The organism is Roseomonas sp. SRI_022, from assembly GCF_057586215.1.
In genome coordinates this window covers 114281-169264 of record NZ_JBYCZL010000001.1, presented here as the reverse complement: position 1 = coordinate 169264, position 54984 = coordinate 114281, and the positions used below count along the sequence as shown (strand labels likewise).

At 68.4% G+C, this 54984-nt stretch carries 54 protein-coding genes and 1 tRNA gene (2 of these 55 only partly in view); 35 read left to right on the top strand and 20 right to left on the bottom strand.

Features of this window, described 5'->3' with window-relative positions; translation table 11 throughout:
* Positions 1–462 carry the 5' portion of a DUF6428 family protein gene (locus AC2YHJ_RS00735; protein ID WP_487393384.1) on the bottom strand. Its footprint begins 57 nt before the window's first position, so 462 of the gene's 519 nt are visible here — the first part of the coding sequence; it begins with the start codon at positions 460–462; its stop codon lies beyond the left edge, outside the window.
* A gap of 45 nt (positions 463–507) precedes the next feature.
* Here AC2YHJ_RS00735 and AC2YHJ_RS00730 point away from each other — a divergent pair, with 45 nt between their 5' ends.
* Genes AC2YHJ_RS00730 through arsB form a run of 3 tightly spaced genes read left to right on the top strand, consistent with a single transcriptional unit; the run spans position 508 to position 2341 of the window.
* On the top strand, positions 508–864 hold the full coding sequence (locus AC2YHJ_RS00730; protein ID WP_487393383.1) for an ArsR/SmtB family transcription factor: 357 nt from the start codon (positions 508–510) through the stop codon (positions 862–864).
* A complete protein-coding gene (gene arsC / locus AC2YHJ_RS00725; RefSeq protein WP_487393382.1) occupies positions 861–1292 on the top strand; it encodes an arsenate reductase (glutaredoxin) in 432 nt (143 codons plus the stop codon). The genes AC2YHJ_RS00730 and arsC overlap by 4 nt, the downstream gene beginning before the upstream one ends.
* Entirely contained in the window at positions 1289–2341 is a 1053-nt protein-coding gene (arsB, locus tag AC2YHJ_RS00720; protein ID WP_487393381.1) for an ACR3 family arsenite efflux transporter, read from the top strand. Before arsC ends, arsB begins: the two co-directional genes overlap by 4 nt.
* A gap of 41 nt (positions 2342–2382) precedes the next feature.
* Here the strand turns inward: arsB and AC2YHJ_RS00715 are convergent, their stop codons facing one another.
* Entirely contained in the window at positions 2383–3120 is a 738-nt protein-coding gene (locus AC2YHJ_RS00715) for a THxN family PEP-CTERM protein (protein ID WP_487393380.1), read from the bottom strand.
* 303 nt (positions 3121–3423) lie between these two features.
* Between AC2YHJ_RS00715 and AC2YHJ_RS00710 the strand changes: the two genes are divergently transcribed.
* The gene (locus AC2YHJ_RS00710) at positions 3424–3990 is read left to right on the top strand and encodes an HdeD family acid-resistance protein (RefSeq protein ID WP_487393379.1); all 567 of its coding nucleotides are present in this window, start codon (positions 3424–3426) and stop codon (positions 3988–3990) included.
* Here the strand turns inward: AC2YHJ_RS00710 and AC2YHJ_RS00705 are convergent.
* Both AC2YHJ_RS00705 and AC2YHJ_RS00700 read right to left on the bottom strand, forming a co-directional pair.
* Positions 3974–4429, bottom strand: a complete 456-nt coding sequence (locus AC2YHJ_RS00705) for a DUF3429 domain-containing protein (protein ID WP_487393378.1) — start codon at positions 4427–4429, stop codon at positions 3974–3976. The two genes, AC2YHJ_RS00710 and AC2YHJ_RS00705, sit on opposite strands and share 17 nt — an antisense overlap.
* A gap of 124 nt (positions 4430–4553) precedes the next feature.
* Positions 4554–5165, bottom strand: coding sequence for a hypothetical protein (locus AC2YHJ_RS00700; RefSeq protein ID WP_487393377.1), 612 nt, complete (start codon positions 5163–5165; stop codon positions 4554–4556).
* 175 nt (positions 5166–5340) lie between these two features.
* Between AC2YHJ_RS00700 and AC2YHJ_RS00695 the strand changes: the two genes are divergently transcribed.
* The 6 genes from AC2YHJ_RS00695 to AC2YHJ_RS00670 all read left to right on the top strand — a co-directional run bounded on the left by AC2YHJ_RS00695 (position 5341) and on the right by AC2YHJ_RS00670 (position 12289).
* Positions 5341–6537: a M20 aminoacylase family protein gene (locus AC2YHJ_RS00695; RefSeq protein WP_487393376.1), complete on the top strand. Its 1197-nt coding sequence runs from the start codon at positions 5341–5343 to the stop codon at positions 6535–6537.
* A 142-nt stretch (positions 6538–6679) separates the two neighbouring features.
* Positions 6680–8473 (top strand): peptide ABC transporter substrate-binding protein, encoded by a 1794-nt coding sequence (locus tag AC2YHJ_RS00690; RefSeq protein WP_487393375.1) that lies wholly within the window; start codon positions 6680–6682, stop codon positions 8471–8473.
* A gap of 10 nt (positions 8474–8483) precedes the next feature.
* Positions 8484–9443 carry an ABC transporter permease gene (locus AC2YHJ_RS00685; protein ID WP_487393374.1) on the top strand — a complete coding sequence of 320 codons (960 nt, stop codon included), beginning with the start codon at positions 8484–8486 and terminating at the stop codon, positions 9441–9443.
* Positions 9409–10335 carry an ABC transporter permease gene (locus AC2YHJ_RS00680; RefSeq protein WP_487393373.1) on the top strand — a complete coding sequence of 309 codons (927 nt, stop codon included), beginning with the start codon at positions 9409–9411 and terminating at the stop codon, positions 10333–10335. Before AC2YHJ_RS00685 ends, AC2YHJ_RS00680 begins: the two co-directional genes overlap by 35 nt.
* The gene (locus AC2YHJ_RS00675; protein ID WP_487393372.1) at positions 10332–11318 is read left to right on the top strand and encodes an ABC transporter ATP-binding protein; all 987 of its coding nucleotides are present in this window, start codon (positions 10332–10334) and stop codon (positions 11316–11318) included. The genes AC2YHJ_RS00680 and AC2YHJ_RS00675 overlap by 4 nt, the downstream gene beginning before the upstream one ends.
* The gene (locus AC2YHJ_RS00670; RefSeq protein ID WP_487393371.1) at positions 11315–12289 is read left to right on the top strand and encodes an ABC transporter ATP-binding protein; all 975 of its coding nucleotides are present in this window, start codon (positions 11315–11317) and stop codon (positions 12287–12289) included. Before AC2YHJ_RS00675 ends, AC2YHJ_RS00670 begins: the two co-directional genes overlap by 4 nt.
* Positions 12290–12436: 147 nt before the next feature.
* Here AC2YHJ_RS00670 and AC2YHJ_RS00665 read toward each other — a convergent pair whose 3' ends face one another.
* Both AC2YHJ_RS00665 and AC2YHJ_RS00660 read right to left on the bottom strand, forming a co-directional pair.
* Positions 12437–13651, bottom strand: coding sequence for an MFS transporter (locus AC2YHJ_RS00665; RefSeq protein ID WP_487393370.1), 1215 nt, complete (start codon positions 13649–13651; stop codon positions 12437–12439).
* Positions 13648–15048 (bottom strand): M20/M25/M40 family metallo-hydrolase, encoded by a 1401-nt coding sequence (locus AC2YHJ_RS00660; RefSeq protein ID WP_487393369.1) that lies wholly within the window; start codon positions 15046–15048, stop codon positions 13648–13650. The genes AC2YHJ_RS00665 and AC2YHJ_RS00660 overlap by 4 nt, the downstream gene beginning before the upstream one ends.
* Positions 15049–15176: 128 nt before the next feature.
* On the opposite strand from AC2YHJ_RS00660, the gene AC2YHJ_RS00655 reads away from it, so the two are divergent.
* Both AC2YHJ_RS00655 and AC2YHJ_RS00650 read left to right on the top strand, forming a co-directional pair.
* Positions 15177–16601 (top strand): amidase, encoded by a 1425-nt coding sequence (locus tag AC2YHJ_RS00655; protein WP_487393368.1) that lies wholly within the window; start codon positions 15177–15179, stop codon positions 16599–16601.
* A 407-nt stretch (positions 16602–17008) separates the two neighbouring features.
* Positions 17009–20704 (top strand): hypothetical protein, encoded by a 3696-nt coding sequence (locus AC2YHJ_RS00650; protein ID WP_487393367.1) that lies wholly within the window; start codon positions 17009–17011, stop codon positions 20702–20704.
* 3 nt (positions 20705–20707) lie between these two features.
* Here the strand turns inward: AC2YHJ_RS00650 and AC2YHJ_RS00645 are convergent, their stop codons facing one another.
* Genes AC2YHJ_RS00645 through AC2YHJ_RS00620 form a run of 6 tightly spaced genes read right to left on the bottom strand, consistent with a single transcriptional unit; the run spans position 20708 to position 29996 of the window.
* A complete protein-coding gene (locus AC2YHJ_RS00645; RefSeq protein WP_487393366.1) occupies positions 20708–21655 on the bottom strand; it encodes a hypothetical protein in 948 nt (315 codons plus the stop codon).
* 38 nt (positions 21656–21693) lie between these two features.
* Positions 21694–22878 (bottom strand): hypothetical protein, encoded by a 1185-nt coding sequence (locus tag AC2YHJ_RS00640; RefSeq protein WP_487393365.1) that lies wholly within the window; start codon positions 22876–22878, stop codon positions 21694–21696.
* 12 nt (positions 22879–22890) lie between these two features.
* Complete coding sequence (locus AC2YHJ_RS00635; protein ID WP_487393364.1) at positions 22891–23685, bottom strand: glycosyltransferase family 2 protein; 795 nt, start codon at positions 23683–23685, stop codon at positions 22891–22893.
* Complete coding sequence (locus AC2YHJ_RS00630; RefSeq protein WP_487393363.1) at positions 23682–24590, bottom strand: UbiA family prenyltransferase; 909 nt, start codon at positions 24588–24590, stop codon at positions 23682–23684. The genes AC2YHJ_RS00635 and AC2YHJ_RS00630 overlap by 4 nt, the downstream gene beginning before the upstream one ends.
* On the bottom strand, positions 24587–27295 hold the full coding sequence (locus AC2YHJ_RS00625) for a hypothetical protein (protein ID WP_487393362.1): 2709 nt from the start codon (positions 27293–27295) through the stop codon (positions 24587–24589). Before AC2YHJ_RS00625 ends, AC2YHJ_RS00630 begins: the two co-directional genes overlap by 4 nt.
* Positions 27296–27320: 25 nt before the next feature.
* The gene (locus tag AC2YHJ_RS00620) at positions 27321–29996 is read right to left on the bottom strand and encodes a glycosyltransferase (protein ID WP_487393361.1); all 2676 of its coding nucleotides are present in this window, start codon (positions 29994–29996) and stop codon (positions 27321–27323) included.
* Positions 29997–30589: 593 nt separating this feature from the next.
* Here AC2YHJ_RS00620 and AC2YHJ_RS00615 point away from each other — a divergent pair.
* Both AC2YHJ_RS00615 and AC2YHJ_RS00610 read left to right on the top strand, forming a co-directional pair.
* Positions 30590–31858, top strand: coding sequence for a tyrosine-type recombinase/integrase (locus AC2YHJ_RS00615; RefSeq protein WP_487393360.1), 1269 nt, complete (start codon positions 30590–30592; stop codon positions 31856–31858).
* A 304-nt stretch (positions 31859–32162) separates the two neighbouring features.
* Positions 32163–32594, top strand: coding sequence for a hypothetical protein (locus AC2YHJ_RS00610; RefSeq protein WP_487393359.1), 432 nt, complete (start codon positions 32163–32165; stop codon positions 32592–32594).
* A gap of 1055 nt (positions 32595–33649) precedes the next feature.
* On the opposite strand, the gene AC2YHJ_RS00605 is transcribed toward AC2YHJ_RS00610, so the two are convergent.
* Both AC2YHJ_RS00605 and AC2YHJ_RS00600 read right to left on the bottom strand, forming a co-directional pair.
* On the bottom strand, positions 33650–33877 hold the full coding sequence (locus AC2YHJ_RS00605; RefSeq protein ID WP_487393358.1) for a hypothetical protein: 228 nt from the start codon (positions 33875–33877) through the stop codon (positions 33650–33652).
* Positions 33874–34041, bottom strand: a complete 168-nt coding sequence (locus tag AC2YHJ_RS00600) for a hypothetical protein (protein WP_487393357.1) — start codon at positions 34039–34041, stop codon at positions 33874–33876. Before AC2YHJ_RS00600 ends, AC2YHJ_RS00605 begins: the two co-directional genes overlap by 4 nt.
* Before the next feature lie 156 nt (positions 34042–34197).
* Here AC2YHJ_RS00600 and AC2YHJ_RS00595 point away from each other — a divergent pair, with 156 nt between their 5' ends.
* The 16 genes from AC2YHJ_RS00595 (at position 34198) to AC2YHJ_RS00520 (ending at position 46283) form a co-directional block, all read left to right on the top strand.
* A complete protein-coding gene (locus AC2YHJ_RS00595) occupies positions 34198–34626 on the top strand; it encodes a hypothetical protein (RefSeq protein WP_487393356.1) in 429 nt (142 codons plus the stop codon).
* A complete protein-coding gene (locus AC2YHJ_RS00590; RefSeq protein WP_487393355.1) occupies positions 34623–34817 on the top strand; it encodes a hypothetical protein in 195 nt (64 codons plus the stop codon). The genes AC2YHJ_RS00595 and AC2YHJ_RS00590 overlap by 4 nt, the downstream gene beginning before the upstream one ends.
* 164 nt (positions 34818–34981) lie before the next feature.
* Positions 34982–35665: a hypothetical protein gene (locus AC2YHJ_RS00585; protein ID WP_487393354.1), complete on the top strand. Its 684-nt coding sequence runs from the start codon at positions 34982–34984 to the stop codon at positions 35663–35665.
* Between the two features lie 109 nt (positions 35666–35774).
* Positions 35775–36101 carry a hypothetical protein gene (locus AC2YHJ_RS00580; RefSeq protein ID WP_487393353.1) on the top strand — a complete coding sequence of 109 codons (327 nt, stop codon included), beginning with the start codon at positions 35775–35777 and terminating at the stop codon, positions 36099–36101.
* Positions 36102–36151: 50 nt separating this feature from the next.
* The gene (locus AC2YHJ_RS00575; RefSeq protein WP_487393352.1) at positions 36152–36436 is read left to right on the top strand and encodes a hypothetical protein; all 285 of its coding nucleotides are present in this window, start codon (positions 36152–36154) and stop codon (positions 36434–36436) included.
* Positions 36436–36639, top strand: coding sequence for a hypothetical protein (locus AC2YHJ_RS00570; protein ID WP_487393351.1), 204 nt, complete (start codon positions 36436–36438; stop codon positions 36637–36639). The genes AC2YHJ_RS00575 and AC2YHJ_RS00570 overlap by 1 nt, the downstream gene beginning before the upstream one ends.
* Positions 36632–37987 carry a hypothetical protein gene (locus AC2YHJ_RS00565; RefSeq protein WP_487393350.1) on the top strand — a complete coding sequence of 452 codons (1356 nt, stop codon included), beginning with the start codon at positions 36632–36634 and terminating at the stop codon, positions 37985–37987. The genes AC2YHJ_RS00570 and AC2YHJ_RS00565 overlap by 8 nt, the downstream gene beginning before the upstream one ends.
* Positions 37984–39501, top strand: coding sequence for a DUF3631 domain-containing protein (locus AC2YHJ_RS00560; protein ID WP_487393349.1), 1518 nt, complete (start codon positions 37984–37986; stop codon positions 39499–39501). Before AC2YHJ_RS00565 ends, AC2YHJ_RS00560 begins: the two co-directional genes overlap by 4 nt.
* The gene (locus tag AC2YHJ_RS00555) at positions 39501–39794 is read left to right on the top strand and encodes a hypothetical protein (RefSeq protein WP_487393348.1); all 294 of its coding nucleotides are present in this window, start codon (positions 39501–39503) and stop codon (positions 39792–39794) included. Before AC2YHJ_RS00560 ends, AC2YHJ_RS00555 begins: the two co-directional genes overlap by 1 nt.
* Positions 39795–39869: 75 nt before the next feature.
* A complete protein-coding gene (locus tag AC2YHJ_RS00550; RefSeq protein ID WP_487393347.1) occupies positions 39870–41111 on the top strand; it encodes a phage portal protein in 1242 nt (413 codons plus the stop codon).
* The gene (locus AC2YHJ_RS00545; RefSeq protein ID WP_487393346.1) at positions 41101–41631 is read left to right on the top strand and encodes an HK97 family phage prohead protease; all 531 of its coding nucleotides are present in this window, start codon (positions 41101–41103) and stop codon (positions 41629–41631) included. The genes AC2YHJ_RS00550 and AC2YHJ_RS00545 overlap by 11 nt, the downstream gene beginning before the upstream one ends.
* Positions 41631–42782 (top strand): phage major capsid protein, encoded by a 1152-nt coding sequence (locus AC2YHJ_RS00540; protein ID WP_487393345.1) that lies wholly within the window; start codon positions 41631–41633, stop codon positions 42780–42782. Before AC2YHJ_RS00545 ends, AC2YHJ_RS00540 begins: the two co-directional genes overlap by 1 nt.
* Before the next feature lie 13 nt (positions 42783–42795).
* The gene (locus AC2YHJ_RS00535) at positions 42796–43224 is read left to right on the top strand and encodes a hypothetical protein (RefSeq protein WP_487393344.1); all 429 of its coding nucleotides are present in this window, start codon (positions 42796–42798) and stop codon (positions 43222–43224) included.
* 2 nt (positions 43225–43226) lie between these two features.
* Complete coding sequence (locus AC2YHJ_RS00530; protein WP_487393343.1) at positions 43227–43823, top strand: head-tail connector protein; 597 nt, start codon at positions 43227–43229, stop codon at positions 43821–43823.
* Positions 43824–44271: 448 nt separating this feature from the next.
* Positions 44272–44676: a phage terminase small subunit P27 family gene (locus AC2YHJ_RS00525; protein ID WP_487393342.1), complete on the top strand. Its 405-nt coding sequence runs from the start codon at positions 44272–44274 to the stop codon at positions 44674–44676.
* Positions 44673–46283 (top strand): terminase large subunit, encoded by a 1611-nt coding sequence (locus tag AC2YHJ_RS00520; RefSeq protein WP_487393341.1) that lies wholly within the window; start codon positions 44673–44675, stop codon positions 46281–46283. Before AC2YHJ_RS00525 ends, AC2YHJ_RS00520 begins: the two co-directional genes overlap by 4 nt.
* Before the next feature lie 16 nt (positions 46284–46299).
* Here the strand turns inward: AC2YHJ_RS00520 and AC2YHJ_RS00515 are convergent, their stop codons facing one another.
* Together AC2YHJ_RS00515 and AC2YHJ_RS00510 are read right to left on the bottom strand one after the other, a co-directional pair.
* Positions 46300–46902 (bottom strand): hypothetical protein, encoded by a 603-nt coding sequence (locus tag AC2YHJ_RS00515; protein WP_487393340.1) that lies wholly within the window; start codon positions 46900–46902, stop codon positions 46300–46302.
* A gap of 158 nt (positions 46903–47060) precedes the next feature.
* A tRNA-Arg gene (locus tag AC2YHJ_RS00510) sits at positions 47061–47137 on the bottom strand.
* Between the two features lie 105 nt (positions 47138–47242).
* Between AC2YHJ_RS00510 and AC2YHJ_RS00505 the strand changes: the two genes are divergently transcribed.
* Positions 47243–47773: an N-acetyltransferase family protein gene (locus AC2YHJ_RS00505; protein ID WP_487393339.1), complete on the top strand. Its 531-nt coding sequence runs from the start codon at positions 47243–47245 to the stop codon at positions 47771–47773.
* A 52-nt stretch (positions 47774–47825) separates the two neighbouring features.
* Positions 47826–49517, top strand: coding sequence for a cation:proton antiporter (locus tag AC2YHJ_RS00500; RefSeq protein WP_487393338.1), 1692 nt, complete (start codon positions 47826–47828; stop codon positions 49515–49517).
* A gap of 2 nt (positions 49518–49519) precedes the next feature.
* Here the strand turns inward: AC2YHJ_RS00500 and AC2YHJ_RS00495 are convergent, their stop codons facing one another.
* The 3 genes from AC2YHJ_RS00495 to AC2YHJ_RS00485 are packed head-to-tail and all read right to left on the bottom strand — an operon-like array spanning position 49520 to position 52192.
* Positions 49520–50053 (bottom strand): Smr/MutS family protein, encoded by a 534-nt coding sequence (locus tag AC2YHJ_RS00495; RefSeq protein WP_487393337.1) that lies wholly within the window; start codon positions 50051–50053, stop codon positions 49520–49522.
* Positions 50050–50757, bottom strand: a complete 708-nt coding sequence (locus AC2YHJ_RS00490; protein WP_487393336.1) for a LutC/YkgG family protein — start codon at positions 50755–50757, stop codon at positions 50050–50052. The genes AC2YHJ_RS00495 and AC2YHJ_RS00490 overlap by 4 nt, the downstream gene beginning before the upstream one ends.
* A gap of 4 nt (positions 50758–50761) precedes the next feature.
* On the bottom strand, positions 50762–52192 hold the full coding sequence (locus AC2YHJ_RS00485) for a LutB/LldF family L-lactate oxidation iron-sulfur protein (RefSeq protein ID WP_487393335.1): 1431 nt from the start codon (positions 52190–52192) through the stop codon (positions 50762–50764).
* Between the two features lie 142 nt (positions 52193–52334).
* On the opposite strand from AC2YHJ_RS00485, the gene AC2YHJ_RS00480 reads away from it, so the two are divergent.
* The 3 genes from AC2YHJ_RS00480 (at position 52335) to AC2YHJ_RS00470 (ending at position 54146) form a co-directional block, all read left to right on the top strand.
* On the top strand, positions 52335–52700 hold the full coding sequence (locus tag AC2YHJ_RS00480; RefSeq protein ID WP_487393334.1) for a hypothetical protein: 366 nt from the start codon (positions 52335–52337) through the stop codon (positions 52698–52700).
* Complete coding sequence (locus tag AC2YHJ_RS00475; protein ID WP_487393333.1) at positions 52697–53539, top strand: alpha/beta fold hydrolase; 843 nt, start codon at positions 52697–52699, stop codon at positions 53537–53539. The genes AC2YHJ_RS00480 and AC2YHJ_RS00475 overlap by 4 nt, the downstream gene beginning before the upstream one ends.
* A gap of 97 nt (positions 53540–53636) precedes the next feature.
* Positions 53637–54146 carry a fasciclin domain-containing protein gene (locus tag AC2YHJ_RS00470; RefSeq protein WP_487393332.1) on the top strand — a complete coding sequence of 170 codons (510 nt, stop codon included), beginning with the start codon at positions 53637–53639 and terminating at the stop codon, positions 54144–54146.
* A 79-nt stretch (positions 54147–54225) separates the two neighbouring features.
* Here the strand turns inward: AC2YHJ_RS00470 and AC2YHJ_RS00465 are convergent, their stop codons facing one another.
* Positions 54226–54984, bottom strand: the 3' portion of a protein-coding gene (locus tag AC2YHJ_RS00465; RefSeq protein ID WP_487393331.1) for an LLM class flavin-dependent oxidoreductase. It continues 588 nt past the right edge of the window; 759 of the gene's 1347 nt are visible here — the last part of the coding sequence; its start codon lies beyond the right edge, outside the window; the stop codon is at positions 54226–54228.

Here is a 54984-nt window from a genome sequence, read left to right as displayed (position 1 = left end):
GCGATGGCGCGGCTTGCAGATCGCCGCCCGCGCGCTGAGGCGCAGGACCACGCGATCCGCCTCGATAACCACCGCCTCGACATCGAAGATCTGCATCGGGCTGCCGGGTGGCCCGACCTCGAAGGTCAGGCGCGCGCCGGGATCGAGGGGCACGCGCTGCGCCACCTTGTCCAGGATGCCGAGGAACTTGCCGACCGCCATGTGCCCGGGCGCCTCGGCCGTTGCCGGCAGGTCCTCGACCTGCAGGATCGTTTCGCGCCAGGCATCCGGATTGCCCCCGCAATCCAGCGTCACGAAGGAACCGGCCTTCACCTCGGTGACGTGATAGCCAGGCTGGATCAGGCGCCCGGCATAGGCGATCACCAGCCGGCGCGACGCATGCGGCGCGAGGGCATCAAGGACGGCGCCAAGCGAAGCATCGCCCGCGAAATCCAGCGTCATGGGAAGGACAGGCGCGTTCATCGCTCCCTCTTTCATCTCAATCTCTCTTGAGATATTGAGAATTCCATGCAGGAAACGCAAGCCCTCGCTGCCCTCTCGGCCCTCGCACAGGAAACCCGCCTGCGAATCGTTCGACTCCTGGTCACGGCCGGTCCCGACGGCATGGCGGCGGGCGCGATCGGGGAGGCCGTCGATGCGGCCTCCTCCCGCCTGTCCTTCCACCTCAACCACCTCGAACAGGCGGGGCTGATCCAATCCCGTCGTGAAGGGCGCTCGATCCGTTACGCGGCCGAATTCGGCGCGCTCTCGGCGCTGATCGGCTTCCTCATGCGCGATTGCTGCCAAGGCCGCCCCGAGGTCTGCGCCCCCATCGTCACGGCGCTGGCCGCCTGCGCCTGCGCCCCCACGGAGCCGACCGCATGACCATCACGATCTACCACAACCCGGATTGCGGCACGTCGCGCAACACGCTCGGCCTGATCCGTAACAGTGGCGAGGAGCCGCAAATCATCGAGTATCTGAAGACACCACCCTCGCGCGACGAGTTGCGGGACCTGATCGCCCGCATGGGCATCACCGTGCGCGACCTGCTGCGGGAGAAGGGCACGCCGTATGCGACGCTGAGCCTCGGCGATCCGTCGCTGACGGACGACCAGCTTCTCGATGCGATGATGGCGCATCCGATCCTGATCAACCGGCCGATCGTGGTCTCGCCGCTAGGCGTCCGGCTGTGCCGGCCGTCCGAACGCGTGCTGGACCTGCTGCGGCCCCAGCGCGGCGCTTTCGCGAAGGAGGATGGCCAGACGGTGGTGGACGCCGCCGGCCGGCCGGTCGCGGGGCAGGCCCAGTGAACGACACCGCCCTGCCCGCCCCCGCCATGGGGCTGTTCGAACGCTACCTGACCCTGTGGGTCGCGCTGTGCATCCTTGTCGGCATCGGCCTCGGCCAGGCCACACCCGGTGTGTTCCACCTCCTCGGAGCGGCGACGGTCGCCGAGGTCAACCTGCCCGTCGCGATCCTCGTCTGGCTGATGATCATCCCCATGCTGCTGAAGATCGACCTCGCGGCGCTCGGGCAGGTCGGGGCGCATTGGCGCGGCATCGCGACCACGGTGGCGATCAACTGGCTGGTGAAGCCCTTCTCGATGGCCCTGCTGGGCTGGGTCTTCATCGGCTGGCTGTTCCGGTCCTGGCTGCCGGCGGACCAGATCGACAGCTACATGGCCGGGCTGATCCTGCTGGCGGCAGCCCCCTGCACCGCGATGGTGTTCGTCTGGTCGAACCTGGTCGATGGCGAACCGCACTTCACGCTCGGCCAGGTTGCGCTGAACGACATGATCATGGTCGTCGCTTTCGCGCCGGTGGTCGGGCTGCTGCTCGGCCTGTCCTCGATCATCGTGCCCTGGGCGACGCTGCTGCTGTCGGTCGGGCTGTATATCGTCGTGCCGGTGATCGTCGCACAGCTCTGGCGGCGCGCCCTGCTGGCGAATGGGGGCCATGCGCGGCTCGACCGCATGCTGCAGGCGCTCGGGCCATGGTCGCTCGGCGCGCTGCTGGCGACGCTGGTGCTGCTGTTCGGGCTGCAGGGGGAGCAGATCCTCCGCCAGCCCGGTGTGATCGTGCTGCTGGCGGTGCCGATCCTGATCCAGGTCTATTTCAACGCGGGGCTCGCCTATTGGCTCAACAAGCGGCTTGGCGTGGCCTGGTGTGTCGCCGGGCCCTCGGCGCTGATCGGCGCGAGCAATTTCTTCGAACTGGCGGTGGCGACGGCGATCGCGCTGTTCGGCTTCCAATCCGGCGCGGCGCTCGCAACCGTCGTCGGCGTCCTGATCGAGGTGCCGGTGATGCTTTCCGTCGTGCACATCGTGCGGCGGTCGAAGGGCTGGTACGAGAGCAAGTAGCCCACGGCGGGCCTCCGCGGAGGCCCGCCGTGGTTCGCGCGTCAGGCGGCGTTGCGGCGCCGGCGCACGAGGCCAAGGCCGAACAGGCCGGCGCCGAGAAGCGCGAGGCTCGCCGGTTCCGGCACCACCGAGCTGCGCGCCGCCACCTGAACCAGCAGTGGCGCGCTGGTCGCGGCACCTTCGGCCGTCAGGAAGGAGGACTGGCCGTTGAAGCCGAGGACGTTGACGGTGTACTGCACGCCGCCGACGTTGAAGCTGCCGGACTGCGCGTTAAAGGAAACGCTCACCTGATCCGGGCAGGGGATCGAGCCGCCGGCGGCGCAGGGAGTCGCGTTATTCGGCGTTTCGAAATGCGTGAAGTTGTAAAGCAGGTTCATCGGACCCTGATTCACGCCGTCCACGATCACGTTGCCGATGGCAATCGCCAGTTGAACGCCGGTGATGCTGGTGCCGTCGGCAATCGGCCAGTTCTGGTGCGTGAAGGTGCCGAGCGTAAAGTTGGTGGACGGGGGTGGGTTCACATTCACTTGCAGGGGCTGCGGCGCGCTGAGCGCGAAGTCGTAGCCGCTCTTCTGACCACCGGCCGGAACGGGAGTGCCCCAGCGGATCGTCGCCGTGCCGGAGGTGGGCCCGGTATCCACCAGCGTGCCGCCGGGGTTGGCCGGGTTCGGGTTGATCCAGTCGGCCGTGATGTTGTTGAAGGCGACGACGGCGGCGTTGGCCGCAACCGGCGCCATCAGAGCCAAGGCGGCGACGGCTGCGAGATAGCGGGTCTTCATCTTGATGCTCCCTCTCTCTTGTGACGACTGCGGCGCCGGCCCCGATCGACACGATGCCACAGTGTCAAAAGCAGCATTCGTGCCAGAGTCTATTATCTGTTTATTTTCAACCGCTTAATGGCATAAAACCAGATGAATGCGCATTCGAAACTATAAGGTGTAAGCCAGCGCGACGCGTCAGGATCACGCCTTCGCATGCTTCCGGATGGCCACGTCCTGCCTGCGTGAAGCGACATGCGCATGCGTTGGCGATGCCGGGGGAAAGGCCGTATCCTTCCTGACGCCCCAGGTGGAACACGAACGATGACAGATGGCGGTCCCGGCCTTCCGGGCCATACCCAGGTGACCATCCTCCGCGCCATGGCGCGGCACTGGTGGGCCTTCGCGCTGCGCGGCGCGGCCGCCATCATCTTCGGTATCCTGACCTTCATGAACCCCGGCCTCAGCATCTTCGTGCTGCTGGCCTTCCTCGCCGCCTGGATGGCGGTCGAAGGCGGGACGACGATCTGGCAGGCGATCGCCGGCAAGGGGCCGCATGGCGCCTGGACCTGGATCGACGGGCTGCTGTCGCTGGCGGCCGCGGCCGCCCTGCTGCTCGCACCGGGGATGTCGGTCTTCGTCCTGGTGCTGGTGGCCGGCGGCTTCGCGGTGGCCGTGGGCGTCGCGCGCATCGTGCTCGCCTTCCGGGTGTCGGATGTGCTGCTCGGCGTGCTCGGCGCCGTCACCGTGCTGTTCGGCGCCATCCTGCTGTCCCGGCCCGGCGAAGGGCTGATCGCCATCGCCTGGATCATCGCCATCGAGGCGATCGTGATGGGCGTCGTGCTGGTGGCGCTCGGCCTGCGGCTGAAGCGGCTCAACCAGCCGGGTTGACGAGCAGGACCACCGCGGCGGCCGCGTGCAGCGCGGCCATGGCGTGGGACAATGGGCGGCGCAGCGCGAGCCACCAGGCCGGCGCAACGCCGTCGCCCACCAACCGCCGGTCGGTCGGCGGCAGCAGGGCGTACAGCAGTGCCAGGGCGGCGAAGCCGGTGATCGGCGGCGCCAGCACCGCCAGCCAGGCGGTCAGGCCCGGCAGTATCGACAGCAGCATGTAGCGCGACAGCGCCCCGGGCGCCGCCCGCGCGGCGGCGAGCCCCCACCAGGCGCCGCCGACGAAGCTCGCGACCACTGCGCCGTAGACGAGGCCGACAGCGGCGGCGAGACCCAGCGCCGCCGGCCAGGCCAGCATGACCACCAAGGCCGCGACGCTCGGCAACAGGCCGGCAAGGCCGAGCCACAACGCCTGGCGCGGTATGGTCGATTCGCTCATGCAGATGCTCCCTGCGTTCATCTGCGCGAGCGAATCGGGGCCTGCCAAGCGGATATCATTCCGCCCGCCGCTTCCGCTGCCGCCACCACCGGAACGGTAGGGCGGCACCGGTGGGCCGGCCGGATCACGCGCGGATCCAGGTCTCCGAGAAGGCGAGCATGGCGGTCGAGATGCGCTGCCCGGCGATATCGCGCGGGATCGGCGCGCCCGGCCGCACCCGCCCGTTCACCGTGACGCTCGCCTTGTCGCAGCCGACGAACAGGGTCGGCATGTGATGCTTGCCGGTCGCCGAGTTCGCCGGGCTCAGCGCGAAGCAGAACGGCGTGCCGAGGCCCGACCAGGTCAGCGCCACGGTGGTGTCCCCCGCGCGCACCGTCTCGCTGTAGGAAGTGATGGCGTCGCCGCTGGTCCTGACGCTGTCGAGCCTGCGGTATTGCAGCCCCTTCAGCCCCGCCAGCCCGCGCCACGCCCCGAAATGGGAGACGTATTCGGCCACCAGCCAACGCGCCAGCGGTTCATTGTCCGTGTAGCAGACATTGATGCGATCAGCCGGCGGCGCCTCCTCACCCGGGGAGAGCATCAGCACCAGCGCATGCCCCCGCCCATGCGGCGACAGCATGACGCGGAAGAAGGATGCGAGGGTGGTGAAGGGGCCGGACGGGCCCTCCTTCAGCGAAATGCCGGGGTTCTCGCCCGTCCACTCGACGGTGCCGGGGAACAGCTGGGTATCGGCCATGGAGCCTGCCTCGATTCTGGAAAGGCCGGGAGCGTGCGCCGGCATGCGATGCGCGGCAACCGGGGCGGGCCGGCTGGCGGGGGCTTTGCCGCGACCCGTTTGGCGCCCAGATTGGCCGTGGCATCGCGCGCCGTCGCGGCGCGACGCCCCTATCGCCGAGGAAAGGACCACCGTCATGACCAACCCCGTGATCGATGGCGTGACCGCCTGGCTGCCCGAACTCGCCGCCATCCGCCAGGACATCCACGCGCATCCCGAGCTCGGCATGGAGGAGACGCGCACCGCCGCGCTGGTGGCGAAGGAATTGCGCGCACTCGGCATCGAGGTCACGGAAGGCGTGGGCAAGCTCGGCGTGGTCGGCACCATCCGCGGCACGCGGCCGGGCCAGCGGGTGATCGGCCTGCGCGCCGACATGGACGCGCTGCAGATCACCGAGCAGACCGGCGCGCCCTATGCGTCGCGCAATACGGGCGTGATGCATGCCTGCGGCCATGACGGGCACACCACCATGCTGCTGGGCGCGGCGCGCTGGCTGGCGCAGCACCGCGACTTCGCCGGCACGGTGCACCTGATCTTCCAGCCCGCCGAGGAAGGCCGCGGCGGCGCCAAGGCCATGATCGAGGACGGGCTGTTCGACCGCTTCCCCTGTGATGCGGTCTATGGCCTGCACAACGCCCCGACGATCCCGGCCGGCGTCTTCGGCATCCGTCCCGGGCCGGCGCTCGCGGCGTCGGACCGCTTCATGGTGACCTTCCGCGGCACGGGCGGGCATGGCGGTTCGTCGCCGCACCTCGCCACCGACGTGACGGTGGTGCAGGCGCATTTCGTGCTCGCGCTGCAGACCATCATCGGGCGCAACGTTCCGGCGATCGAAGCCGCGGTGCTGTCGGTCGGGTCGATCCAGGGCGGATCGCCGGTGTCGCCCAATGTCATGCCGGCGGAGATCACCATCACCGGCACGGCACGCAGTTACCTGCCCGCGGTGCGCGACGTGCTGGAGAAGCGCATCGTCGAATTGGCGAACGGCCTCGCCGCGTCCTATGGCTGCACGGCCGAGGCGATCTATCGCCGCGGCGTCTCGGCGCTGGTGAATCATGAGGAACAGACCGAGGTAGCGCGCCAGGCCGCGCGCGGGCTGGTCGCCGATGCCGCCGTCACCACCATCCCGCCGATCACAGGGGCCGAGGATTTCGCGCTGATGCTGGAAGCGCGCCCCGGCGCCTTCATGTTCCTCGGCGCCGGCACCGGCCCCAATGGCACCTCGCCGGAGGTGCACACGCCGCTTTACGACTTCAACGACGCGATCATTCCGCTCGGCGTCGCCTACTGGGTAAGCGTGGTGGAGCAGGAAATGGGCAGGGCCGGCGCTTAGCCCGAAATCGCTCCCAAAAATCCCATAGTGACATCGCCAGCCATCATGTAGCGTTTTTGCGGCTTCAATGAACGCGACGGCGCCGGGCCCCAGGGAGGACCGGCGAACCGCCGTGACGACACCGTCTGGGAGAGTTGGAACGATGGAAGACGATCTGCGCCAAATGATCGGCCGCGTGCAGCGCGGCACGCTCTCGCGGCGAGGCTTCGTGAAACGCATGGCGGCGCTCGGCATCACCGCGCCGATGGCCACGCAGCTCCTCGCGATCACCGGCGCCGCGCCGGCGGCGGCGCAGTCGGTGCCGGCCTATCGCCCGACCCGGCGCGGCGGCGGCGGTCCGCTGAAGGTCCTTTACTGGCAGGCCGCGACGCTGCTGAACCCGCATTTCGGTTCCGGCACGACCAACCAGGATGCCAGCCGCGTCTTCTATGAACCGCTTGCCGGCTGGGCGACGGATGGCACGCTGCACCCCATCCTCGCCGCCGAGGTCCCGTCCATCGAGAATCGCGGACTGGCCGAGGATGGGCGCTCGGTCACATGGAAGCTGAAGCGCGGCGTGAAATGGCACGACGGGCAGGACTTCTCGGCCGACGACGTCGTGTTCAACTGGGAGTACGCGAAGAACCCGGCGGTCGCCGCCGTCACCTCGGGCTCGTATCGCGACGTCAATGTCGTCAAGGTGGACGACTACACCGTGCGGGTGGAATTCACCCAGCCCACGCCCTTCTGGGCCGATGCCTTCGTCGCGGCGGTGGGCGGGATCATCCCGAAGCACCTGTACAAGGACTTTGCCGGGTCGAATGCGCGCGACGCGCCGACCAACCTGCGCCCGGTGGGCACCAGCGCCTACAAGTTCGTCTCCTTCGCGCCGGGCGACAACCTGCGCGCGGAAGCGAACCCGAACTACCACATGCCCAACCGCCCCCATTTCGACACGCTGGAGATCAAGGGCGGCGGTGATGCGGTGTCCGCCGCGCGCGCCGTGCTGCAGACCGGCGACTACGACTATGCCTGGAACATGCAGGTCGAGGACGAGATCCTGAAGCGGCTGGAAGCCGCCGGCCGTGGCAAGGTGAACATCGTTGAAGGCGGCAGCATCGAGTTCGTGCAGCTCAACGTCACCGACCCGCATACCGAGGTGGATGGCGAACGCTCCTCGATCCGCACCCAGCATCCGGCCTTCCGCGACCCCGCGGTGCGCCAGGCGATGGCGCTGCTGATCGACCGCAACGCGCTCGAACAGTTCATCTACGGCCGCGGCGGTCCGGCCACCGCGAACTTCCTGAACAACCCGCCGCGCTTCCGGTCCGAGAACATGCGCTGGGAGTTCAGCATCCAGAAGGCGAATGAGGTGCTCGACGCCGCCGGCTGGGCGCGCGGGCGCGACGGCATCCGCGCGAAGGACGGCGTGCGGCTGAAATTCATCTACCAGACCTCGGTCAATGCGCCGCGCCAGCGCACCCAGGCGATCTACAAGCAGGCGGCGCAGCGCGCGGGCATCGAGCTCGAGCTGAAGTCGGTGACCGCCTCGGTGTTCTTCTCCTCGGATGTCGCGAACCCCGACACCTACACGAAGTTCTACGCCGACGTGCAGATGTACACGACGACGATGCCGCAGGCCGACCCTGAACGGTTCATGAACCAGTACGTGTCGTGGGAGATCTCCTCCAAGGCCAACAACTGGCAGGGCCGCAACATCGTCCGCTGGCGCAGCGAGGAGTACGACCGCATCTTCCGCGAGTCGCAGTCGGAACTCGACCCGGTAAAGCGCGCGGCGCTGTTCATCCGCATGAACGACATGGTGGTGGGCAGCAACCACATCATCCCGCTGGTGCGGCGCCCGACCGTCAGCGCCAGCCTGAACAACCTGCGCCCGGTGCTGAGCGCCTGGGACAGCACCCTCTGGCTTCTGAGCGACTGGTGGCGCGAGACCTGACCGTCCTCGCGTGACCCAGTACCTGCTTCGTCGCCTGCTGATCGCGATCCCGAGCCTGCTCGGGATCAGCGTCATCCTGTTCACCATCCTCGCACTCGCGCCCGGCGATCCGTTCGAGGAACTGGCGACCAACCCGGCCATCCCGCCCGATGTGCGCGCGAACCTGCGCGCCAGCCTCGGCATGGATGACCCGGTGCACGAACGTTACTTCCACTGGCTGTTCGCCATGCTGCGCGGGGAATGGGGCTTTTCCTTCGTCAGCCGCATCCCGGTGGACCAGCTGATCCTGCAGCGCCTGCCGACCACCATCGCGGTGATCGGATCCTCGCAGATCCTGGCGCTTTGCATCGCATTGCCGGTCGGCGTCTTCGCGGCGACGCGGCCCTATTCGGTGTTCGACCAGATCGCCAACACGCTGGCCTTCATCGGCTTCTCGTTGCCCACCTTCTTCACCGGGCTGCTGATGATCCTGCTGTTCTCCATCACGCTCGACTGGCTGCCCTTCGTCTATCGCACGAACCTCGACGCGACGGGGTGGCGCTGGTGGTGGGAACAGTTCCGGCAATCGATCATGCCGATCATGGTGCTCGGCCTGTTCCAGGGCGCAGCCTGGACGCGTTACGTCCGTTCGGCCGTGCTCGACGTGATCCGGCTGGACCATGTGACGACGGCGCGCGCCAAGGGGCTGCCGGAACGGCGCATCACCATCCGCCATGTCGTGCGCAACGCCATGATCCCGGTGGTGACGCTCGTCGCGCTGCAGATGCCCGCCGTCTTCGGCGGCGCCATCGTGACCGAGCAGATCTTCCGGGTGCCCGGCATCGGATCCCTGCTGATCAGCGCGATCCTTGCCAACGATACGCCGGTGATCATGGCGGTGACCTTCGTGATCTCAGGCCTGGTCATCTTCTTCAACCTGGTGGCGGACATCCTCTATGGCTGGCTCGATCCCCGTATCAGCTACCGCTAGCCCCGCCGCCCGGCCGCATGTCGGCCCGTGGCAGGAGGCCTGGCGCCGCTTCCGCAAACACCGCCTGGCGGTGGCCAGCGCCGTGGTTCTGGGCACGCTGATCCTCGCCGTGCTGTTCGGGCCGCTGCTGTGGCACGTGGCGATCGACGAGATCGACTTCACGGCGCGGCTGCAGGGCCCGTCCTGGGACCACCCGCTCGGCACCGACGACCTCGGGCAGGACCTGCTGGCGCGCATCCTCTATGGCGGGCGCATCTCGCTCGCGGTCGGCTTCACCGCCATGATGGTTGCGGTCAGCCTCGGCGTCTTCGTCGGCAGCACCGCCGGCATGGCGGGTGGGAAGCTCGACGCCGCGCTGATGTGGGTGACCGACCTCTTCCTGTCCCTGCCGCAGCTCCCGCTGCTGCTGCTGATCATCTACCTGTTCCGCGAGGCGCTGACCGGCGTGGTGGGCCTGGAGATGGGCGTCTTCATCCTGGTCGTCACGGTGATCGGCTGCTTCAACTGGATGCCGGTGGCCCGGCTGGTGCGTGCGCAGTTCTTCTCGCTGCGGGAAAAGGAATTCGTCGAAGCCGCACGCGCCCTGGGCGCGTCCCGCATGCGGCTGATCGTGCGGCACATCCTGCCCAATGCGCTCGGCCCGGTGATCGTGGCCGCGACCATCGACGTCGCCGCGGCCATCCTCGCGGAAAGCACGCTGTCCTTCCTTGGCCTCGGCTTCCCGCCGGATATCCCGACCTGGGGACGGCTGCTGTTCGACGCCAAGGACAACCTCGACTTCGCACCGCATTGGGCGCTGTTCCCGGGCATGGCAATCTTCCTGACGGTCGTGTCCATCAACTTCATTGGCGATGGCCTCCGCGACGCCCTGGACCCGAGGCGCGTGCAGTGACGCGACTGCTTGAGATCAGCGGCCTCAGGGTCCATTTCCGTACCGATGATGGCTGGGTCCGCGCGGTGGACGGCGTCGATATCGGCGTCGATCGCGGCGAGACGGTGTCCATCGTCGGCGAATCCGGCTGCGGCAAGACCGTCACCGCCAAGACGGTGCTGAAGCTGATCGACATGCCGCCCGGCAAGATCGTCGCCGGCAGCATCCATTGGCAGGGTCGCGACCTGGTGCCCGCCAGTGCCGCGGAGATGCGGGCGATCCGCGCCAAGGAGATCGGCTTCATCTTCCAGGAGCCGATGACCTCGCTGAACCCGGTCTATACCGTGGGCGAGCAGATCGCCGAGACGGTACGCCAGCATGAGGGTCTGTCGCGCCGCGCCGCGATGGATCGCGCGGCGGAGATGCTGGCGCTGGTGCAGATCCCAAACGCCCGCGGCCGCGTGCAGGACTACCCGCACCAATTCTCGGGCGGCATGCGCCAGCGCGTGATGATCGCGATGGCGCTGTCCTGCAATCCGAAGCTGGTGATCGCGGATGAGCCGACCACGGCGCTCGACGTCACCATCCAGGCGCAGATCCTCGACCTGCTGAACGAGATGAAGCAGCGGCTCGGCATGGCCGTGCTGCTGATCACCCACGCCATGGGCGTGGTGGCGGAGACCGCGCAGCGCGTCATCGTCATGTATGCCGGCAAGGTGGTGGAGGAAGCCCCGGTCGGCGCACTCTTCGCCACGCCGCGGCATCCCTACACGCAGGGGCTGATCCGCTCGATCCCGCGCCTCGATCTCGCGGCGAAGGAGCATCACCGGCTGGAGGCGATCCCGGGCACCGTGCCCTCGCTGCTCAATCCGCCGATCGGCTGCCGCTTCGCCGCACGCTGCCGCTTCGCGTCCGATGCGTGCCGCGCGGCCGAACCGCCGCTGCGGGAGGTGGCGCCGGGCCACAAGGTCGCCTGCATCCTGGCCGAGAGCATCGCCGCATGACCGAACCGCTGCTGCGCGTGCAGGACCTGGTGAAGCGCTTCGCGGTGAAGGGCGGCGTCCTGCGCCGCACGGTCGCGGAGGTGCATGCGGTCTCCGGCGTCACCTTCGACCTCGCGCCGGGGGAAACGCTCGGCCTCGTCGGTGAATCCGGCTGCGGCAAGTCCACCACGGGGCGGCTGATCCTGCGGCTGATCGAGCCGACCTCGGGCCAGGTGTATTTCGACGGGCAGGACATCACCGGCCTGTCGGAACAGCAGATGACCGCGCTCAGGCGCGACATGCAGATCATCTTCCAGGACCCCTTCGCCTCGCTGAACCCGCGCATGACGGTGCGCGACATCGTGGCCGAGGCGCTGATCATCCATCGCCTGGCGAAGACGGCACAGGAACGGGAGGAGCGCGTCGTCGAGCTGCTGGAGACGGTCGGGCTGAACGCCGACCACATGCGCCGCTTCCCGCATGAATTCAGCGGCGGGCAGCGCCAGCGCATCGGCATCGCGCGCGCGCTCGCGGTCTCGCCGAAACTCGTGATCTGCGACGAACCGGTCTCGGCGCTGGACGTGTCGATCCAGGCGCAGGTGGTGAACCTGCTGGAAGACCTTCAGGAAAAGTTCGGCCTGACCTTCCTGTTCATCGCCCATGACCTGTCGGTGGTGGAACATATCTCCGACCGTGTCGCGGTGATGTATCTCGGGCGGATCGTGGAGATCGCCTCCTCGCGCGAGCTCTACACCACGCCGCTGCATCCCTATACCGAGGCGCTGCTCTCGGCCGTGCCGATCCCGGACCCGACGATCAGGCGCGAACGCATCCGCCTGCAGGGCGATGTGCCGAGCCCGCTGAACCCGCCATCGGGCTGCCATTTCCACACGCGCTGCCCGATCGCCGATACTGGCCTGTGCCGGGAGGTCGCGCCCCCGCTGCGGGAGACGCGGCCCGGCCACTTCGTGGCTTGCCACAAGCGCGGCTGAAGCGGGCATCCAACGCTCGGATCGTGGCTGCGCCGCGATCCGGGAGCGCACGGCGCGACCGCGCCCAAACCGCCCCCCGCCCCCGGCACACCAGTGCAGGGCGCGCAGGCAAGCGGCCCGGATGGGCCGCGCCCGCCGTTTGAGGGCTCAGCGTACAGGTTTCCGCAGCGCCCAGAAGAACAGCGCGCCGAGGGCATAGGCTGCCATCGACAGCCAGAAGGCCAGCCGATAGGTCCCGGTCAGGTCGTAGAGCAGCCCCGCCGCCCAGGCCCCGATGCCGGCCCCGAGCCCCGACCCCACGGTGATGACGCCGAGGATGGTGCCAAGTCGCGGCCCGCCGAACAGGTCGGCCGTCTTGGCCGTGATCGCCGGGCCGCGTGCGCCCCAGGTGATGCCGAAGAAGCAGGCATGGATCCACAGCATCACATGCTGGTCGCCCGAATGGATCAGCAGCGCGGCACCCGACCCGATGATGGAGATGACGTAGGCGATGATCGCCGCCTTCTCCCGCCCGATCACGTCGGAGATGCTGCCCGTGACGATCACGCCCGGCAGCGCCAGCAGCGCCCCGGTCCCGAGCACGAAGGCGGCGTAGAGCGGGTCGAACCCCTGCCCCACCGCGAAGGCGATCTGGTGCAGAGAAACGAGGAACGATCCGATGCTGGTCAGCGCATAGACCAGGAACAGCAGCCAGAAATGCCGCGTGCGCATCGCCGCCGCCAACGTCCAGTCGCGCGACGGCGCGCTGGGTGCCGCGACGCCGGGCGCCGCCGGAGTCGGCAGTGCGGATTCGGCGCGGCGGAACATCAGCGCGAGCGGCAGCACGAGCACCGCCATCGCGCCGGCCTGCATCCAATAGGCACCGCGCCAGCCATGCGCATCGACCAGCAACTGCGCCACCGGGGCGGAAACCGCCCGCCCGAAGCCGTTCGCCGACTGCAGGACGGAGATGGCAAGCCCGCGCTGCGCGACGAACAGGCGCGAGACCAGCGGCACGAAGACCACCATGCCGATGCAGCCCGCCCCGAAGGTCATCACCACGCCATAGAGGAACACCATCTGCCACAGCGCGGTTGTCATCGCGCTACCGACCAGGCCGATGGTCAGCAGGCAGCCGCCCAGCAACACCATGCGCATCGCGCCCAGCCGGTCCACCAGGCCGCCAACGATCGGCGACGACACGCCGCCCACGATCTGCCCCACGGAATAGGCGAGGCTCGCCTCCGCGCGGGACCAGGCGAAATCCGCGATGAAGGCCAGCAGGAACACGGTGTAGGCGTGCATCAGGCTGGCGCTGACCGTGAAGGCGAGGAAGCCTCCGGCGACGATCAGCCAGGCTTGCCGCGACGGACGCGCGCTCACCGGCGCGGCGCCGAGCCGGCCCCGATATCCCACCAGATGCCCGCCATCAGGCCGAGGCCCTCGCGCAGCAGCGGTGCGAGCGCGTGCTCGTCCGGCCCGTGCTGGTTGCAGCCGGCGTAGGAATTCGGCACCCAGATCACCGGCACGCCGAGTTCCTCGGCGAAGATGTTGGACGGGTTCGATCCCGAGGAATTCGGGATGACGTTGGGCGCGCGGTTCGCCGTGCGCGCCATGGAACCGGCGACCATGCCCACCCAGGGATCGGCCGGATCGGTGCGCGATGCGCCGAACATGTCGCGTTCCATCACCGGCACGACCTGCACCGTCGGGAAACCCTCGGCGTCGAGATGGGCGCGCAGCGCGGGGATGATGTCCTCGCCACGCACATCGGCGGTGTGGCGCACCTGCAGACGCGCGCGCGCTTCCCCCTGCACGGCATTGGTCGGCGCGTCCGGGTGGCCGGTGATCTGCGCGAGCATGATCACGGAGGTCCAGGCGAAGATCTTCTCGGACTTGGTCAGGCCCGGCTCGCCCCAATCGGGGTCGGCCTCGGGCAGGCCGGGGATGTCCTCGAAGACGATCTCGCGGGTCGCGCGCAGCACGCTTTCGGGCACGTGTTCCGGCAGCCAGCCCTTCACCCGGATGCGGCCCTGCGGCGTGACGATGGTCGCCAGCGCATGGGCCAGGATGAAGCCGGGGTCGGGCAGCACGCCGCCCCAATGGCCGGAATGATGCGCATGGTCACGCAGCCGCACGACGAGATCGAAGGCCACGCCGCCGCGCGCGCCGAGCTTGATCTCCGGCATGAAGGTGGTCTGGCGTGGGCCGTCCAGCCCGATGAAAGCATCCGCGTTCAGCAGGTCGCATTCGCGTCGCATCAGCGCGCGCAGGCCGGGCGAGCCGACTTCCTCGCCGGTCTCGACGAAGACCTTGGCGTTGAAGCCGAGGCTGCCACGCTCCGCGATGACGGCGCGCAGCGCCTCGATGGCGATCAGGTGCTGGCCCTTGTTGTCCACCGTGCCGCGCCCGTACCAGAGATCGCCGTCCTCGGTGACCGCCCAGGGATCGCGCCCATCGGTCCACTTGCCGGCAAGGCCGCGCACCACGTCGCCGTGGCCGTAGATCAGCACGGTGGGCAGCGTGGGATCCTCGATCCGGCTGGCAAGCATCACCGGACCGCGGCCCGCATTCGGGTTCTCCAGCAACCGCGTCTCGAAGCCCATGCCGTCCATCACGCCGGGCAGCACCTCGGCGCAGTAGCGATGCAGGTCGGGGAGGCGGTCGGGCATCTGGCTTTCGGTCGGCACCGCCACAAGCCGTCGCAGATGCGCGAGGTAGGTGCCGTCGTCATACAGCCCCTGCGCGCGCGCGATCGCGCCTTCCCGTGTGCCGCTCATGTCCGATGCTCCCGCTGTGCCGATCCAGCGTCGCATCGTGGGGCGAAGGGCGGAAGCCCACGGCCGGGGTTACGGCCATGCGGTGGCGCGATAGGCTCCACGCGATTCACGCAGGATAAGGACACGCCATGCAGAACCTTCCGCCCGAACCCTGGCGCTGGGACGCCGTGGACATGGCGCGCGCGATCCGCCTGCGCGGGATCTCGGCGCGGGAGGCAACGCAATCCGTGCTGGCCCGCTGCGCCGAGGTGAACCCCAGCATCAACGCGGTGGTCGAGGTGCTGGCGGAGGAAGCGCTCGCCGCCGCAGATGCTGCCGACGCGGCGCTGGCGCGTGGCGAGGCCTGTGGCCCGCTGCATGGCGTGCCGGTCACGACCAAGATCAACGTCGATCAGAAGGGTGTCGCCACCAGCAATGGCTGCGTGCCGCTGCGCAGCCTGGTGGCGAAGGAGGATAGCGCCGTCGCCGGCAACCTCCGCCGCGCCGGCGCCATCCTGTTCGGCCGCACCAACACGCCGGCGCTGTCGATGCGCTGGTTCACCGAGAACGACCTGCACGGCCGCACTCTCAATCCCTGGAGCGCGGCGCATACGCCCGGTGGGTCCTCGGGTGGCGCGGCGGCGGCGGTCGCAGCGGGGATCGGGCCGATCGCGCATGGCAACGACCTCGGCGGGTCGGTGCGCTACCCGGCCTTCGCCTGCGGCGTGGCGGGCATCCGCCCATCCTTCGGGCGCATCCCCGCCTACAATCCGACCGCGACGGCGGAGCGGCCGATCTCCGCGCAACTGATGTCCGCGCAGGGTCCGCTGGCGCGCAGCGTGCGCGACCTGCGCCTGGCACTGTCCGTGATGGCCGAGGGTGATGCGCGCGACCCCTGGTGGATGCCCGCACCGCTGCAAGGCCCGCCGCCATCGCGCCCGATCCGCGTCGCGCTGTGTCCCGACCCGATGGGCGGCGGCGTGCATCCGGCGGTACGGGAAGCTGTGGAGCGTGCGGGTCGCATCCTCGCTGCCGCAGGCTATGCGGTGGAACAGGCCGCGCCGCCCGACTTCCCCGGCACGGTGGCTGATTGGGAGGCCTTCAGCCGCACCGAGGGCCGCATCGCGCTCGCCGAGGGCTTCGCGAAACTTGGCGACGAGGGCGCGCAGCAGACCTTCGCGGCGATGATGACGCGCGCGCCGGAACTCGACCTCGCGGCCTGGGCGGCGACGGCAGCGCGCCGCACCGCGCGCCAGCGCGCCTGGGGTGCGTTCCTAGCGCAGTATCCGATCCTGCTGCTGCCGGTTTCGCTGGAGCCGCCATTTCCGCAAGGCCTCGACCTCGCGGGGACGCAGGCCTTCGACAGCGTCTTCCGTGCCCAGGCGCCGATGCTCGCCGCGCCGCTGCTCGGCATTCCCGGCGTGTCGGTACCGACGGGCCTCGCGGACGGGCTGCCGATGGGCGTGCAGGTGATGGCCGCGCGCTGGCGGGAGGATTTGGCGCTCGATGCGGCGGAGGTGATCGAGGCGGCCTGCCCGATGGGCACGCCGATCGCACCGCGGGGCGCGGCATGAACGCCTGACAGAGCGGAAAGACGGCGGACCTGGTTGCGATCCGACCCACGGCCGGGTTGCTCCTCTGCCAGGCTGGCAGGGGAGCAGGATCATGTTCTGGCGCTTCAGGGATCGGCACCGGGTCGCCCCCGCTCTGCGACCGATGCATCCAAATCTTACCTTGGCGCCATCTCCCCCGGTGCGACCGTTACCTTCCAGCCCGATCATGGGGAGCGCGCCCGGCTCGAACAGTCAAAGAGCGCCGCGCGCCGACCGAACCGGTGTCCGGCTCGTTCCCAGGATGCAATTCGGGCTTCGGTGAGAATGAAATCATTGTGAGGTTCGCTCAATTTCGTTAAGGTTTAGCAACAAAACATGAAGTCGGATGCTTCTGGGTAGTCCGGCATACGGTGATGGGGAGGGTAGTCATGGCTGGCCCGCAATCCGTCTCTCTCACCGGCAACACCAGCATCGACGGCCTGCTGACCGGGTTCAAATGGGACACTAGCGCCCTCACCTACTCCTTTCCCGGCAGTGGCTGGTGGTACGTCCTTGAGCAGGTGAGTGACGAACTTGATGTCTTCACCGTGGTCACGGCGATCGGCGATTGGCTGAGCGATCCGGTCGGTGAACTGATCGACACCCTGACGGATGCCTTCCTCGGTCCCTACGCGGACACGGCGATCGTCGCCCTGGTTTCCCTCAACGGCTTCGACGAATTCAACATCGCACAGCAGCAGGCGGCGGAGTTCTCCATCCGGAACGCCATGGCGTTCACGAATCTCACCTTCACCAAGGTGGACGAAGGCGATTTCACCGTTGACCTTGACCCGATCTTCGACGGCGATGGCCTCGACTTCGGGTTCACACACGGCGTCATCCGCTTCGCGGAGACGGACAGCACCTCCGCCCCCGCCTTCGGCGTACCTCCCCTGCCGCGGGTGGAGAACCTGATCGGCAACGGGTTCCTGGGTGATGCCTGGTTCGATGAAGACGGGACGTTCGGCGCGCCAACGCTCGGCGACTACGCCTTCTCCACCATCATGCACGAGTTCGGCCACACACTTGGCCTGAAGCACGGCCACGAGAGCGGCCTGTTCGGCACCAACATCCCGGAATGGCTGGCCGAGGCCATGACCGATGTGAACGGTCCGGTGCTGCCGGCCAATGTGAACTCGCTCGAGTTCACGGTCATGACCTACCGGTCCGCCATCAACGGCCCGGATCAGCTGCTGAACGTCGATGCCTTCGGCTACCCGCAGACCTTCATGATGCTCGACATCGCGGCGCTGCAGCACATGTACGGCGCCAACTTCAACACCAATGCGACCGACACGACCTATAGCTGGGACCCAGCCACGGGCAGGATGACGGTCAATGGCGTAGCCGGGATGCGGCCGGGCGGTGAGACCCCCGCCGACCCGGTCGCGTCGAACCGCGTCTTCCTGACCATATGGGACGGCTTCGGCACCGACACCTACGACCTGTCCAACTACACGACCGGCGTGAATGTCGATCTCGAACCGGGCAAGTGGACCATCACGGCCACCAACCAGCGCGCGGATCTCGGCGCTGACACCATGGGCAATGACTATGACGCCCAGGGCAACGTCTACAACGCGCTGCTCTACAACAACGACACGCGTTCCCTGATCGAGAACGCCAATGGCGGCACCGGCAGCGACACGATGAGCGGCAATGTCGTGGCGAACCTGCTGCGCGGCAATGCCGGCAACGACCGCATCCTCGGCCTGTTCGGGCAGGACACGCTGGAAGGTGGCGGCGACAACGACACGCTGGACGGCGGTGGCGACAACGACACGCTGATCGGCGCCGATGGCCATGATTCACTGGTGGGCGGCGATGGCGCCGACAGCATCGATGCGGGGGCCGGGAACGACACCGCCCTGGGCGGCACCGGTCCGGATACGATCGATGCCGGCGAAGGCAATGACAGCGTCGATGGCGGCAATCTGAACGACCTGCTGCTCGGCCAGGGCGGCAACGACACCATCGCCGCCGCCGACGGCGACGACACGGTGGAGGCCGGCACCGGCAACGACAGCGTGCTGGCGGGCAGTGGCTGGGATTCCGTCACCGGCGGCGACGGCCATGACACCATCGATGGCGGCGACGGGCACAACACCATCAGCGGCGGGATCGGCGACGACCTGATCACCGCGGGCGGCGGCAATGACGTCCTGAGCGGCGACAGCGGCTTCGACACGCTTGTCGGCGATGGCGGCTACGACACGATCAGCGGCGGGGACAATGCGGATTCGATCGATGGCGGCGACAGCGAGGACCTGCTGATCGCAGGCTCCGGTTCGGATACCGTGCTCGGCGGTGGCGGCAATGACAGCATCCTCGGTGAGGATGGTTCCGATTCGATCGACGGCGGCAGCGGGCAGGATACGGTCGATGGCGCTGGTGGCAATGACACCGTCCTTGGTGGTTCCGGCGCAGACTCGGTCGTCACCGGCGCAGGCTTCGACGTCGTGCTCGGCGGCTCCGAGGATGATTTCATCGACGCGGGCCTGGATGACGACACGGTCGATGGCGGTGACGGCAACGACACCATCATCGCGGCGGCCGGCGCCGACAGCCTCGCTGGCGGCCTCGGTGCCGACAGCATCGATGCGGGCCTCGATGGCGACACGGTCGATGGCGGCGACGGCAACGATACCATCATCGCAGCGGCCGGCGCTGACAGCCTCCTGGGCGGCCTCGGTGCCGACGGCATCGATGCGGGCCTCGACGGCGACACGGTCGATGGCGGCGACGGCAACGATACCATCCTCGGCGCGGCCGGCGCGGACCGCCTGCTCGGCGGCGCGGATGCCGACAGCATCGACGCCGGCACCGAGAACGATGTCGTCTCCGGCGGCGAAGGCAACGACACGTTGCTCGGCGGCGGTGGCGAAGACACCGTCGATGGCGATGGCGGCAACGATCTCATCTACGGCGGCGACGGCGCGGACCTGCTGAGGGGCGGCCTCGGTAACGACGAGATCTACGGCCAGGCCGGCAATGACAGCCTGTTCGGAAGCGAGGGCAACGACACGCTCGCCGGCGGCAGCGGGGCGGATACCGTGGACGGCGGCGACGGCATTGACATGGCTTCCTACATCGATGCCACCGGGCCGGTCACGATCAACATGCAGGACTGGTCGCAGACGACCGGCGATGCCGCGGGCGATGTGCTGATCTCGATCGAACAGTTCGGACTGTCGAATTTCGACGACCTGTATATCGGCCGGAACGACCCGCTGATTCCAGACGTCGTCTTTGGTCGCGACGGCAACGACACGCTGCTCGGCTTCGCGGGCAATGACAGCCTCTATGGGGAAGGCGGGAACGATTCCATCGTCGGCAGCACGGGTGCCGACCTGATGGATGGCGGGAGCGGAACCGACACGACGAACTTCCTGGAATCGGGCATCGGCATCGTCGTGGACCTGGTCAATCCGCTGCGGAACACCGGCATCGCCACGGGGGACCAGATCATCAGCATCGAAGTGTTCCACATGACGATCCAGAACGACGAGTTCGTCGGCCTGGCCGCCAACGAGACGATCTACGGCTACCACGGAAATGACAGCGTCTACGGCAATGACGGCAACGACATGGCTTTCGGCGGGGAACAGCACGACCTGCTGGTGGGCGGTGCGGGCCATGACACCCTGCTCGGCGAGGCCGGCAACGACACGGTGATTGGCGGCGAGGGCAATGACAGCCTGATCGGCGGCCTCGACATCGATGACCTGCGGGGGGGCGCGGGCAACGACACGCTGCGCGGCGGCGCGGCCAATGACCGCATCACCGGCGATGCGGGCAATGACTGGATCTGGGGCGATGCGGGCAACGACAATATCGTCTTTGCCTCGATCGGCTGGGGCAAGGATGTGGTCACCGGCTTCGAGGACAAGAAGGATCGGATCGAGTTCCTCGACCTGCCGGGCGGGCCCGGGGTCCATTCGATGAACGACCTGCTGGTCTTCGAGCAGGTTGGCGCCAGCGGCTTCGAGACCGTCATCCAGCGGGCCGGCGGCGGCCCGGACGAGATCGTCCTGGTGGGCATCCGTGCCCAGCAAATCAGCCACCAGGACTTCGTGTTCCACTGAGCCTCAGGCGGCGGGCGTCACCGTTGGCACCCGCCCCGCCTTGCGCGCGATCCAGGCCTCGAAATCGGGGTGCGTCACCGCATCGCCGTCGAGCACCGGATTGGGCGACACCCGGTCCTCGAACAGCCGGTGATAGTGGATCAGCGTGAGTGGCGTGGCCCGTTCGGCCGCCGTCAGGCTGTAGAAGGAATGGAGCGGGACGTTGTGCGACATTGGCAGCGTGCGCGCCGTGCCTCCCTCCCCCCAGATCGCCAGTGACAGGCAGGCCTGCGCGCTGCCCCAGTATTCGGCGCCACGCCCGCCGACCATCGCGTGGGAGGCATGGACGATCTGCTGCGTGCCCGGCGAGGGCCGCAGCCCATCGCGCACCGAACGCTCGAAATAGGCGAGCGTCCTGCGGAAGATCCCGGCACGCGGATCGACCGCGACGACACCCCCGTTGTAGCTGGCGCGGACGCGGATCTTGTCGACCGTGGTCGCGACGAAGGGTAACCGGTCCAGGCCGACCCCGACGCAGCGGCCGAGCGTCCGCCAATAAGCATCGGCCGGGTCATCGGGCCCGGTGCTGCACATGCCCTTGACGTCAACTGGCCGCACAGCCGCCGCCGCGCCCTGCAGCGACAGGTCAGGCTCGCCGGCGACCAGGATATCGCTGTCGAGCACGACGAGGATGTCGGCCCTGCTCTCCGCCTCCAGCGCCGCCGAGGCATACATCCGGAAGGTGGTGCCGTAGTCGGGTTCGATGCTCCGCACATCGAGCGGCAGATAGTCGCATCCCATCCGTTCGAGCGCCGCGAGCGTGTCGGCCTGCGGGCGCCGATCCGCCCGCGGCGATACGACGCGGATCGCGCTCCGCGCATGCCGGCCGCCGAACAGCCGCAGGCTCTCGCACAGCAGCAGCGCCTGCCGTTCCAGCACGCCGGCTTCGGCGATAAGGGCGAATTCGGTCACTTCCGGATGAAGCTCGCGACGCTGACGGAACGGCCACATCAGGACGGGTCGGGCGCGGGCATCGTTCCGGCAGCCCTCGCGAGATGCGCCTCGAGCTGCCGGGCATAGGCCTCGGCGCGTTCCCTCGCCTGCTCCAGGCTGCGCGCGTAGTCGATCGCGGCGTCGCGTGCCGCCCGCGTCTCTTCCAATGCCACTTCCAGCGACTGCGCGTAGCGTTCGGCGCTCAGCGCAGCCTCCGTACGGGCGGCGAGCATTCCGGCAAGCATCTCGGCGCGGCTCGACGCCTCGCGGCCGGCTTCGGACAGGACGGCGGCGTGGACCGCGGCAACGGCCAGGATGCCAGCCATGGCCGGATCGCGATTCTGCTGCGCGTCAGGCTCCTCCAGCACCGCCGCGCAGGCATCGGCGAAGGATCGCGCGATGGCGTCCAAGGCAGTTGCGTCTTGTCCCGTCCGCAACGCATCGAAGGCTGGCGCGATCCAGGACGCCCAAATGCCACCGCGCGCCACGAGCGATTGCCCGGCGTGCTGGTGGCGCTGGCGTGGATCGAGGAAGCGCGCCACCTCGGGCGCGGCCTCGGCCGGCGCGCGCGGCCAGGTGATCCCGAGATCCTGCGCCATGCGGTGCGCCACGCCCTGCCAGTCGGTGAGCAGGTCGTCATAGGTGCAGAACGCCCTGGCGCAGCCGCGCGAATGCCGCTCCGCCGCCAGGGCGTAGCGCAGCCAGAGCAGCCCGCCGCGATCCATCGGCCAGGATTGTGCCGGCGCGGTCTTGGATTGGCGATCCGCCAGCGACCGCGCCACCTCGACCGGATCGCGCGAAATGACGACGGCCATGCCGCGCATGCCGAGCCCCTCGACCGCGCGGCGCCACAGCGGGAAGACCAGCGCGTTGCGCGGATCCTTGAACACGAAGAACGATGCGCCGGCAAACTCGTCCCGGATCAGCGCCCGCATCGGCGCGACGAAGGCCTCCGCCGCCGCGGTCGCGAACCAGGCTTCCGGCGGTCCGGTCAGCCCATCGAGCGACGCGCCCGCGGCTGTGAGCACCTGGTCGTTGAGCGCCCCTGCCGGCTCTGGCTCCCAATGCCCGGCCTCGTTGCCCGGCCCGGGCGGCAGCACATGCCGCGGCAGCGATACGCCGAGCAGGCTCAGCACCCGCGTCAGCGCCGAGGTGCCGCTGCGATGCATGCCGAGAACGAAGATCGCGACAGGGGCCGTCATGTCAGGCCAGGGTCATCCAACACTCGGCAAGGGCAGCAGCCGGAAGCGAAGCAGATACCAGAGCGCCTTCATGCCGTCGCGCCATCCGATCCTCTTGCCCTCGCCATATCGACGGCCGCGATAGGCGATGCCGATCTCCTTGATGCGCCAGCGCCGCGACCGGGCGATCTGCGCGCTCATCTGGATTTCGCAACCGAAATCGTCGCAGGTGATGCGCAGCCGGTCGCCGACCGCGCGGGTGAACATCTTGTAGCACACCTCGATGTCGGTCAGGCGCTGGCCGTAGAGGATGCTGAACAGTCCCGACAGCACGGCGTTGGCCGCGTACTGGCGACGATAGGGAAAGACGCCGCGCCCGCCACGCAGGCGTGATCCGAAGACGACATCGGCGACCTTGCGTCGCGCGATCAGCTCATACATCGTCGCCCAATCGATCGGGTCGTATTCCAGATCCGCATCCTGGATGACGATGACCTCCCCCAGCGCCGCCGCGAGCCCGGTCCTGAGCCCCGCACCCTTGCCGAGGTTGGTGTCGTGGAAGAAGCACCGGATCGTCGTGGGCGGCCGCGCGGTATCGTCGACGAATAGCAGCATCCCGTCCGGGCCGAGCCCGATGCGCGCAGCCAAATGATGGTCGTGCGGAAGGTTCGCCCGGATCCACTCGCGCGTGCCGTCGGACGACCCGTCATCGACGAGGATGATCTCCTTGCACACCTCCGGCAGTGCTTCGGCGGCGGCGACGAGGATGCGGGGCAGCGTCGCGGCCTCATTGAAGACGGGGATGATGATCGACAGCGACAGCGTCACCACGGCGGCACCGTCGCCAGCATCGTCAGGCCGATGATGGCGTGCAGCACCCGGTAGACGCCCTGGAGCCGCCGCAGCGCCTCGAAGGTCAGGTCGGCGCGGAATGCGCGCAGTGCGGCCGCCGCATGCAGCGTGCCGGCCACCAACGCCGCGATGCCCAGGACGGCCGGAACCTCCCCGCGCAGCGCGAGCACCATCAGCAGGCCATAGGAGGCGGCGAACAGCACAAGGCCGGCGAGGAAGCCCCGCTGCCTGCCGAACGCCACGGCGTTGGTGCGGATGCCGTTGTCGCGGTCGCCGTCGTGGTCGCGTGCTTCATGCGTGAAATGGCCGGCGGCGAAGACCAGGCCGAAGAAGGCGCTGACGGCGAGTGCCGGCCCGGAGATCGCCGTGAAAGCAACGGTCCCCAGCAGGAAATGCAGCGCGCCGCCGGCGAGATGCAGCAGCGAGTTGAAGACCGGGACGCCCTTGCCGCCCAGGGAATAGGCCGCGCTGAGGAGGGCGATGAGCAGCCCTATCACGAAGGCCCCGGTGCCGAGCGCACCGAGCAGCGCCAGGGCCATCGCCAGCAGCCCGAGCGCCAGGCCCGCCATCGCCGCCGCGCCCGTCCCACGTGCGACGAAGGTGTCCGCCGCCCGTCGCGGATCCCGGGCATCGGTCGCGATGCCCGCCCAGTCATTCAGGACAAAGACGTGCCCCACGAGGCAGAGGTTGCCGGCGACAAGCAAGACGAAGGGCAGCAGCAGCGCGAGGGATAGGCTGTCGATCGCGAACAGCGCCCCCATGACGGGCGCGCCCTGCAGCACGCAGACTTCGTCGAGCCGGATGCAGGAGAGCAGCCGCATCGGCGCCGGCGACGCGCGGTGCGGCTCCGCCTGTCCGGCCTGGTCGTCGATCGTGGTCACCCGCCACCGCCCTGCTGCGTCATGCGGCCGGATTGCGGGGCGGCGCGCCGGGCCTCGTGAAGAAGCCTCAGCCACAGCGCATAGCCCAGATCCTGCGACCAGTAGAAGCGCCGCACGGTCGCTGACATGTCGTTGTGGTAGAACAACGGCGGCGCGTCGCGCATCACGGCGAAGTCCTGCGCGGCGATCTCCTGCAGCAGCCGGGCCGTGTCCTCTCGGGTTCCGGCATCGGCGGTGCCCGCCTCGAACCGCTGCAGCAGCGCGGCCGCGCGCATCCATCGCTCCTGGCCGGGCGTGTCCGGACGCAGCCGCGATTCGGGCAGGCTGAGCGCGCAACCCGCGCGGTGCATGTCGGGCAGGCGCAGCGCCACCATCAGCGGCGCGCGGGCGTAATACACCCACACATCGTCGTCGTCGGCGCGCTGCATTATCGCCTCGCACAGGTCGCGGGCGGCCGGCGGGTCCTCCTCCGCCAGCAGCATGAAGACATGCATCTGGATGCCGAGATCGGCCGGGTTCGGGTCGCGGCCCGGATCGATGCAGCGATACGCGGCGCGTTCCGCAAGCCAAGTCCGGTACAGCCCGTCCTCGCGGCGAAAGCGGTGCATCGTCTCGAGCGCCATCGCCAACAGCGCGCGGTCCGCACCGGGCGCGACGCGCCAGGCCAATGCAGTGTCGTCAGCATCCGGCGTGATCGCGCAGCCCAGCACCCCGATGGTCGGCGCATCCGGCCGGCCGTGATAGCGCACCAGCCCATCCGCCTCGATCTGCCCGGCAAGGAAGTCGCGCGCCCGCGCCAGCATCCCCGCCAGCGGTTCGGCCGTCGCGACCGGACCCGCGATGTCGAGCATGATCGCGTTCAGATAGGTGTTCAGCTCATCCCGCGGCGTATCGAAGGCCGTGCCGCGGGTGAAGGCGGTGAGCCAGTAGCCCAGCGGCTGCTGGCGTTCCGCGAGCCGCTGCACCGCCTGTTCCGCCCTGTGGGCCAGCCAGCGGTCGCGTCGGCGTTCGGGGCTGTCGTCAGGCAGGTCGAAGGTGACCTGCTTCAGCAGGCGCGGTTCCATGCCGCCGAGCCCATGCGCCAGCACGGCCAGGCTGTGCGGCCCCGCTGCGAGGGCGGCGGCCGGGACCTGCAGGCGCCAGCCGGCGGGACTGGCCTCGCCGAGCGCCTGCGCCACGTCGGGCCGCGTGAAGAAGGTGTTGCTTGCCGCCACCAACCGGCCGTCGATCAGCACGGACACGCCCGCGGGTGTGTGCGAATCCGCGAGTGCCCACCCGGCGATGTCGATCTGCCGCTCGATGCCCTCGGCGGTCTCGACGTCGATGACTTCGACCAGGTCGATGTTGCCGCGCACGCGCTGCAGCAGGTCGGCGGCGGCGGGGCCGTGGGCCAACTCGCCGATGAAGGCGGCGTTGGACAGATGCCACATCGGGCGCATCCGGTCCGCGCCGCGCGCCTGCAAAGCCTGCGCGCCCGTCGCGCCGACGTACCAGAAAGCGCCGATCGCCTGGATCGCGATGGCGGCCACGCAGGCGGTGCCGAACAGTATGCGTCCGTGCCGCGCCAGTCGCGTCACGATCGGCGCCAGCAACCACATCAGCATCGGCAGCATGTCGGTGAACCAGCGCGGCCCCCAGGACATGCCCTGCCGCCAGTCGATCATCGCGTAGAGCGCGATCTGCACGGCCATCGCCGCCGCGATCGCGACCGAGAGGCCGCGGTGCTCGCGCTCGCGCAGCGCCCACAGCAGCAGGCATGGCACGAAGAGCAGGAAGGGCGAGAAAACGAAGAGGCCGCGCGTCGGGCTGAACAGCAGCCCTGCGACGCCGCCGATGATGTCGTCATTGTAGTTCTGCGGCCGCGCGACGAGCGCATAGGCGCCGGCCACGTGGCCGACCACGATCAGGTTGTAGGCGAGGGTCAGCGCCACTGGCACCAGCCCCGCCGCGATGAGGAGAAGCCGCCACCGCCCCGCCCACCACAGCCCGTAGAGCCCGAGCGCCGCCGCCAGAACCGCGTCGGGCTGCCGGTTGGCCGCGATCATCGCGCAGAGCAGGCCCGCCGCCGCCACGCGCAGCGCTGTCGCCGGCCCGGTGACCAGCAGCATGGTCGCGACGATGAGAAGCTGCGCCATCCCGTGGGCCCACAGCGCCTGACCGCTGATGACCCAGGTCGTGGTCCCGAAGGCATAGACCAGGCTCAACAGCGCCGCGAGGCCCGGTGGCGCGCGGCGCCGGAGCAGCAGATAGAGCAATGCGACCGAAGCCGCCGCGATGGACGAGGCGACGAACTTCTCCATCACCCGCGTCACCGTCTCGACGAGCGGCGGATCCCAGCCCCGCGCATCAAGATAGGCGAGCGCCGGAAGATAGAGCGGCGCGACGACGACCGGCACGAGGATCGGATAGATCGAGACGTAGCGGTCGCCCCGCCCATGCGTGATCCAGAAGGCCGAGGTGACTTTTCCCCGGATCACCGGCGGCTGCCGTCCCTGCGCGACGGTCTCGAGGATCGGGTTCAGCGTGACGGTGTGATTGCGCAGGATGGAGAAGGGCAGGTAGCGCGCCGCATAGGTGTCGGCCGCCGGTATCGCCCGCATGTTCGCGTTGTAGGCCGCGAAGCAGGCCATGCCGATGAGCAGCGCGACGAGCACGTCGCGCAGCCGCAGCCGCGCCCCGCCGCCCGTCGTTCCGCCATCCGTCATGCTGCGATCCACCCTCGGCGACGGATCAGGAAGCGCGCGACTGGCCGGGACGCGCCCGACGTTCGGCCAGCCAGTGCCGCAACCGCACGGCCAGCGTCGCCACGCGGTATTGCTGCTTGATCTCGGGCGCGCCGCCGGCGACTTCCACGGCCCGCTCCACCGTCTCGGACACACCCGAACGCCACAGCAGCATCGGCAACCGCGGCAGCCTCGCGACATAGTAGCCGGGGAAGCGGAACACATCGCGCGCGATGCGCCGCGAACGTGCGCCCCAACGCGCCGGCTGCGGCAGCGATGGGTCGGCGGGGCGCGCGACCGGCGCCGTCTGCCGACGCGCCGCGACGCGCGCGGAGGCTTCAAGCCGTCGCAACCGCGCGCGCATCGCACCGCCGACCGCCGCCGCCGAGTAGAGCCGCGCGATCGTCGCCGCCCCTGCCTGCCCGATCGCTTCGCGCCACGCCACATCGGTCCAGACCCGGCGCATGAGCTGCGCGGCGACATCGAGATTCGGCTCTGCCCAGATCGTGCCGGCCGGGTAAGGGCCATGCGCCCGCTCCCCCGGCACCAGGTCGAAGGGAACGATCGCGGCATTCTCCGCGGTGGTGAAGTCGGCGTTGCCGCTCCAGCCCGTGACCACCACCGGCAGGCCATAGGCCATGGCCTCGGCGATCGACAGGCCGAACCCCTCCGACCGGTGCAGCGAGACGAAGCCGTCCACGCTGGCGAGCAGGCGGAAGCGATCGTCGCTTTCCAATGCCGCGTCCAGCAGCGAGACGCGCCGCCCGGCCGCCGCGGCGCGCAGCCTGTTCATCAGGCCCGGATCGGCCTGTCCGTTCAGCAGCTTCACCGCCAGCCGCACCGGCTCCTCCGGCGCGAAGGCGCGCGCAAAGGCCTCGACCACGCCTTCCGGGTTCTTGCGAAAGGGAACGGAGGCGACGTCGAACTGGAACAGGAAGACGAATTCGTCCTCCGCAACGTCGGGCAGCAGCCGCGACAGCCAGGCACGGTCCCGCCGCGCACGGGGCGGGCGCACCATCGGCGGCATGACCACGACCGGCACCGTCGCCGTCGCGCGGATCGCGTCGGCGACGAAGCGCGTGGCGACCCAGATCTCGTCCACCAGATCGAAGCGATCGGACCAGCGTTCCGGGAAGTCCTGCGTCTCCCAGTACCAGCAGCCGATGCGGTAGGTGTCGTGCAACTGGCGCGGCACGGCCGCGAGCACGCCCGGCAGCGCATCCGCGTTGCAGCCGAGAATGGTGACGGGCGCCGCCGCGCCATCCACGGGTGCCGCGGGCAGGGCATAGGTCCCGATCGGCGCGCCGGCCTGGGCCGAGATGTCGTGGGCACGCACCGCCACGCCGGAGGCCTCCAGCGCCGCGACGTTCTGCCGCGCCGCCTCACCCACGCCGAGATGCGCGCGCAGATAGCCCACATAGTTCACCTGGGTCGCGGCCGCCCCCTGCGGCGCAGCGAAGCGTTCGACCAGCATGCGGTCGAGGCCCAGCTCCGACACGCCCGAGCCGCGCATCCAGCCGAGCAGGCCCTCGGCGTTGCGCCCGTCGTCATAGGCCGCGGCGACGTCGCCGCGCAGCCGCAGCACCGCCCGCTGGTAGCGCGAGATGTGGTCGCCGGGTGCGAGCCCCGCGGCCCAATCGAGGAATCCCGGTTCGTCGAGCGGATCGCCGATGTCGATCCCCTCCGCCACCGCCTGGCGGTACAGCGCGCGGCATGCTGCGTCCCACCCGGCGCCATCGCGCAAGGCAACGCGCGGCGCGTCGAGCACCGCCCAGTCCTGCAACCCGGCCTCGGCCAGCGCCTGGGCATAGGCTTCGAACAACTGGGGCGCATCGCCGGGTGGCTGGTGGACGAACCGGTTCTCATGCTTGGAGATACCCGGCCCGTCCGGCGCGAAGCCGCTGAAGTGGAAGAAGACGAGTGCTTCCGATCCTTCCGGCCCGCGGACCTGCCATTGCCCGTCCACCAGTTGGGGGGTCCGCTCATGCAGGTTCCAGTAGGCGACGTTGAAGCCCGGATGATCCAGCACTGCATGATCGCGCAGCAGCAGCGGCGCGAGGTCCATCCATCGCTGGTCGGTGAAAACCCCGTGGTGGAAATCACGCAGGCAAAGGTCGTGGAGCTTCGCGTCCCACCACGCCAGCAGCCTGCGCGCCTGCGGCGTGTCGCGCATCGCAGCGAAGCCGAGGTTGTACACGCCGGCCCGCAGGATCATGAGGTCGTCGGGCAGGTGGCCGTCATCCGGCAGCGGCGTCAGGACATGCGGCGTCAGCACCAGCGCCGGGTCGGACCCGTCGCGGCGCCAGAAGGTGTCGATCCGCCCGAAGGCGCGAATGTCCGGGTCGAGGTAGATGGCCCGCTGCACGCCCCGGTCGAACAGGAAGCGGAAGCAGGCGGGCTTCACGCTCGTTGCGAATTCGAGAATGTCGTAGTGCGCCCGCCGGTGGTTCCATTCGCGGCGGTCCATGGCCTGTTCGGCTGGCACGATGACGAGATGGTCCGGCAGCGCGATTCCCCGCGGCGGCGTATCGAGCAGGAAGACCACGAGCGTCAGCCCGGGATGATGCTCGCGGATCGAAGCGCCAAGGACAGCGGCGTGGGCGAGGTAGTTGCTCGCGCAGATCGTGAAGATCGCCAGCTCGGCGGCAAGGTCCTGGTCCTTGCTCGTGGCGCTGTTGGGCATCTCGGTCCAATGCGATTGGGAATGATGCGGAGTTGGTGGCATGGGCGACCCGGGGTGGTAATCGTGCTGACGCGAGGTGAACGGAGAATTCACGGTGAGGGTGTCGCCGATCGGCCAGCGCCTGAACAGGGGCGTCGGCGGGCGCGGCCCGATCGTCCGCGCGGGTCCTTGACGGGGTCCTATGCCGGACAACTGGCGGGCCGCGACCCAGGCAATCCGCGATTGGGCTTCGCGCCTCGCAGGCCAGCCACCCAGAATGGCAAGCCCTGCCGTAGGTGGAACGGGGAACGCTGCTGCTGATGTGCTGCGGGGCGTGCGAGCCCGGGCAACGGGGCCCGGAGACGGTACGATGCCCTGAGGGGATTGGCGGACCCGAAAGGATTCGAACCTTCGACCTCTGCCTTCGGAGGGTTTCTGCCAAGTGTTTGCCCGGGCTTTCCCTCGATGGCTGTCGTTTTCTAAAGCCTTTCAGAACAGCAGGTTAAGTCTGGCACGAGACTTGCCGCGTTTTCCCTCGTTTGCTCTCGTATTCCCAAATTTCCGATCCCGTGGTGACTCTATGGTGACACCAAATTGCCGAGGCAAAGGTCGCCATGCCCAAGTTGACGAAGCGGATCGTCGATGCCGCGGAGGCCCGCGACCAGCCGTATTTCCTGTGGTGCAGCGACCTGCCGGGCTTCGGCGTCCGTGTCTTCCCCAGCGGCAAGCGCGTCTATTACGCCGACTACAGGCCGAAGGGCGGGGGTAGCCGCAAGCGCATGTCCCTCGGCCAGCACGGGAAGCTGACGACCGAGGAGGCCAGGCGCCAGGCGGTCATCACCCTGGGCAGCGTCCTGCAGGGCGAGGATCCAGCCGAGGACCGCGCCACCCGCCGGAAGAGCATCACCGTGAAGGAGCTCTGCGAGCGCTACCTCGATGCCGCAGACAAAGGGCATGTGCTGGGCAAGGGTGACCGACCGAAGAAGGCCAGCACGATCGATTCCGACCGCAGCCGGATCCGCGCGCAGGTGATCCCCCTGCTCGGCACGAAGCGCGTCATGCACCTGACCCGCACGGACATCACCCGCTTCATGCGCGACATCGCCGAGGGCAAGGCGGCCAAGGTCGAGAAGACGGAGAAGAAGCGCGGCAAGTCGATCGTGCGCGGCGGCACCGGCGCCGCGCGCAGGACGGTCGGCATGCTGGGCGGCGTGCTGGCCTTCGCGGTCGCCGAGGGCATCATCACCACTAACCCTGTCCATGGCGTGAAGCGCACCGCTGATGGCAAGCGCCGCGCTCGGCTGGTCCCCGAGACGTATCGCCGGCTCGGCAAGACCCTCACCCTGTACGCCGAAGCCCAGACCATGGGACGCGCCATCGAAGCTGTCTGGCTTTTGCTCCTGACGGGCTGCCGCAGCAGCGAGATCACGGCCCTGCGCTGGTCCGAGGTGGACCTGCCCGGCCAGGCGCTGCGGCTGCACGATTCCAAGGAGGGTGCCTCTGTCCGTCCGCTGGGCAGGGCAGCGGTCGAGGTGCTGCAGGCGATCGAGCGGAAGGACGGCGCGACCTACGTCCTACCCGGTCGCGGCGAGGGCACCCACTACGGCGGGCTGCCAGGTGCATGGCGCCGCATCGCCAAGCACGCCGGCCTGACAGGCATCACGCCCCACACCCTGCGCCACAGCTTCGCCTCGACGGCCGGCGACCTGGGGATGAGCAAGCCGACCGTCGAGGCGCTGCTCGGCCACGCCGGCAGCAGCGTGACGGACGACTACATGCACATCCTCGACGCGGTGCTGGTCGCCGCGGCGGACAAGGTGACCGAGGCCATCCGGGACTACATGACCACCGACCCGCCCGGCGGGGCTGAGGCCTCAACCTGAGGTTACAACACAGCCTCCAGCCATACCCCCTGGTCCCAGTTCCACGGTTTTTGCCGTCACACCGTCACAACGCACGTATCTCTAAGGATTGGTCCGATTTTCGACCCGTCACATTTTGGACGGTGTTACGGCTCGGAAGCGCCCGCAAAGCCGCAGAAAAGGCCACTTGTAACGGTGTTACGGTTCGGAATTCGGGTTTTGGTGTGACGGTGCGCGCTAGGGTTGAATGAGGCTATCCGGCGGTGATCATCTGCACGATTTAGCTTGCCGGGACTCGAATCGCTCGCGCAGCAAGATAAGTTCGATGTCTCTGCTTCATCCGCGTCAGTATGTGCGCTTTCTGGACGGCCGGCTCGGTCCACATACCGAGGCCGCTTTCTTGCCGCTTGATCTCGGACGGCAGATGCCGACGAACTCGTCGGCAGTACTGATCGGCCGAGATTACGCACTGAAGCTTCAGCGCAAGCACCGCCTCAGATATGAGCACTTCATGCTCATTCAGACCGTAATTGATAAAGGATGGTGCGCCTTATCAGAAAAGACCAACCATATGGAATTCATGTATGTCGATGATAAGATATTTGGCAGTCGATTTATGTTAGTCTTAAAATCGGCGAAAAGCGGAACGGAAACCTGGATAACGACCTACTTCCGAACAAACGATGGCCAGATCAAATCACGCCTGAAGTTCGCCCGAAAGCGCGGCCTTCTGCTCCGTGGTCACGCCTGGGAATAGAAGAGGCGACCCTTTCGGGTCGCCTCGTTGCTTCGGAGGGACTCCACTTACGCACCCCTCTAATCCACAGCCAGCAGCTTCCGCAACTAACCGGGCACGGCATGGAGATTCACCGTGTCGTAGCAAGCGGGACAATGCGGAACCCAGGAAATCTGCGCGACTCACGAAATGTTACTCAGAGTTATCCACACGCTAAGTGACGAAAAAGACTCATTTCTAGCGAACTGGGGAATCTCTCAAGTGAGGTTTGCCAAATTGTGCGAATCGGCAAACGTTTGCATGGGCGGTTGCGGTTCAGCGTGAACGCGATCCCGACCGAGCCGCCGGCCTCGCCTTGTAGATCTCTAGCGCCCGCCGGTCCTCCTTCGTCACCCGCACGCTAATACCGCTGTCGCCGCCACCGATCGCCTGGCGCACCTCCGCCAAGCCCAGGCGCGCCGCGGGGTTGAGAGTGATTCGCTAGGTGGTTGGGCACCGGGAGGCCTGATCGGTTGCCCACGTCACTCTGATTTGGGCTTCCGCGTGGGAGCGGGCTTCATCCAGCGCGACATCTCGGGATGGCGCCAGCTCCTCTTGGTTCGAGAATGCGCCACCGCCCGCGATTGTATAGGACCAAGTCCAATGACGGCGGCCGATCTGCTTAAGGGAAACCCGGACAATCCGCCCTTCGACGGTGATCTCTTCCATGTGGTCCTGTCCCAACGGCCGGCCTGTTCCACCCGTCGTCCGTCAACAGCTCCTAGCGGGCGCTAAGCATGGCCTCAACAGTTCCATGCTTCCGCGCGCGCTGGAGCACGTCATGGCATTCCGTGGCTGCACCCCGGGTTTGCGCGAGCAATGCTTCCGAGCGCGCCGAGGTCCAACCTTCATTCCGCAACCGCTCCCGCAGCACGGGGCAGGGGCCTCCGACGAGTTCTGCAAGCCCTTCGCGGCCTATGATCAGGGCGCTCGTTGCAATGGCGACCGCAAGTACTGCGATCGCGAGTCCAGTGGCTTTCATGCGTGTGGTCTCTGGCATAGAATTGTAACGTATCTTGACTACAGAAGCGGCGGCTTCAGTTTCGCCAAGTCTGACCGAATTCCTCATCGAACCAGCGTTCGGCAGCGATGTCCGGGCCTCCCGTGGAACGAAAGTCGAAGTGGTGGCCGAACCCCTTCGCCTGCGCCCACGCCTTAAATTCTCTGTAGCTCGGCTGTTCGATCGCTGGCTTCGGTATGCCGGATTTCTTGGCCCAAACGCCGCATAGGCGGCGAATCTCGCGCTCTGCTTCGGCCTTCTTCATCGTTTGGAGCTCTCGGACGTCTTAAGCCCCAGCTCGACCAAACGACGGATGGCCTCCGATCGGGACGGGATATCGGCCTGCGCCCGGCGCCAATCGTCTACAGCTTCAATGAACTGTCGCGACGTGACGAGCTGAAGGCGCTGGTCCTGCTTGACGGTTTCCATGGCCCACATCCTACACCATAAGAGCGAGAAGCGCGACATGTGTAATATGTGCTTGCGCGTCAGTGTGTGATGTGTGTAACTTAAGCGGCCAAGGAGAGCGGCGGCAACCGCAATCCTTGGCCTCACCGCAACCGCGACCCTTGGGAGATCGCGACTATGGCTGACGCCAATATGGCGGCTGCGCGCTCGCGCGGCGACGCCCTTCTCATACCCAAGCCCCGGCGCCGCTCGCTGGACCTGACGCAGGTTCGGCGTGATCGCCTGGAGGCCATCGTCGAGCATCTGATCTGGCTGCTCGATGCGTGGGATGGCGATGACGACCGCGAGGGCGCCGGCACGGACGATGACCGCTGCGTCGCGCACGACGACGATCCAGGTTGGTCCGGCGGGCATGGGCATTGGCTTCCTGGCGACCCTGACGACGCTGAGCCGTGCGAAGACCTTGAGGCCAGCGCGCAGCCGGCGGTGACGCCGGACAGCGCCCCGCGGGCAAAGCAGCGCGCGTGCCTGTGCTGCACAGCGGCCTTCCTGAGCGACGGCCCGCATCACCGGCTCTGCCGCCGCTGCCGGAACTCACTCCGGTGACCCGGCGCCGCAAGGACGATGACGAGATCCTGGCGAGCCGCGCCGGCGACCTCGAAATGCTGCGCATCTACGAGGAGGCGCGCCGGACGGGGCTGCGGAAGCGCGCGGATGCGCTCCGCGACTTCGCCCGGCAGGCGCAGCAGCGGCAGCGTACCGCCCTGGGCGTGACCGTCACACGCCGGCCGCGGTGACCGCGCAGGGGCCGGGTTCGCCCGGCCCCCTTCAGATCCCGAAAGTCAGGCGATCGCCATTCGCGTCCATCACAAATGGAGTTGCGCTGCCCGCCATTCGTGTTGTACCCATATGGTGCCATCTGAGACGGAGTCGGATGGCGGCGGGTGAGAGGACTGTTGGCATGGCTAGCCCTGGTGAACTGGTTCGGTGCTTCGCTGAGGTGCTGCGGCTGCCGGAAGCGACGGTCGCCCTGTACGATCGCCACCTTTCCGAGGCGGGTCTCAGGACGAAGGGCGGGCGCGGTCTCAGCGCCGCGAAGATGACCGCGCGAGATGCCGCACATCTGCTCACCGCCATCCTCGGCAGCCCGCAGATCAAAGACGCAGCCGAGACGATCCGGCGTTACGAGCAAAGCACGATAGGGGAGCTCCATGGATGGAAGCCTCTCGGCAAGCTCCCCATCCCGAAGATTGCGGCGCTCCCGGCGGTGCACAGCTTCATTGATGGGGTCGAGGCGGTTATCGCGGCTGTGCAGGATGGGTCGCTCCTCCCGCTCGCCCCGGCGGAACTCGCCTTCGGAAATCATGTGCAGATCAGCGCAGCGTCGCCGGAGACCTTCGCGCTCATCCGGGTCATCACCATGCAGCGGGGAGGGACGGGCACCGGGCAATATGGCCCACCATCGCCGACGCGCATGAAGGCGGATCCTTCGACCGAAGAGATCATGGCCTGGAACGCGAGCCAGCCCAATCCGCTCGACCTCAGCGACTTGCGCGAAGAGCGCCGCGTCACCGCGCGCACCGTCGGCTGCATCGCCGCGACCCTCAACGATGCGCCGGCCTCCGCGTGGCTGCAGCGCAAGTGACCATGGAACCCTCCCCGAAATGGGCGAGCATGCCCGCCGCACGGGCCACGGGGGGGGTTGCCGCGCGGCGCCCTGGCCTGTGCGGCACCCTCTTTCGTCGAGGCCTGACATGACCGCCACCACCGCCGTTCACGCCGTCCGCATCATCGCCGCCGCCCCACCCGCTGGTGTCGATGCCCATGTCGCTACGGTCACGCTGCAGAGCGGCCCGTTCGTGGTGAAGGGCATGCGCTTATTCCAGGCGGCGAAGGGCAACCACTACTTCAAGTCGCCCATGATGCGGTCGGCCGATGATCGCGTCGTCATCTTCGATAGCGACCTGCGCCGGACGCTGCTGACGCAGGCCGTGGCCATGTACCGCGCGATGACCCAGGTCCATCGCGCCGCCGATACGCCGCTCGCACCGGCAACCGAGAATGCGGAAGGGGGCGGATGACGAAGGTCACCCCACCCCGGCTTCCCTTCTAACCACCGGAGCACAACGCGATGAGCGTTGAAGAACGCGTCCAGGCGCGAACGGAGGAGGCTTGCCTGCCGCCTCACCTGCGGAAGAAGCGCCTGCGCCGCGACGAAGCGGTCGAATACCTGGAACGCGTCCACGGCGTCGTCATCGCCGCGGCGACGCTGGCGAAGATGGTGACCACGGGCGGCGGCCCGCGGTTCGTGAAGGTGCTGCGCAGCCCGCTCTATCCGACGGTCGAATTGGATGCTTGGGTCGAAGGTCGCATTGGCACGCCGCGCAGCAGCAGCAGCAGCAGCGAGGTGGCGTGATGGACACCGCAGCCTTCGCCGCGATGGCCGATCCGGACAGGAATCCGAAGTTCAGCAGGCGCTGGATCGAACTGCCGCCGCCGCGCGCGTCATGCCCCGCGGCCGAGGTGACGCTCGACGGCATCGCCGTGCTGATCAGCGAGGACTTCCGGTCGGCGCGGGTGCGGCGAGATCCGCGTCACGGCAACGGCGCCCATGGCTGACGCTGACCACATCACCATCATCAAATCCACGCAGCCGCGGCAGGTCTGCAAGGCCTTCGTGCTGGCCGACGACGGCGGCCTAACCAAGCATGCCGTCGCGGCGGTGACCGAGGGCGAGGCCGTGACGCGCCCGGCGAAAGACGCGCCGGCCATGGTGAAGGTGCTCAACACCGTGACCGAGCGTCCTGACCTGGTGCTGTGCCCCGGCGCGTTCCACGGTGCCGGCCGCGAGCAATTCCGCCTGGTCCCGGAGGCTACGCTCGCGCGGCTTGCAGGATCGAAGGTCGGCGAGGTTGCCGGCGGCATCCACAACATCAACGGCACTCCCATCGCGGCCCGCCTGAAGCGCGGTATCGATCCATCGTCCTGGCTGTTGCTGGACTGCGACAACCCGCCGGGCATCCCTGACGCATGGGCTGCGATGGGCATCGCGGATCGGCTCGCGTTCCTCGACGGCATTATCCCGGGCATCAGCCGCTGCGAGCGCATCGAGGCACGCTCCTCCTCTGCGCGGGTGTTCCGCGGCAACCAGCCTCCGGGTGCGCCGTCGCACGCATGGATCCGGGTATCGGACCCCAGCGCCATCGCAACGCTGAAGGCGCATGTCACCGTCGCCATGGTCACGGCGGGCCTGTCCTTCCCATCCCCGCGCTACTCGCGCATCGAGCATGGGAAGGTCATCGGCCACCAGCATCGCACCGTCGTGGATCTTGCGGTGTGGGACACCGGCCGGCTGGTCTTCTGCGCCCGCCCATATGTGTCGGCTGCGCCTGGCTATGGCGTGGCAGACGCCGGCATCACCATCGTGAACCCAGGCGCCGGCGTGCTCGACCTGTCACGGGTGCGTCTCCCCGACAAGGCGGCGCTGACCCGCTACCGTGACCGCACTGGCGTTGCGATGCAGATGGAGGCTGGCCGCACCGGCCTCGTCATCCGCAGCGCCGGCGAACTCACGCTCGACACCGAGATCGAACGCCGAGGCGAGGTGAAGGTGCTCGGCGCCTGGATCGCCGACATGCAGCCCGGCGAACGCCTGCGGTGCGAGACGCCATTCCGCGCCTCCTCCAGCGAGGCCGCTGTCATCCGGCTCGACCGCGATGGAAGCCCCGTCCTGCACGACGTGGGCAGCGGCATCACGTACCACATCGCGCCCGACCCCATTGCCGCCGGCGCGCGGAAGGAACTCGCCCGCCGGGTGCTGCGGCACCTCCGGCAAGGCCAGACACCCGAGACGATCCGGGCCGCCGCCGCCGCGGCAGTGACGGCGCAGGGCATCCCCGAGCAGGAACTCGACCAAATCATCGCCTGGGCGCAGCGCGCCCGCGCCAGAAAGCCGGAGACACAATGATGGACGGCACAGCCTTCAATGACCTGGCGGGCGCCAACGCGGCGCACGACGATACCGAAGCAGTCATCGCCCGCCTCGCTGCGCTTGATCCCCTCGAATATGACCGCTGCCGGGTGAAGGAAGCCGATGCGCTCGGCGTCCGCGTCGGCACGCTGGATGAGCGGGTCAAGGCTGCGCGCCCCCAGGATGAAACAGCGGTCGGGCGCGGCGTGGTGCTGCCCGAGGTTGATCCCTGGCACGAGCCGGTGCGCGGTGCCGAGGTGCTGACCGACCTCGCGAAGGCCATCCGGAAGCACGTCATCCTGTCGAACGCGAATGCAGATGCGATAGCGCTGTGGATCGCACACACCTATGTCGCCGACCGGTTCCAGCACACACCGCGCCTCGGCATCACCAGCCCGACGAAGCGGTGCGGCAAGTCCACGCTGATGGATGTCCTACGCTGCACCGTCCACCGGCCGTTGAAAGCCGACAACATTTCAGCCTCAGGTGTCTTCCGTACGGTCGAGGCCTTGTCGCCGCTGACGCTGCTGCTGGACGAGGCCGACAGCTTCCTCGGCGAGAACGAGGAACTGCGCGGCGTGCTCAACTCCGGCTTTGAGCGCAGCGGCGTGGTGATTCGACAGGTCGAGATCAAGGAGGAATGGACCCCGATCCAGTTCCGCACCTTCGCCCCGCTCGCCCTGGCAGCCATCGGTGAGCTGCCCGGCACGCTCGAAGACCGTGCCGTGCCGATCGTATTGCAGCGGAAGGCCGCGGCGGAGGCCGTGACGAAGCTCCGCTCGGCCGGTGCGCGCGACTACCTGCAGGAACTGTCGCAGAAGCTGCGCCGCTGGGAGAACGACCGAGGCCCGCATCTGCCCATGGATCCGTCCATCCCTGATGCGCTGGGCGACCGGGAGGGCGATATCTCGGTACCGCTGCTGTCCATCGCGGACGATATCGGCGGCGAATGGCCCGCCCGTGCCCGCACGGCGCTGCTGCAGGTCTTCGGGCTGCGCACCGCGGCAGAAGGGACGATGGAGACGGGCTCCCTGCTCCTCGGTGACATCAAGCTGATCTTCGCGGGCATGTCGGCGGTGCAGATGGGCAGTGCGGACATCGTGAAGCGTCTCACCGCCATGGAGGAACGCCCGTGGCCGGAATGGCGCCAGGGCAAGCCCATCACGCCGCCGCAGCTGGCCCGGGCGCTCCGCCCGTTCGGCATCCGTCCCGCCACCATTCGCTTCGGTGAGGAGACGGCGAAGGGTTACTACAGGGACGCCTTCGAGGAGGCCTGGAACCGCTATTTGCCGGTCGCAGCGCCGGAACAGGCAAAATCAAACCGTAACACCGTCACAACCCAGGTAAACTCTGGCTTTGCGGGCAATCCCAAACCGTCACATGACCCAAAGTGTGACGGTTACGAAAGTGGGCTCAACCCCAGGGAAAACCTCGGTTGTGACGGTGTGACGGCTCAAAACCCGGAATCCCCGCCGAAGGGTATGGATCAGGGGTGGGAGGCCTCCCTCTGATGGTCGCCGACCTCCTCCGCCAAGCCCAGGCCGAAGGGGTCGAGGTGGTGCTCGATGGGATCGGCGTGGTGCGGCTGCGGGCTGCCAGGGCACCATCGGCCGACCTCGTCGCGAAGCTACGCACCCATCGTCAGGCGATCACGGCGATGCTCGAAGCCGAGCGGCGCATGGAGTTCGAGGAGCGGGCGGCCATCATGGAATTCGATGGCGGCCTCTCCCGTGCCGAAGCGGAGCACCGTGCCGCTATCGAGTTGTTCGGTAATCCGCAGCCAATCGCAGCAAAGTTCGGATAACCACAGCCAATTTGCTGTGTGTCGCCCACCCCTATCCCGTTGAGAGTGGCACGGCGCTTGCCGCAGTGCTGATGCGTGTTCGAGCGCATCCGGTCCCTCTTCTCTTCCATCGAGCGTCGCGCGGCCCCGACCGGCGCGCTGGCCGACCCGTGGACCACGCTCCTCCTCGGTGGCGCAGGCCCGACCGGCTCTGGCGTCGAGGTATCGGCCGAACGGGCGATGCGCTGCGTGCCCGTCTTCGGTGCGGTGAAGGTACTCGCCGAGACCTTGTCGCAGATCCCGCTGCACCTCTACCGCCGGGAGCAGGATGGCAGCCGCAACCGGGCTGACGATCACCCCGTCGAGGCGCTGCTGTCCGATGCGGCGAATGCCTGGACCCCTGCTTCCGAGTTCCGCCTCGTCCTGCAAACCCAGCTTGCCCTGCACGGCAACGCCTTCGCCTGGATCGGCCGGGCGGGCGGTGCTGTCACCGAGCTCCTTCCGCTGCCTTCCACCGCTGTCGCGGTCGAGCAGGACCGGCTCACCATGGAGCCGCGCTACCGCGTCACTGACAGCGCCGGACAGGTGCGGGAGTACCGCCGCGACCAGATCCTGCACATCCGCGGCATCGGCACCTCCCTCTATCGCGGCGACAGCCCGGTGCAGATGGCGCGAGAGGCGATCGGCCTCTCCCTGGTGCTGGAGCAGCACGGCGCCGGCCTGTTCGGTCGCGGCGCGCGCCCTGCCGGCATCCTGAAGCACAAGACCCGCGTTTCGCCCGAGGTGCTGACGCGCCTGCGTGCGTCCTGGGATGATGGCTACGCGGGCGGCTCGCGCTCCGGCAAGACCGCCATCCTCGAAGAGGACATGGACTTCACGGCGCTGCAGCTCACCAGCGTCGATGCGCAGTTCCTCGAGATGCGCAAGTTCCAGTTGCAGGAGATCGCCCGCATCTGGCGCGTGCCGCTGCACCTGCTGGCCGACCTGGATCGGGTCACGCACTCGAACGCCGAGCAGATGGGCGCGCAGTTCATCACCTACTGCATCCTGCCCATCACGCGCGCCTGGCAGGACGCCATGCGCCTGTCGCTGCTCACCCCGGAGGAGCGCAAGGCCGGCCTGTACATCGAGTTCATGCTCGATGACCTGGCGCGTGCGGACATCGCGGCGCGGTTCACGGCGTACAGCCAAGCCATCGCCGCCGGCGTGCTGAACCCGAACGAGATCCGCGCCATGGAGAATCGCCCCGGCTATGTCGGCGGCGAGGTGTTCACGCGCCCGGTGAACAGCGCGCCGGTGAAGGATGCGCCAGCGAAGGAGCCGACCAATGCGGAATGAACGCACCGCTGGCGTCGAGACACGCTTCGCGCCGGAGGAGACCGGCATCGTCACCGGCTACGCCGCCGTCTGGGGCAAGCGCGATGCGTTCGGCGATATCGTCGAGCGCGGCGCCTTCACCGCCTCGCTGGCCGAGCACCGCGATGCCGGCACTCGCCCGCTGATGCTGTGGGGTCACGATCCGAACCGTCCCCTCGGCACCTGGACCGAGATCCGCGAGGACGCCACCGGCCTGCACGTCACCGGCAAGCTGGTCATGGGCAGCACCGCCGGCCGCGACGCCTTCGAGATGATGAAGGACGGCGCGATCGACGGCCTGTCGATCGGTTTCCGCACCAAGCGCGCCACGCCGCGCAAGGGCGGCCGCAACGTCCATGCGGTGCACCTGATCGAGATCAGCCTCGTCACCTTGCCCGCCCAGCCTGCTGCGCGCGCCTCGGTGCGCTCTGCCGCCCCTCCCGCCGCGGCCGGGCTCGCCGCGTTCATCCGCCGCTGTGCGGGAAAGCTTGGAGACCACTGATGCTTCACCATTGGGAGACCCGCGCCGAGGGCGAGGAAGGGGACGACACCGCCCTGACCGAGATCCGGCAGGCAGTCGAGACCTTCACCACCACGGCCGACAAGCGCCTCGGCGCCATCGACACCGCCCTGACGGAGATCCGCGGGCGGCTCGACAAGGCTGAGACCACGCTGAGCCGTCCGGGCATCCGGACGGAGGAGCGCAAGGAGGAAGGCGCCACCGAACAGCGCGCCTTCGTCGCCTATGCGCGTCGCGGCCGCGAACTGCTGTCGGCGGATGAGGTGCGTTCGCTTCGCGTCTCGGATGACACTGCCGGCGGCTATCTCGCCCCGGATCAGTTCCTCGCCGACCTGCTGCGCAATGTCGTGCAGTTCTCGCCGATCCGCTCCATCGCCCGCGTCTCGCCGATCGCCTCCCCTGCCGCGGTGCAGCCGAAGCGCACGGCCGGCATGACGGCGCAGTGGGTTGGTGAGACTTCCGCGCGTCCCGAGACGACCGTGACCTTCGGGCAGAATCGGTACGAGGTTCGCGAGCTCGCCTGCTACGTGGACGTGTCCAACCAGATGCTGGAGGACAGCGCTTTCGACGTGGCGGCCGAACTCGCCTTCGAGTTTGCCGAGGAGTTCGGCAAGGCCGAGGGTACCGCCTTCGTCAATGGCGCCGGGGCGCTGCAGCCCGCGGGCTTCATGCAGACCGCCGACCTCGCCTACACGGCGGGTGGGCATGCCAGCCTGATCCAGGCCGATGGGCTGGTGGACCTGTTCCACGCCGTCGCACCAGCCTATCGCGGCAGTGCGACGTGGGTGATGAACAGCACCACCCTCGCCGCGGTGCGGAAGCTGAAGGACGGCACGTCGGGCCAGTACCTGCTGATCCAGGGCGGCATCGCCAACGCACCGCAGACGACGCTGCTCGGCCGACCGGTGGTGGAAGCCCCCGACATGCCGGACATCGGCGCGGGCACCTTCCCCGTCGCATTCGGTGACTTCCGCCAGGGGTATCGCATCTTCGACCGCGTGGCGCTGTCGGTCCTGCGCGACCCGTACAGCCAGGCGACCAACGGCATGACGCGCTTCCATGGCCGTCGCCGTGTCGCCGCGGGGGTCTCGAAGCCCGAGGCCATCCGCAAGCTCAAGATCGCCACCTCGTAAGGGAGCAGCACCGATGCGCGACCTGCACAACAACATCTATCCGAAGCGCGGGCTGTCGCCCGTCGCCGCGGTGACCGACAACACGCCGTTCGTCTCGCAGATCGTGGACACGCAGGGGTTCGGCTCCTGCGAGTTCATCATCCTGGTCGGTGCCAACACCGATGCGGACGCGACCTTCGCCGTGCTGGTTGAGGACGGGAACAACTCCGGCCTCAACGACAATGCCGCGGTGGCCGATGCGTACCTGCTCGGCACCGAGGCGCTGGCCGGGTTCCAGTACGATGACGACAACGAGGTGCGGAAGATCGGCTACGTCGGTCCAAAGCGCTACGTTCGCGTCACCATCACGCCCACGGGCAACGCTGCCGGCAACATCTTCGTCGCCGGTGTGTGGATCCTCGGTCATCCGCAGTCGGTCCCGACCGCGAACCCGCCGGCCTGATCATGCTGGAGATCATCACCCCTGCCGCGAGCGCAGACCTCACCACGGTCGAGGCCGTGAAGGTCGAGCTCAGCATCACCGGCTCGGGTGATGACCCCTGGCTGGCAACAGCGATCACGCAGGCCAGCACCGCCATTGCCCGGTGGTGCGGGCAGACCTTCGGGCGGGAATCACTGCGCCAGACGGAGCGGCCATGCTGGCCGGCCGGGCATATCCCGCTCGACCGCTACCTCGCGCCCTCCATCACCTTTGTCACGGTGGATGGCGAGACGCTCGATGCTGCCGACTATGAGCTCGACGGCTCGCTGCTCTATCGCCTGGACGACGGCCGCCGCGCCCCCTGGCGCCGCGGCGTGGTGGTGGTGCTGTACGAGGCGGGCTTCGACCTGCCGGACGGTGCGCCTGCTGACCTTCAGCGTGCGGCGATGGACATGGTGACGGCACTCCACGCCGGCCGGGGCCATAACCCTCTGCTGCGCTCTGAGGAAGTCGAGGGCATCGGCTCCGCCAGTTACGCCACGCCCAGCGCTGCCACGGCCACCCTCTCCCCAGCGGTACAGGCCATGCTGGAGCCCTGGCGCATGCTGGTGCTGCCCTGATGCCCTGGGCCGCTCCCCGCTTCTGCAACAAGCCAGGGCATCCCCGCTTCACCGGCGCGCGGTGCCCCCTCTGCACACAGGCCTTCCGGCAGGCGCAGGACGCCAAGCGCCCCTCTGCTGCCCAGCGCGGCTATGACGGGCGCTGGCAGGCCTTCCGTGCCGACTACCTCCGCACCCACCCCACCTGCTGCGCACCAGGCTGCACGGCCACGGCAACCGAGGTGGACCACATCACCGCCATCCGTGCCGGTGGGGCGCGCCTCGACCCTGTCAACGTCAGGGCCATGTGCAAGCGCCACCACAGCCAGCGGACGGCGCGCGATCAGTCGTTCGGGCGCGCCGAGGGGGATAGGGGGTCCGGTTTCGGCCGCCCGGGGGGCCTGACCGCGCGGGGGGTCGAACGTGCGACACCGCCGAAATTGGGCGCCCCGGGAAAAGGCGATCCAGCATGAAGGGCCGCAAACCCTCCCTGGTGGCCGTAGAGGGCGGCGCCGATCCGGCGGGCTGTCCCGGCCCTCCGACGTGGTTCACGCCCCACGCCACCGCAGAATGGCGCCGCGCGGCTCCTGATCTGCACCGCCGGAAGCTCCTCGCCCGCGACACCATGGCGACGCTCGAATCCTACTGCGTGGCGGTGGGGCTGATCCGGGAATGCGAGGAGGCGATGACCCGCGACGGGCGCTTCATCGCCACTGAGGGCGGCATGGTGGCGCACCCGGCCTTCCGCATGCAGGCGAGCGCCATGCGCGAGGCGCGGTTGCTGGCGGCCGAGCTCGGCCTGACGCCGCACCGGCGCGGCAAGCACGAGGACGAGGTGCCGGCCGAAGTGCGGAAGTGGAGCGGGCTGGCATGAGTGGCCTGCTGACGGGTTCCCGCTTCCTCGGGGGGGACATTCCCGATCCGCTGGGCAAAGGCGCGCGGGCGGTGCGGTTCATCGAGAACCTGACGCACACCGAAGGCCCGCTCGCCGGGCAGCCGTTCATCCTGCCGGAGTTCCAGGCGCGCATCGTGCGGAAGATCTTCGGCGACGTGGACCCGGTGACGGGCCGGCGGAAGATCCGCACCGTGTTCATGCTGCTGCCGCGCGGGTCGGGCAAGACGACGCTCACCTCCGCGCTGGCACTGATCGGCCTGATGGGGCCCGAGAAGGATGCGGCCGGCCAGGTGGTGAGCGCTGCGGCCGATCGCGAGCAGGCTTCCATCGCGTTCAACGCGTCGTGCCGCATGATCCGCGCCGATGCCTACCTGACGAAGGCAACGCGGGTGGTGGACAGCCGGAAGCTGATCCACCACCCGGGCAGCGAGAGCACGTACAAGGCCATTTCGCATGAGGCCTTCAGCAAGCACGGCCTCGCCGTGTCGCTGCTCCTCGCTGATGAGGTGCATGCGTGGCCATCGCGCGAGCTGTGGGAGGTTCTGATCACCTCGATGGGCAAGCGGCTCGACCCGCTCACCATCGTCACCACCACGGCCGGCGTCGGTCGCGGCAATCTGGCGTGGGATCTGTACGAGTACGCGCTGAAGGTCGAGCGCGGCGACGTGGTCGATGAGACCTTCCTGCCGGTGCTCTATCAGGCGCCGCACGATTGCGACTGGGAAGACGAGGCGGTGTGGATGGCGGTGAATCCCGCCATGGCCGCCGGGTTCCGCAGCCTGGAGGAAATGCGCATCACGGCGCGGCAGGCGAAGGAGATCCCGTCGCAGCGGGAGATGTTCCGTCGGCTCTATCTGAACATTTGGGGCGACAGCGCGACCGCCACTTGGGTGGATCTCGGCGTCTATGACGAGGGGGACCGCGCGCGGCCGGTGGAGCTCGCGGACCTCGCCGGGCGGGACGTGTATGTCGGCGTGGACCTCGCCAGCGTGTCGGACCTCGCGGCGGTCTATGCGGTGGCGTCGGACGGTGACGGCGGCTGGCTGGTTTGGGGCCGGCAATATTGTCCGCGCGAGCAGTTCCGCCGTCGCGTCGCCGACAACCTGCCCTATGCCGAGTTCGAGGCCTCCGGGCGCCTGGTGGTGACGGATGGCAACAGCATCGATCAGGACCGTATCATCGCCGACCTGGTGGACCTCGCCGGCGAGCTGGCGGTGCGCGAGATCGCGGTAGATCGGTGGGGCGCGGTGGGCTTCCTGAATCGCCTGCAGGACCGTGGCCTGCCGGTGGCGACGTTCGGCCAGGGCTTCGCGTCCATGTCGGCGCCCTGCAAGGAAATCGAGCGCGCCATTCTCGGCCGGCAGTTCCACGCGGACGGCGATCCGATCCTGCGCTGGAACATCGGCAACATCCGCATCGAGATGGACGCCGCCGGGAACATCAAGTTCTCGAAGGGCAAGGCGGACGGGAAGATCGATGGTGCCGCCGCGGTCGCAATGGCGATCGGGCGCGCGCTGGCGAACGAGGTGGCCGTGTCGGTGTACGAGCGCGAGGGCGCGCGGCCCGAGGGGCTGCTGTTTGTGTGATGGACGCACTTACCTACTATCGTGACGGAGCGGTCAGGTCAGTCGGGGAAGTGCTTGGCAGTTGAACTTGAGCATCCGGAGCGTTAGCGGGACTCGGTGGCACGAGCGACTGCCCCGGCCGGCGAATATCCGCCTCCCCGTCCTCCTGCTTTGCAGACAAGGCCGCGAAAAACTTGCCGGTTTGATACCTAGACCGTCGCACCCTATCCATACTGAGTTCATACAGCTGCTGTTCGAAAGCCTTAGAATTATTGATCGGAAGAAAGCCGACCTTGACTAAGGATTCTTCAATATCTATTCGACCCATTTCGCGCAACTCCCAGTGCTCTCGCAAGCGAAACTGCGCTATTATTGTCCCACAAAGACCCGAAATTGCCGGAAGAGCAACCAGTATAGCCCTATCTAAATCATTATTCGTCCGGGGAAAACCAAACGCTATGAGTATGGAGGTAAGAAATCCGAGAAATATCGTACATATTGTAAATACAATCCACATATTTTGTAGTTGATTGCGTCGTCGTATATACCATCGCCGATCCTCTTTTAAAAGTTCCGTCAGCTTTTCTTTCTTCGCTTCCCGCTCAGCTATATCGGAAGCGCTGCCTTCGCTGGGCTTCATGTTCGATGTTCCGTTCTAGCTTTGGGGCGGTCTGCGCCCGCAACGGCAATCATCGTAACGCGCTTATCTCGATTCTGGCATGAAAATCAGTGGTGACTCTATGGTGACACCACCTCCGAGGAGGAGATGCTCCAAGCCACATAACTAATTGAAAAGAATGGCGGACCCGATACGATTCGAACGTACGACCTCTGCCTTCGGAGGGCAGCGCTCTATCCAGCTGAGCTACGGGTCCGTCGGGGAACCGCATAGCCCAGCCCGGCCCGCGAAGGAAGCCCCGGCCACCATCCGGCCGCTCATCCGTCTTCCACCCCGCCGGACACGCCGCCACCCTCGCGCCATGACCACGCTTGCCATCCGCGACAGCCGCCCGGAAGACGTCCCCGCCATCACAGCCATCTACGGCCACTGGGTCACGCACGGCCTCGCCAGCTTCGAATTGGAACCTCCCGACGCTGCGGAACTGGCCCGGCGGCGGGAGGCGATCCTCGCCGCCGGCTACCCCCACCTGGTCGCCGAGCGGGCCGGCCGCGTCGTCGGCTATACCTACGCCTCGGCCTATCGCCCCCGACCCGCCTATCGCTTCGCCATCGAGAACTCGGTCTATGTCGCGCCTGGACAGGGGCGCGGCGGCACCGGCCGGGCTTTGCTGGATGCGCTGATCGAACGCTGCACCGTCCAGGGCTTCCGGCTGATGGTCGCGGTCATCGGCGATTCGGCGAATGCGGCCTCGATCGGCCTGCATGCGGCGGCCGGCTTCGCCCATGCCGGGTTGCTGCCGGCCGTCGGCCGGAAGCATGGCCGCTGGGTGGACAGCGTGCTGATGACCCGGCCGCTCGGACCGGGGGCGAGCACCGCGCCGCCGGGCTGACGCCGCGCCGCAACACGCTATCCTGGCCGCAATGACCCATGCCGGACCGTTGGTGACGACGCTCGTCGTCGGCCTTGCCCTTGCCTTCGCCTTCGGCTTCGCGGCGCGGCTGCTGCGCCTGCCGCCGTTGCTTGGCTACATCGCGGCCGGCATCGTGGTCGGGCCGCATACCCCGGGCTTCGTCGCTGATCCCGGCGTCACGGCCGCCCTCGCCGAGATCGGCGTCGCGCTGCTGCTCTTCGCGGTCGGGCTGCATTTCCGGCCGCGCGACCTGCTGGCGGTCTGGCGCATCGCGCTGCCCGGGGCACTCGCCCAGATCGCCTGCGGCACGCTGCTGGGGGCCGCGGTCGGTGCGCTCGCCTTCGGACTTGGCTGGGCCGGCGCGGTCGTCTTCGGCCTGGCACTGGCGATCTCCTCCACCGCCGTCTCCACCCGCGCGCTCGACGAACGCGGGCGCCTCGGCGGGGAGGCCGGGCGGATCGCGCTGGGCTGGCTAGTGATGCAGGATCTCGTGGTCGTGCTCGCCCTTGTGCTGCTGCCCGGTCTCGCCGGTGCGGTCGAATCCGGCGGGCTGGCCACGGCGCTGGCCGGCACCGTGGCCCAATTGCTGGCCTTCCTGGTCGCCATGGCGCTGGGTGGACGAGTATTGCTCCCCCGGATCATGGCGCGCGTCGCCGCGACCGGATCGCGGGAACTCTTCACCTTGGCCGTCATCGTCGCAGCACTCGGCACGGCCTTCGGGTCCTCGGCGCTGTTCGGTGTGTCGCCGGCGCTCGGTGCCTTCTTCGCCGGGGTGCTGCTGGGGGAAAGCCCGCTCGGCCACCAGGCGTCGGCGGATACGGTGCCGCTGCAACGGGTCTTCGTGGCGTTGTTCTTCGTCTCGGTTGGCGGGCTGGTCGATCCGGCGGCGATCCTCGCCACGCCATGGGCCTCGGCGGCGACGGTGCTCGTCGTGCTGGCCGGCACCGGCGGGGCGATCCTTGGCCTGCTGTTGGCGCTCGGCGTGCCGCTGCCGGCCGCGGCGACGGTCGCCGGCGCCATGGCGCAGATCGGCGAATTCTCGCTGCTGCTTGGGCAGCTCGGCATCAGCGCGGGGCTGCTGCCGGAGGAGACGCGCGGCCCGCTGCTGACCGCGGTGACACTGACCATCCTGACGACACCGCTGATGCAGATCCTCGCTGACCGGCTGGCCGTGTGGCTGGAAGGCACACGCCGCGTCCATGCCTGGCAGGTCCGTCGCGGACAGGCACGGCTGTCGCAGGCCCCGCCGCAGGGGCTGGAGGGCCATGCGATCCTGGTCGGGCATGGCCGCGTCGGGCGCGTCGTCGCGCAGGCGCTGCAACGCCACAACCAACCCTTCGTGGTGGTCGAGGCCGACCACGCCGCGGCCGCCGCGCTGCGTCAGGCCGGGGTTCCGGTCGTTTGGGGCGATGCCGCGCGCGCCGAGGTGCTGCACGCCGCGCGCCCCGAGGCCGCCCGCATGATCGTGCTGGCCATGCCGGAGGCCGCGGGCTGCCGCCGCGTGCTGGACATCGCGCGCGCCGCCAACCCCGCCATCATTGCCGCCGCCCGCGCCCATGATGAGGAGGAAGCCGCCTTCCTCGAACGCGAGCAGGGCATGGGCTTGGTGGTGATGGGCGAAAGGGAGATCGCGCTCGGCATGGCGGATTTCGCCATGACCCGCCTCGGCGTGCCGGCCGACCATGCGCTGCGGACGGTCGAGGAACTCCGCGCCGGGCGATGAAACTACCGGCGCCGCCGCAGCAACAGATGCACCGCCCCGGTATTCGCCCGGTGCGGATGCGCGGCACCCAGGATGATCCGCCGCAGATCCGGCGCGTTCAGCCAATGCGGCAATTCCCGCCGCAGCACGCCGCCCTCGGTGGTCGATCCGCGACCGGTGATCACCGCCACGCAGCGCAGCCCATCGGCGAAGGCGCTGGCGAGGAAGGCATGCACGGCCGCATGCGCCTCCTGCGCGCGGCGGCCATGCAGGTCGATGGTGCGTTCAGGCGCGATCCGCCCGCGCCGCAGGTCGCGCCAGCGCCGGTCGTCGAGACCCGCCGGCGGGGCGTTCACCGCGATGTCGGGTGGCGTCCAGCGCGGCGCGGGGGCGGCCGCCATCGGCGTGGCAACGGGCACGGCGGCGACCGGCGCTGGCGGTGCGGCAGCCGGTTCGGGCGGCAGTTCCCGGCCCGGCAGCGGCACGATCTCCGCGGCATAGGCACGCCACAGGGCACGGTCGGCCTCCGACAGCCCACGCAGTTTCCGGCGCGTCATGCAGCGGGCAATGCGGCGGGATCGTCGTCCAGCAGGATGATGTGCAGCCGCCGCGGGCCGTGCGCGCCGAGTTCGAGCGTCTGCTCGATATCCGCGCTGCGCGACGGCCCGGTCACCAGCATCACGTTGCGCGGCATGAAGCCGCCAGTCACGGGATCGGTGCGTTCCCGCCGCAGCGTGTCCCAGGCTTCCTCATAGGCGCCATGGATGCGCGAGGCGCGCAGCACGACGATCTCCGTTTCCGCCAGGATGTTGAGCGTTGTCGGCCGCGCGGGGTCGGACGGCAGCATCAGCGTGCCGGTCTCGGCAATACCGGCATAGCCGTGCTGGACGGAGACCGCATCGCTCGCCTCGGCCCGCCGCGCCTCAAAGTCCAGCAGCGGCCGGTCGGCCCAGGGCAGCGCCTGCAGTTCCGGGTTCGGTGCCATCACGAAGCGTGGCGCCAGGTTCTGCGCGGCCAGGTAATCCGCCACCGCGCCGGGGATGTCCTTCGCATCGGCGACGCGATCGACCGAGCCGAATTCCTTCTCGACATTGCGGATGAACAGCGCGACCTGCTCGGGCCGTGGCACGCGCGAGCGCTGCGGGATCAGGTGGCGCGGATGGGTGGCGAGGCGGCCATCGAGCATGGCGCGCTGGTCGGCCGGCAGCGGGCCGCGCTTCAGGCCGCGACGGATGGCGGAGAGGATGGCGTCCTTGCTCATCGGATCAGCGCCCCTGGCGCTGCATCTTGGTGTAGCGCGCCATGAAGGTGCCGCCGGGTTCGGGTGCCGGCAGGTCGCGCCCCTTGGTCCAGCCGCCCGCGAAAAGCATGGAGCGGAACGCCCCCTTGCCGCGCGCCAGCATCGACAGCGCGCCGATCCCGGCCCGCGTCGCGAGGCGATACATCCCGGGCCGCTTTGCGAACCAGGCCCAGAGGCCGAGGTTGCGCCGCACCGCGCGCGGCGTCAGGTGCCGTTCGAATTCGCGTTCCCGCCAGTGACGCATCAGGCCCGGCAGCGGGATCTTCACCGGGCAGACGCTCTCGCATTTGCCGCAGAAGGTGGAGGCATTGGGCAGCAGCGCCGTCTTGTCGATGCCCACCAGAGACGGCGTCAGCACCGACCCCATCGGGCCAGGATAGACCCAGCCATAGGCATGCCCGCCGGTCACGCCATAGACCGGGCAGTGGTTCATGCAGGCCGCGCAGCGGATGCAGCGCAGCATCTCCTGGAACTCGGAACCGATCATGTTGGATCGGCCATTGTCGAGCAGGACAACGTGGTATTCCTCCGGCCCGTCGAGGTCGCCCGGCCGCCGCGCACCCGTGCTGAAGGTGGTGTAGACGGAGAAATCCTGCCCCGTCGCGGACCGCGCAAGGAGGCGCAGCAGGGAGGTCGCATCCTCCAGCGTCGGCACGCATTTCTCGATGCTCGCGAGCGCGATGTGCACGCGCGGCAGGGTCTGCGTCAGGTCGCCATTGCCTTCGTTCGTCACGATGACGGAGGACCCCGTCTCCGCGATCAGGAAATTGGCCCCGGTGATGCCGACATCGGCGGCAAGGAAGCGGGACCGCAGCTTGGTCCGCGCTTCCGCCAGGATGTCGCGGCGTTCATTGAACACGCGGTTCGGGTCGAGATCCGTGTGCATACGGCGGAAATCGGCCTCCCAATCCTCGCGGTTCAGGTGGAAGGCGGGAGCGATGATGTGCGACGGATGCTCCTTGCGGAGCTGGATGATGTATTCGCCAAGGTCGGTCTCGACCGGCGTGATGCCGTGCCGTTCCAGATGGTCGTTGATCGCGATCTCCTCGGAGATCATCGACTTGCCCTTGGTGACGGTCTTCGCCCCGGCCTTGCGGCAGATCTCCAGCACCGCGGCGCGCGCATCATCCGCCGTCGAGCACCAATGCACGGTGCCGCCGGCGCGTTCGACATTCGCGGCATAGGTCTCGAGGTAGAAGTCGAGGTTCGCCAGGGTGTGGTTCTTGATGTCGCGGCCGATGTCGCGCAGCTGCTCGAATTCCGGCAGGCGGGACACGGCTTCGGCGCGGCGCTGCAGGAAGGCACCCTTGGCCTTGCCGAGCGCCTTCTGCAGCCCGGCATCGTTCAGCGCGCGCGCGGCGTTCTGCTTGAAGTCGGGGGAAGTGATCTGGACCAAGGCGACGTCCTCAGGGCCTGAATGCGCGACCACCCCATGTAGCGCGATTTTCGCGGGAGGCGTGAGGGGCCGGTTTGCCCGGACCTGAACCGGCCGCTAGCCTTCCCCGCAACGACCGAGGAAACGCCATGGCTGCGCGCCCATGAATCTCGCCGCCCTGCCCGCCCGCGCAGCCGGCACATCCGACCTGGCGCGCTGGGGCCGCCACCTGACCGCCGATGTGCTGGTCGAGGCCGGCGACAGCGCCTGGATCCTGGCGGTGCGCGACGGCACCCTGGCCAGTGCCGGCCCCGCCCCGGCCATCATGCCGCGCTTCGACCTCGCGCTGCGCTTCGCCCCGGATGGGCTGGCCCGCTTCCTGGCAAACCCACCGCCGCCCGGCTGGCATGACCTGATGGCCCTGATGCGCCACGGCGCCCTGCGCGTCGAAGGCAACATCCAGCCTTTCATGGCGCATCTGTTCTGGTTCAAGGGCGTCTTCGCCCTGTTGCGGGAGGAGGCGGCGTGATCGAGCCCATCACCGGCCGCTACCTCCGCCTCGACCTCGAAGGCCGCCCGCACCGTGTGTATTTCGAGGAAGCCGGCCAGGGCGTGCCCCTGCTGCTGCTGCACACCGCCGGGTCCGACGGGCGCCAATGGCGCCACCTGATGAGCGATCCGGCGGTGACATCCCGCTTCCGCTGCGTCGCCTTCGACATGCCTTGGCACGGCAAGTCCTCCCCGCCCGAAGGTTGGCAGGAGGGCGAGTACCGCCTGACCACGGCCGCCTATACCGGCATGGCGCTGGCCGTCTCCCGGGCGCTTGGCCTTGATCGCCCCGTCGTAATGGGCTGTTCGATCGGAGGTCGCATCGTTCTCGACCTCGCCGCGGGGCATGCCGACGCCATCCGCGGCGTGATCGGGCTGCAATCCTCGGCCTTCGTCGCGCCCTATTACGATACGGAATGGTTGCACCACCCGCACGCCCATGGTGGGGAGGTCTGCGCGGCCGTCGTCTCGGGCCTGATCGCGCCCTCCGCGCCGGATCGCGACCGCTGGGAAACGCTGTGGCACTACATGCAGGGCGGGCCGGGCGTGTTCCGCGGCGACCTGCACTTCTACAAGGGCGAGGGCGACCTGCGCCCCCGCCTCGCCCGCATCGACACCAGACGCTGCCCCGTGACCCTGCTGACCGGCGAATACGACTATTCCTGCCGGCCGGAGGACACGCTGGCCACCGCGGCCGCCATACCGGGGGCGGAGGCGGTGATCATGAAGGGCCTCGGCCATTTCCCGATGAGCGAGGACTACTCGGCGCTGCGGCCGCACCTGTTGCCGGCGCTGGATCGTTTCGCCATCATTCCTTGACCTCGCCTCGCGGGGCTTGCCCTATGCCGCCCGCGGCGCGAAAAGGCCGCGCCCCGCCCGCGGGCCTCGATTCGCGCAGTTACAAGGAGAAGCGCCGGTGATCACGCGTCGTTCCCTCTTCGCCGCCGGCGGCGGAGCCCTGGTCCTCGCCGGCTGCGCGACGGAGCCGGTCACCGCCGATGGCCGCTTCCCGATCATGGATGTGCTCGGCATCCAGCCGGACGTGTCGGATTTCCGTTCGGCGCTGCGCAGCGCCGGGCTCAATGAGCTGCTGAACGGCGCCGGGCCCTTCACGGTCTTCGCGCCGACCAATGTCGCCTGGTCGGCGGCCTCGGCGAGCTTCCGCGACGGCGGCGCGACCTCCCTGCGCAACCTGATCGCCGCCGGGCGCCTGCGCCTGCCGGACATCACCGCCCGTGGCGGCCGCATCCGCATGCTGAGCGGCATCGACGTGCGCGTGGTCGGCGGTACCCCCACCGAGCCGCGCATCCAGGCGGCGCGCGCCGGCGCGCAGCCCTCCGGCGCTTCGGCCAGCATCATCCGGCCGAACCTGCTGTGCTCCAACGGCGTGATCCACGTCGTCCAGGGTGTGCTGATCCCGGCGTAAGCGATTGGAGGGGCGCTGCCCCTCCAAGCCACCCCGCCAGGGGGCAGCGGCCCCCTGGACCCCGGGATATGCGCCCCGCTTACTCTGCGGCGCGCGCTGCCTCCGTGAAGAACCGGTTTTCCGGCCGCGGCAGGCCGAGATGCTCGCGCAGCGTCGTGCCCTCGTATTCCTTCCGAAACAGCCCGCGCCGCTGCAGCTCCGGCACGACGCGATCGACGAAGTCGTCGAGCCCGGCCGGCACATGCGGGAACATCACGTTGAAGCCGTCGCAGGCGCGGCTCTCCAGCCATTCCTCCATGGTATCAGCGATGCTCGCAGGGGTCCCAACCAGCGCCGAGCCGGCATAGCCCCCGAGCCGCTGTGCCAGTTGCCGCACCGTCAGCCCCTCCCGCCGGGCCAGGCCGATGGCGCGCTCGCGGCCGCTCTTGCTCGCTTCCGTCTCGGGGATCTCGGGCAACGGGCCATCCGGATCGAAGGCGCGGGCATCGACACCGAGCGCGATCGACAGTGATCCGATGGCGCTGTCGTAATGCACCAGGCTGTCGAGATGAGCGCGCTTCGCCTTCGCTTCCTCGATGGTGTCGCCGACCACGACCAGCGCGCCCGGCAGGATCTTGATGTGGTCCGGGTCGCGCCCGGCACGGGCGGCACGGCCCTTCACATCGGCATAGAACGCCTGGGCGTCGGCGATCGGGCCGCCGGCGGCGAAGACCATCTCCGCCGTCTCGGCCGCGAGCTGCCGTCCGGCATCGGACGCGCCGGCCTGCACGATGACCGGCCAGCCCTGCACCGGGCGCGCAACGTTGAGCGGGCCGCGCACCCGCAACTCCTCGCCCAC

Bases quoted from the DNA above. Each gene is read 5' to 3' on its own strand.
- AC2YHJ_RS00730 (WP_487393383.1), top strand. From the start codon at position 508: ATGCAGGAAACGCAAGCCCTCGCTGCCCTCTCGGCCCTCGCACAGGAA.
- arsC (WP_487393382.1), top strand. From the start codon at position 861: ATGACCATCACGATCTACCACAACCCGGATTGCGGCACGTCGCGCAAC.
- AC2YHJ_RS00715 (WP_487393380.1), bottom strand. From the start codon at position 3,120: ATGAAGACCCGCTATCTCGCAGCCGTCGCCGCCTTGGCTCTGATGGCG.
- AC2YHJ_RS00710 (WP_487393379.1), top strand. From the start codon at position 3,424: ATGACAGATGGCGGTCCCGGCCTTCCGGGCCATACCCAGGTGACCATC.
- AC2YHJ_RS00705 (WP_487393378.1), bottom strand. From the start codon at position 4,429: ATGAGCGAATCGACCATACCGCGCCAGGCGTTGTGGCTCGGCCTTGCC.
- AC2YHJ_RS00700 (WP_487393377.1), bottom strand. From the start codon at position 5,165: ATGGCCGATACCCAGCTGTTCCCCGGCACCGTCGAGTGGACGGGCGAG.
- AC2YHJ_RS00695 (WP_487393376.1), top strand. From the start codon at position 5,341: ATGACCAACCCCGTGATCGATGGCGTGACCGCCTGGCTGCCCGAACTC.
- AC2YHJ_RS00690 (WP_487393375.1), top strand. From the start codon at position 6,680: ATGGAAGACGATCTGCGCCAAATGATCGGCCGCGTGCAGCGCGGCACG.
- AC2YHJ_RS00680 (WP_487393373.1), top strand. From the start codon at position 9,409: ATGGCTGGCTCGATCCCCGTATCAGCTACCGCTAGCCCCGCCGCCCGG.
- AC2YHJ_RS00670 (WP_487393371.1), top strand. From the start codon at position 11,315: ATGACCGAACCGCTGCTGCGCGTGCAGGACCTGGTGAAGCGCTTCGCG.
- AC2YHJ_RS00660 (WP_487393369.1), bottom strand. From the start codon at position 15,048: ATGAGCGGCACACGGGAAGGCGCGATCGCGCGCGCGCAGGGGCTGTAT.
- AC2YHJ_RS00655 (WP_487393368.1), top strand. From the start codon at position 15,177: ATGCAGAACCTTCCGCCCGAACCCTGGCGCTGGGACGCCGTGGACATG.
- AC2YHJ_RS00650 (WP_487393367.1), top strand. From the start codon at position 17,009: ATGGCTGGCCCGCAATCCGTCTCTCTCACCGGCAACACCAGCATCGAC.
- AC2YHJ_RS00640 (WP_487393365.1), bottom strand. From the start codon at position 22,878: ATGACGGCCCCTGTCGCGATCTTCGTTCTCGGCATGCATCGCAGCGGC.
- AC2YHJ_RS00625 (WP_487393362.1), bottom strand. From the start codon at position 27,295: ATGACGGATGGCGGAACGACGGGCGGCGGGGCGCGGCTGCGGCTGCGC.
- AC2YHJ_RS00620 (WP_487393361.1), bottom strand. From the start codon at position 29,996: ATGCCCAACAGCGCCACGAGCAAGGACCAGGACCTTGCCGCCGAGCTG.
- AC2YHJ_RS00615 (WP_487393360.1), top strand. From the start codon at position 30,590: ATGCCCAAGTTGACGAAGCGGATCGTCGATGCCGCGGAGGCCCGCGAC.
- AC2YHJ_RS00610 (WP_487393359.1), top strand. From the start codon at position 32,163: ATGTCTCTGCTTCATCCGCGTCAGTATGTGCGCTTTCTGGACGGCCGG.
- AC2YHJ_RS00605 (WP_487393358.1), bottom strand. From the start codon at position 33,877: ATGAAGAAGGCCGAAGCAGAGCGCGAGATTCGCCGCCTATGCGGCGTT.
- AC2YHJ_RS00600 (WP_487393357.1), bottom strand. From the start codon at position 34,041: ATGGAAACCGTCAAGCAGGACCAGCGCCTTCAGCTCGTCACGTCGCGA.
- AC2YHJ_RS00595 (WP_487393356.1), top strand. From the start codon at position 34,198: ATGGCTGACGCCAATATGGCGGCTGCGCGCTCGCGCGGCGACGCCCTT.
- AC2YHJ_RS00585 (WP_487393354.1), top strand. From the start codon at position 34,982: ATGGCTAGCCCTGGTGAACTGGTTCGGTGCTTCGCTGAGGTGCTGCGG.
- AC2YHJ_RS00580 (WP_487393353.1), top strand. From the start codon at position 35,775: ATGACCGCCACCACCGCCGTTCACGCCGTCCGCATCATCGCCGCCGCC.
- AC2YHJ_RS00575 (WP_487393352.1), top strand. From the start codon at position 36,152: ATGAGCGTTGAAGAACGCGTCCAGGCGCGAACGGAGGAGGCTTGCCTG.
- AC2YHJ_RS00570 (WP_487393351.1), top strand. From the start codon at position 36,436: ATGGACACCGCAGCCTTCGCCGCGATGGCCGATCCGGACAGGAATCCG.
- AC2YHJ_RS00565 (WP_487393350.1), top strand. From the start codon at position 36,632: ATGGCTGACGCTGACCACATCACCATCATCAAATCCACGCAGCCGCGG.
- AC2YHJ_RS00560 (WP_487393349.1), top strand. From the start codon at position 37,984: ATGATGGACGGCACAGCCTTCAATGACCTGGCGGGCGCCAACGCGGCG.
- AC2YHJ_RS00555 (WP_487393348.1), top strand. From the start codon at position 39,501: ATGGTCGCCGACCTCCTCCGCCAAGCCCAGGCCGAAGGGGTCGAGGTG.
- AC2YHJ_RS00545 (WP_487393346.1), top strand. From the start codon at position 41,101: ATGCGGAATGAACGCACCGCTGGCGTCGAGACACGCTTCGCGCCGGAG.
- AC2YHJ_RS00540 (WP_487393345.1), top strand. From the start codon at position 41,631: ATGCTTCACCATTGGGAGACCCGCGCCGAGGGCGAGGAAGGGGACGAC.
- AC2YHJ_RS00535 (WP_487393344.1), top strand. From the start codon at position 42,796: ATGCGCGACCTGCACAACAACATCTATCCGAAGCGCGGGCTGTCGCCC.
- AC2YHJ_RS00530 (WP_487393343.1), top strand. From the start codon at position 43,227: ATGCTGGAGATCATCACCCCTGCCGCGAGCGCAGACCTCACCACGGTC.
- AC2YHJ_RS00525 (WP_487393342.1), top strand. From the start codon at position 44,272: ATGAAGGGCCGCAAACCCTCCCTGGTGGCCGTAGAGGGCGGCGCCGAT.
- AC2YHJ_RS00520 (WP_487393341.1), top strand. From the start codon at position 44,673: ATGAGTGGCCTGCTGACGGGTTCCCGCTTCCTCGGGGGGGACATTCCC.
- AC2YHJ_RS00515 (WP_487393340.1), bottom strand. From the start codon at position 46,902: ATGAAGCCCAGCGAAGGCAGCGCTTCCGATATAGCTGAGCGGGAAGCG.
- AC2YHJ_RS00505 (WP_487393339.1), top strand. From the start codon at position 47,243: ATGACCACGCTTGCCATCCGCGACAGCCGCCCGGAAGACGTCCCCGCC.
- AC2YHJ_RS00495 (WP_487393337.1), bottom strand. From the start codon at position 50,053: ATGACGCGCCGGAAACTGCGTGGGCTGTCGGAGGCCGACCGTGCCCTG.
- AC2YHJ_RS00490 (WP_487393336.1), bottom strand. From the start codon at position 50,757: ATGAGCAAGGACGCCATCCTCTCCGCCATCCGTCGCGGCCTGAAGCGC.
- AC2YHJ_RS00480 (WP_487393334.1), top strand. From the start codon at position 52,335: ATGAATCTCGCCGCCCTGCCCGCCCGCGCAGCCGGCACATCCGACCTG.